This window comes from Cytophaga aurantiaca DSM 3654 (assembly GCF_000379725.1).
GTDB lineage: Bacteria > Bacteroidota > Bacteroidia > Cytophagales > Cytophagaceae > Cytophaga > Cytophaga aurantiaca.
In genome coordinates this window covers 115,343-171,408 of sequence record NZ_KB903622.1, presented here as the reverse complement: position 1 = coordinate 171,408, position 56,066 = coordinate 115,343, and the positions used below count along the sequence as shown (strand labels likewise).

Annotated in this window: 45 protein-coding genes (1 of these 45 cut by a window edge); 19 read left to right on the top strand and 26 right to left on the bottom strand. The window is 38.4% G+C overall.

What is annotated here, in order from left to right:
- The 4 genes from A3EE_RS0103455 to A3EE_RS21165 form a co-directional block, all read left to right on the top strand.
- A partial coding sequence (locus tag A3EE_RS0103455; RefSeq protein ID WP_157446864.1) for a T9SS type A sorting domain-containing protein occupies nucleotides 1-411 on the top strand: 411 nt, incomplete at its 5' end.
- 31 nt (nucleotides 412-442) lie between these two features.
- Nucleotides 443-4,093 (top strand): glycoside hydrolase family 9 protein, encoded by a 3,651-nt coding sequence (locus A3EE_RS21170; protein WP_018342038.1) that lies wholly within the window; start codon nucleotides 443-445, stop codon nucleotides 4,091-4,093.
- Between the two features lie 166 nt (nucleotides 4,094-4,259).
- Entirely contained in the window at nucleotides 4,260-7,226 is a 2,967-nt protein-coding gene (locus tag A3EE_RS0103445; RefSeq protein ID WP_018342037.1) for an alginate lyase family protein, read from the top strand.
- A 264-nt stretch (nucleotides 7,227-7,490) separates the two neighbouring features.
- Nucleotides 7,491-10,793 carry an endo-1,4-beta-xylanase gene (locus tag A3EE_RS21165; RefSeq protein ID WP_018342036.1) on the top strand — a complete coding sequence of 1,101 codons (3,303 nt, stop codon included), beginning with the start codon at nucleotides 7,491-7,493 and terminating at the stop codon, nucleotides 10,791-10,793.
- Nucleotides 10,794-11,140: 347 nt separating this feature from the next.
- Here the strand turns inward: A3EE_RS21165 and A3EE_RS0103435 are convergent, their stop codons facing one another.
- Nucleotides 11,141-11,923 (bottom strand): M90 family metallopeptidase, encoded by a 783-nt coding sequence (locus A3EE_RS0103435; RefSeq protein ID WP_018342035.1) that lies wholly within the window; start codon nucleotides 11,921-11,923, stop codon nucleotides 11,141-11,143.
- Nucleotides 11,924-12,191: 268 nt separating this feature from the next.
- Here A3EE_RS0103435 and A3EE_RS0103430 point away from each other — a divergent pair, with 268 nt between their 5' ends.
- The 4 genes from A3EE_RS0103430 to A3EE_RS0103415 all read left to right on the top strand — a co-directional run bounded on the left by A3EE_RS0103430 (nucleotide 12,192) and on the right by A3EE_RS0103415 (nucleotide 21,463).
- Nucleotides 12,192-15,782 (top strand): FG-GAP-like repeat-containing protein, encoded by a 3,591-nt coding sequence (locus A3EE_RS0103430; protein WP_018342034.1) that lies wholly within the window; start codon nucleotides 12,192-12,194, stop codon nucleotides 15,780-15,782.
- Between the two features lie 111 nt (nucleotides 15,783-15,893).
- On the top strand, nucleotides 15,894-16,772 hold the full coding sequence (locus tag A3EE_RS0103425) for a PorP/SprF family type IX secretion system membrane protein (RefSeq protein ID WP_018342033.1): 879 nt from the start codon (nucleotides 15,894-15,896) through the stop codon (nucleotides 16,770-16,772).
- 23 nt (nucleotides 16,773-16,795) lie between these two features.
- On the top strand, nucleotides 16,796-21,025 hold the full coding sequence (locus A3EE_RS0103420) for a CHAT domain-containing protein (protein ID WP_018342032.1): 4,230 nt from the start codon (nucleotides 16,796-16,798) through the stop codon (nucleotides 21,023-21,025).
- Nucleotides 21,026-21,097: 72 nt separating this feature from the next.
- Nucleotides 21,098-21,463: a hypothetical protein gene (locus tag A3EE_RS0103415; protein WP_018342031.1), complete on the top strand. Its 366-nt coding sequence runs from the start codon at nucleotides 21,098-21,100 to the stop codon at nucleotides 21,461-21,463.
- Between the two features lie 112 nt (nucleotides 21,464-21,575).
- On the opposite strand, the gene A3EE_RS0103410 is transcribed toward A3EE_RS0103415, so the two are convergent.
- The 13 genes from A3EE_RS0103410 to A3EE_RS0103350 all read right to left on the bottom strand — a co-directional run bounded on the left by A3EE_RS0103410 (nucleotide 21,576) and on the right by A3EE_RS0103350 (nucleotide 31,860).
- Entirely contained in the window at nucleotides 21,576-22,220 is a 645-nt protein-coding gene (locus A3EE_RS0103410; RefSeq protein WP_018342030.1) for a carbonic anhydrase family protein, read from the bottom strand.
- A gap of 434 nt (nucleotides 22,221-22,654) precedes the next feature.
- Nucleotides 22,655-22,906 (bottom strand): hypothetical protein, encoded by a 252-nt coding sequence (locus tag A3EE_RS0103405; protein ID WP_018342029.1) that lies wholly within the window; start codon nucleotides 22,904-22,906, stop codon nucleotides 22,655-22,657.
- Between the two features lie 92 nt (nucleotides 22,907-22,998).
- Entirely contained in the window at nucleotides 22,999-25,131 is a 2,133-nt protein-coding gene (locus A3EE_RS0103400) for a T9SS type A sorting domain-containing protein (RefSeq protein WP_245553798.1), read from the bottom strand.
- A gap of 87 nt (nucleotides 25,132-25,218) precedes the next feature.
- On the bottom strand, nucleotides 25,219-25,596 hold the full coding sequence (locus tag A3EE_RS0103395; RefSeq protein WP_157446862.1) for a hypothetical protein: 378 nt from the start codon (nucleotides 25,594-25,596) through the stop codon (nucleotides 25,219-25,221).
- A gap of 30 nt (nucleotides 25,597-25,626) precedes the next feature.
- Nucleotides 25,627-26,397: an MbnP family protein gene (locus A3EE_RS0103390; RefSeq protein WP_018342026.1), complete on the bottom strand. Its 771-nt coding sequence runs from the start codon at nucleotides 26,395-26,397 to the stop codon at nucleotides 25,627-25,629.
- A gap of 17 nt (nucleotides 26,398-26,414) precedes the next feature.
- On the bottom strand, nucleotides 26,415-27,473 hold the full coding sequence (locus A3EE_RS0103385) for a transporter family protein (RefSeq protein WP_018342025.1): 1,059 nt from the start codon (nucleotides 27,471-27,473) through the stop codon (nucleotides 26,415-26,417).
- 65 nt (nucleotides 27,474-27,538) lie between these two features.
- Nucleotides 27,539-27,910, bottom strand: coding sequence for a hypothetical protein (locus tag A3EE_RS0103380; RefSeq protein WP_018342024.1), 372 nt, complete (start codon nucleotides 27,908-27,910; stop codon nucleotides 27,539-27,541).
- Between the two features lie 117 nt (nucleotides 27,911-28,027).
- Nucleotides 28,028-28,474 carry a hypothetical protein gene (locus tag A3EE_RS0103375; RefSeq protein WP_018342023.1) on the bottom strand — a complete coding sequence of 149 codons (447 nt, stop codon included), beginning with the start codon at nucleotides 28,472-28,474 and terminating at the stop codon, nucleotides 28,028-28,030.
- Between the two features lie 37 nt (nucleotides 28,475-28,511).
- The gene (locus A3EE_RS0103370) at nucleotides 28,512-29,735 is read right to left on the bottom strand and encodes an NADH-quinone oxidoreductase subunit D (protein WP_018342022.1); all 1,224 of its coding nucleotides are present in this window, start codon (nucleotides 29,733-29,735) and stop codon (nucleotides 28,512-28,514) included.
- Nucleotide 29,736: 1 nt separating this feature from the next.
- Entirely contained in the window at nucleotides 29,737-30,243 is a 507-nt protein-coding gene (locus tag A3EE_RS0103365) for an NADH-quinone oxidoreductase subunit C (protein WP_018342021.1), read from the bottom strand.
- Nucleotides 30,240-30,773 (bottom strand): NADH-quinone oxidoreductase subunit NuoB, encoded by a 534-nt coding sequence (gene nuoB / locus A3EE_RS0103360; RefSeq protein ID WP_018342020.1) that lies wholly within the window; start codon nucleotides 30,771-30,773, stop codon nucleotides 30,240-30,242. Before nuoB ends, A3EE_RS0103365 begins: the two co-directional genes overlap by 4 nt.
- 115 nt (nucleotides 30,774-30,888) lie before the next feature.
- On the bottom strand, nucleotides 30,889-31,389 hold the full coding sequence (locus tag A3EE_RS0103355) for an NADH-quinone oxidoreductase subunit A (RefSeq protein WP_018342019.1): 501 nt from the start codon (nucleotides 31,387-31,389) through the stop codon (nucleotides 30,889-30,891).
- A 3-nt stretch (nucleotides 31,390-31,392) separates the two neighbouring features.
- On the bottom strand, nucleotides 31,393-31,860 hold the full coding sequence (locus tag A3EE_RS0103350; RefSeq protein ID WP_018342018.1) for a hypothetical protein: 468 nt from the start codon (nucleotides 31,858-31,860) through the stop codon (nucleotides 31,393-31,395).
- Between the two features lie 119 nt (nucleotides 31,861-31,979).
- On the opposite strand from A3EE_RS0103350, the gene A3EE_RS0103345 reads away from it, so the two are divergent.
- The 4 genes from A3EE_RS0103345 (at nucleotide 31,980) to A3EE_RS0103330 (ending at nucleotide 37,598) form a co-directional block, all read left to right on the top strand.
- Nucleotides 31,980-33,707, top strand: coding sequence for a capsule assembly Wzi family protein (locus tag A3EE_RS0103345; RefSeq protein WP_018342017.1), 1,728 nt, complete (start codon nucleotides 31,980-31,982; stop codon nucleotides 33,705-33,707).
- A gap of 9 nt (nucleotides 33,708-33,716) precedes the next feature.
- A complete protein-coding gene (locus tag A3EE_RS0103340; RefSeq protein WP_018342016.1) occupies nucleotides 33,717-35,555 on the top strand; it encodes an ABC transporter ATP-binding protein in 1,839 nt (612 codons plus the stop codon).
- Nucleotides 35,556-35,661: 106 nt separating this feature from the next.
- Nucleotides 35,662-36,534: a lysophospholipid acyltransferase family protein gene (locus A3EE_RS0103335; RefSeq protein WP_018342015.1), complete on the top strand. Its 873-nt coding sequence runs from the start codon at nucleotides 35,662-35,664 to the stop codon at nucleotides 36,532-36,534.
- Nucleotides 36,483-37,598 (top strand): fatty acid desaturase family protein, encoded by a 1,116-nt coding sequence (locus A3EE_RS0103330; protein WP_245553797.1) that lies wholly within the window; start codon nucleotides 36,483-36,485, stop codon nucleotides 37,596-37,598. Before A3EE_RS0103335 ends, A3EE_RS0103330 begins: the two co-directional genes overlap by 52 nt.
- A 52-nt stretch (nucleotides 37,599-37,650) precedes the next feature.
- Here A3EE_RS0103330 and A3EE_RS0103325 read toward each other — a convergent pair whose 3' ends face one another.
- From A3EE_RS0103325 to A3EE_RS0103285, 9 genes are all read right to left on the bottom strand, one after another.
- Nucleotides 37,651-38,298 carry a sulfotransferase family 2 domain-containing protein gene (locus tag A3EE_RS0103325; protein ID WP_018342013.1) on the bottom strand — a complete coding sequence of 216 codons (648 nt, stop codon included), beginning with the start codon at nucleotides 38,296-38,298 and terminating at the stop codon, nucleotides 37,651-37,653.
- Between the two features lie 69 nt (nucleotides 38,299-38,367).
- On the bottom strand, nucleotides 38,368-39,021 hold the full coding sequence (locus A3EE_RS0103320; protein WP_018342012.1) for a ComEA family DNA-binding protein: 654 nt from the start codon (nucleotides 39,019-39,021) through the stop codon (nucleotides 38,368-38,370).
- A 9-nt stretch (nucleotides 39,022-39,030) separates the two neighbouring features.
- Nucleotides 39,031-40,485, bottom strand: a complete 1,455-nt coding sequence (locus A3EE_RS0103315; RefSeq protein ID WP_018342011.1) for an alanine/glycine:cation symporter family protein — start codon at nucleotides 40,483-40,485, stop codon at nucleotides 39,031-39,033.
- A 583-nt stretch (nucleotides 40,486-41,068) separates the two neighbouring features.
- Nucleotides 41,069-41,971 carry an SDR family oxidoreductase gene (locus A3EE_RS0103310; RefSeq protein ID WP_018342010.1) on the bottom strand — a complete coding sequence of 301 codons (903 nt, stop codon included), beginning with the start codon at nucleotides 41,969-41,971 and terminating at the stop codon, nucleotides 41,069-41,071.
- A gap of 312 nt (nucleotides 41,972-42,283) precedes the next feature.
- On the bottom strand, nucleotides 42,284-42,928 hold the full coding sequence (locus A3EE_RS0103305) for a peptidylprolyl isomerase (RefSeq protein WP_018342009.1): 645 nt from the start codon (nucleotides 42,926-42,928) through the stop codon (nucleotides 42,284-42,286).
- Nucleotides 42,929-43,098: 170 nt separating this feature from the next.
- A complete protein-coding gene (hemC, locus tag A3EE_RS0103300) occupies nucleotides 43,099-44,031 on the bottom strand; it encodes a hydroxymethylbilane synthase (RefSeq protein WP_018342008.1) in 933 nt (310 codons plus the stop codon).
- A complete protein-coding gene (locus A3EE_RS0103295) occupies nucleotides 44,031-45,158 on the bottom strand; it encodes a DNA polymerase III subunit (RefSeq protein ID WP_018342007.1) in 1,128 nt (375 codons plus the stop codon). Before A3EE_RS0103295 ends, hemC begins: the two co-directional genes overlap by 1 nt.
- 6 nt (nucleotides 45,159-45,164) lie before the next feature.
- Nucleotides 45,165-46,328 (bottom strand): GlmU family protein, encoded by a 1,164-nt coding sequence (locus tag A3EE_RS0103290; RefSeq protein ID WP_018342006.1) that lies wholly within the window; start codon nucleotides 46,326-46,328, stop codon nucleotides 45,165-45,167.
- Nucleotides 46,329-46,399: 71 nt separating this feature from the next.
- The gene (locus A3EE_RS0103285; RefSeq protein ID WP_026209569.1) at nucleotides 46,400-46,642 is read right to left on the bottom strand and encodes a type B 50S ribosomal protein L31; all 243 of its coding nucleotides are present in this window, start codon (nucleotides 46,640-46,642) and stop codon (nucleotides 46,400-46,402) included.
- 436 nt (nucleotides 46,643-47,078) lie between these two features.
- Between A3EE_RS0103285 and A3EE_RS0103280 the strand changes: the two genes are divergently transcribed.
- The 4 genes from A3EE_RS0103280 to A3EE_RS21760 are packed head-to-tail and all read left to right on the top strand — an operon-like array spanning nucleotide 47,079 to nucleotide 49,391.
- Complete coding sequence (locus A3EE_RS0103280; protein ID WP_018342004.1) at nucleotides 47,079-47,582, top strand: phosphoribosyltransferase family protein; 504 nt, start codon at nucleotides 47,079-47,081, stop codon at nucleotides 47,580-47,582.
- 9 nt (nucleotides 47,583-47,591) lie between these two features.
- Nucleotides 47,592-48,368, top strand: coding sequence for a hypothetical protein (locus A3EE_RS0103275; protein ID WP_018342003.1), 777 nt, complete (start codon nucleotides 47,592-47,594; stop codon nucleotides 48,366-48,368).
- Nucleotides 48,369-48,402: 34 nt separating this feature from the next.
- The gene (locus A3EE_RS21160; RefSeq protein ID WP_018342002.1) at nucleotides 48,403-49,119 is read left to right on the top strand and encodes an endonuclease/exonuclease/phosphatase family protein; all 717 of its coding nucleotides are present in this window, start codon (nucleotides 48,403-48,405) and stop codon (nucleotides 49,117-49,119) included.
- Nucleotides 49,104-49,391, top strand: coding sequence for an endonuclease/exonuclease/phosphatase family protein (locus A3EE_RS21760; protein ID WP_157446867.1), 288 nt, complete (start codon nucleotides 49,104-49,106; stop codon nucleotides 49,389-49,391). Before A3EE_RS21160 ends, A3EE_RS21760 begins: the two co-directional genes overlap by 16 nt.
- A 6-nt stretch (nucleotides 49,392-49,397) precedes the next feature.
- Here the strand turns inward: A3EE_RS21760 and A3EE_RS0103260 are convergent, their stop codons facing one another.
- The 3 genes from A3EE_RS0103260 to truA are packed head-to-tail and all read right to left on the bottom strand — an operon-like array spanning nucleotide 49,398 to nucleotide 52,301.
- Nucleotides 49,398-50,660, bottom strand: coding sequence for an ABC transporter permease (locus A3EE_RS0103260; protein ID WP_018342000.1), 1,263 nt, complete (start codon nucleotides 50,658-50,660; stop codon nucleotides 49,398-49,400).
- Nucleotides 50,657-51,562, bottom strand: a complete 906-nt coding sequence (locus A3EE_RS0103255) for an ABC transporter ATP-binding protein (RefSeq protein ID WP_018341999.1) — start codon at nucleotides 51,560-51,562, stop codon at nucleotides 50,657-50,659. The genes A3EE_RS0103260 and A3EE_RS0103255 overlap by 4 nt, the downstream gene beginning before the upstream one ends.
- Entirely contained in the window at nucleotides 51,555-52,301 is a 747-nt protein-coding gene (gene truA / locus A3EE_RS0103250; RefSeq protein ID WP_018341998.1) for a tRNA pseudouridine(38-40) synthase TruA, read from the bottom strand. The genes A3EE_RS0103255 and truA overlap by 8 nt, the downstream gene beginning before the upstream one ends.
- 42 nt (nucleotides 52,302-52,343) lie before the next feature.
- Here truA and A3EE_RS0103245 point away from each other — a divergent pair, with 42 nt between their 5' ends.
- The 3 genes from A3EE_RS0103245 to htpG form a co-directional block, all read left to right on the top strand.
- Nucleotides 52,344-52,811: a DUF4293 domain-containing protein gene (locus tag A3EE_RS0103245; protein ID WP_018341997.1), complete on the top strand. Its 468-nt coding sequence runs from the start codon at nucleotides 52,344-52,346 to the stop codon at nucleotides 52,809-52,811.
- Between the two features lie 214 nt (nucleotides 52,812-53,025).
- Nucleotides 53,026-54,888: an OmpA family protein gene (locus A3EE_RS0103240; protein WP_018341996.1), complete on the top strand. Its 1,863-nt coding sequence runs from the start codon at nucleotides 53,026-53,028 to the stop codon at nucleotides 54,886-54,888.
- Between the two features lie 218 nt (nucleotides 54,889-55,106).
- Nucleotides 55,107-56,066, top strand: partial view of a molecular chaperone HtpG gene (gene htpG / locus A3EE_RS0103235; RefSeq protein ID WP_018341995.1) — the 5' portion only. Its footprint extends 855 nt past the window's final position; only the first 960 of its 1,815 coding nucleotides appear in the window; the start codon lies at nucleotides 55,107-55,109; its stop codon lies off the right edge, out of view.

Genomic DNA, 56,066 nt, shown 5'->3' with positions numbered 1-56,066 from the left:
GCAAACAAAACTGTACCTGGAAACTGCGGATGCAACAAAACCGAAAACAGCTGTCTGGATTGCGCGGGAATACCAAACGGCACTGCAGCAATGGATGCATGCATGATCTGTTCCGGAGGAACAACGGGAATTACACCTGTTACCAATGCAAATCAATGTGGCATAACTACAGGAAATAAAAATACCAATAACATACAAGGCATTCAAGTCTCACCAAATCCGTTCTCCGAACAACTTGAACTTATACTACCTGTCGATGCGCATATTCAGTTGATTGATGCAAATGGGCAATTAGTTTTTGAAGATGCAAATGTTCATTCCATACAAACATCCGGATTCGCAAATGGACTTTATCTGCTTAGGATCATCACTCCTGACGGAATAAGTATTCTAAAAGTAATAAAACACTAACATATAATCTGCTAACAAAAATGACATCCTTATGAAAATAATAAAACTAACATTCTTTTTATTGTTTATCTCGAGCGTCTATGCACAAACCACTACGAAGTACATCGTAGTGGATCAGTTTGGCTATAGACCTTCCAGCACAAAGGTTGCTGTGATACGTGATCCGCAAACAGGTTTTGATGCTGGTGAAACATTTACACCCGGCACAACTTATAAAGTAATCAATGCTGCAACAAATGCCACCACATTTCAGGGAACACCTGTTGCATGGAACAATGGTGCAACAAATGCGCAGTCCGGTGATAAATGCTGGTGGTTTGATTTTTCCTCTGTAACAAGTTCCGGCAATTATTATATTCTGGATGTTGCAAAAAATGTTAAATCATACACATTTGAGATCAGGGATAATATTTACCTAGACCCAATGAAACAGGCAGCCCGCGCCTTGTTTTATCAAAGAGCAGGCTTTGCAAAAAATATGCCTTATGCAGAAGCAGGCTGGGTGGATGGTGCAAGTCATTTAGGTCCGTTGCAAGATGCAAACTGCAGATTGTACAGCGACAAAAATAATCCGGCAACGGAACGTGATTTAAGAGGTGGATGGTTTGATGCCGGCGATTTAAATCAATACACCGTAAACACATCTGCCTATTGCATACAACTATGTTTGGCTTATAAAGAAAATCCTGACGTGTTTGGTGATGACTACAACATACCAGAATCCGGAAATTCTTTTCCGGATATTCTGGATGAAAACAAATGGGGTCTTGATTGGCTTTTGCGTATGCAGGAAACAAACGGCTCTGTACTATGCGTAAAAGGAGTTGACAATGTAAGTCCGCCGTCTTCTGCAACAAAACAAAGTTTGTACGGACCGGCAACAACAAATGCTACTTTTGCTGGAGCATCTGCTTATGCATTAGCTTCAACAGTGTATGGACAATTTCCTGCATATAAAACTTATTCAGATAAATTAAAAGCTGCTGCAATCAAAGCATGGGATTGGGGCGTAGCAAATCCGGATGTTCAATTTCACAACAACTCTGCAAGCAACAATTCTAAAGGGCTTGCAGCCGGTGATCAGGAAGGAGGCTACGATATTTTTTCTAAAATACAGGCTGCAGGATATTTATTTCTCGCAACAGGCGATGTGAAATATAAAAATTTTGTTGAAAGCAATTGCAACCAATTACCGCTCTGGATCTGGGGAAATTTTGTGGATCAATACCGTGCCAAACACCAAGACTTCTTAATGGAGTATAGCCAAATGCCCGGCGTTTCTCCGGCATTTGCAGCAGAGATTAAAACAAAACTATTAGCTGGTTTCAGTGGTCCTAATAATTACATCGGCAAATTACAATCCAAAGCTGATCCGTACCGCTCCTACATCGGCGATTACAACTGGGGCAGCAACTCGTATAAATTATTTTATGGAACGCAGTTTCACAGCATGGCAAAGGTAGGATTGGATCCGGCGAACAGTAATGCTTTCATAAAAAATGCAGAAGAATATGTACACTACATTCATGGGGTGAACCCGTTAGACATCGTATATATGACAAACATGAGCAGATTCGGTGCAGAGAAAAGTGTAACACAGATTTTCCATACATGGTTTCAAGGTCCTAAATGGGATCAGGTTGGCGCCTCCACATACGGACCACCACCAGGATATTTACCAATGGGTCCTAATCCGGGTGTCAAAGTAGATGCCTGCTGCGCATCAAATTGCTCCGGGCAACCGGCATGTCAGGCATATGCAGCATGGCAAGGCCAGGTGCAGCCTCCTGTGAAAGCCTATTTAGATATGAATGACGGCTGGCCATCTTCTTCCTGGGAGATCTCAGAAGTAAGCTGTGGTTCACAAATAGATTATATCCGATTGGTTTCAAAGTTTATTGAACCCATTCAAAACACTCCTTACTCCGCAACACCAATAACCATAGCAGGTACTATTGAAGTAGAGAATTATGACAAAGGCGGTGAAGGAATCAGCTTCCACGATAATGAAGCAGCCAACATGGGTGCAACATACAGAACAGATGCTGTTGATATTGGAACACTAACAGGCGGAGGAAACTTTGTCGGATGGACCGCAACCGGCGAATGGATGGAATATTCTGTCAACGTTACCAAAACAAGTTCATATGATTTTAAATTCTTAACAGCTTCCATTGGTGGTGGCGGTGTGCTGAGCTTAACCGTTGATGGAAATCCATTGCTTACAAACGTCAACGTACCTTCAACAGGCGATTGGAATACCTATACTGCCTTTTCTAAAACAGCAACGTTAAATCAGGGAAACCATGTAATCCGATTATTGATCAATAACTTCGGATTCAATATTGATAAAATTGTTGTAAGTGAAGCGGCGAGCTGCAGTGCAAGTATCAGCTCTACGGCCAATGCATTCTGTGCAGGCGGTTCAGTTGTACTTACTGCAAGTGCAGGTACTTCGTACAAATGGTTCAACGGAACAATGCAGGTTGGAACTTCTGCAACCTACACAGCAACTGCTGCAGGTTCCTACACCGTGGAAGTAACCAATGCAAGCGGATGTAAAGCAACTTCGGCTGCAAAGGTAATTGCAGTAAATCCATTACCTGTAATTACTCATAATGTAAATACAAATGGAAACTGGACCGCTGCTGCAACTGCGACTGTTTGTGCAACAACAAACGTGATCATTGGCCCATGGCCTATCGTTGAAACCGGATGGGCCTGGACCGGACCAAATAACTTTACAGCAGCTACCAGAGAAATTTCTTTAAACAACTCTCAAGCGAATCAGTCCGGGATCTACACTGCAACCTATAGAGACGCCAACGGCTGCTCTGCTACAAGCACTTTTAATTTTCAGGTGAATGCGGCTACGCTTTGGTATGCAGACACAGATAACGATGGTAAAGGCAATCCTTCCGTGACCATTTCATCCTGCACCAAACCTGCAGGTTATGTAGCCATCGCAGGAGATGCTTGTCCGACCGATGCAAACAAAATTACACCAGGAAATTGCGGCTGTAATAAAACAGAAGGCAGCTGTATGGATTGTGCAGGTGTTGCAAACGGAACCGCGATCATTGATGCCTGTAACAAGTGCGCCGGTGGTACAACAGGCATTGCCATTGTTACGAATCCAAATCAATGCGTTACCACAACTGTTCCAAGTATCAGCGGACCGCTTTGCGTTACAACAGGAGCCAACAATAATTATCTTTTCAATGCTGGCAGTCTTTCCATCGCATCCATCAACTGGTGGACAAACAGCGGCGCCGCCGTTACGCAAAACACTGCCAACGCAAAACAAGTACTAATCAATTTCCCTGCTTATGCCAATGGTACAAATGCAACCATTACAGCCGGAGTGAATTTAAATGCAGCACCTTGGTATCAGGAATTCACGTTGCTTGTAAAAGTAGGCGGATGCACAGGCTCAACACCACAACTAAGAGCCAGTGCAACTCCCCTTCCATTCAATGCGCTTACAACGGTAAGTCTCGATAACAATGAACTCATAAACACCATCCGCATTGTAGATATGAATGGAGTTGAAGTATTCAATCAAAACAATATTAATGAAAACAGTTTTGAATTGGGTGCGGATCTGCCAACAGGAATGTATATCGCATACGTTACATCAAACAAAGGAACATCCATTGTGAAGCTGGTGAAAAATAATTAAAGGAGTAGTTCTGATTAAAAACAAAAAAGCCTCATGCACTTAAGTATGAGGCTTTTTTGTTGAATTATTTCAATTTAAAAAAAACACAATGAAAATATTTCAGATCATTTGTTCACATCCATATATTAAAATAGTCTTTTAGTGAAGAATCGTATTTTCTTGTTTTATGCTGAAACTAAAAGTAACTATCATTTTATTTATTCTGCTGTTTTTATCTCTATATGATAAAAATGCATTTGCCTTTAAGCACCCAGCAGGCTTTAGTACGGAAAATGATTTACTGATTATCAAACAAAAAGTTAATGCGCAGCAGCAACCATGGCTGAATGCTTTTATACAATTACAAAACAGTAATTATGGCAAACTCAGCTATGTTCATAAAGCATATGCGGATGTCATTTGCGGAAGTCACAACAATCCCAACATTGGCTGTAATAATCATGTAGATGATGCCATGTCTGCCTATGCGCATGCACTCCAATGGTACATCACAGGAAATCAAGTGCATGCAACAAAAGCAATTAGCATATTAAACGACTGGTCTAAAACCTATCAATCCAACCAAGACTTCAACGACAAACTGGTTGCTTCCTGGGCAACACCATGGTTTGTGAATGCAGCAGAAATTATCCGTTATTCAAACGCTGGCTGGAGTAATTCTGACATTGCACAATTTAAAAATATGTTAAACAAACTCTACAGCTATGCATCCACTGGAGCAATGTTTAACAATGGATACGCTTCACAAATAGAAGCGCAATTTGCTATTGCCATCTTTTTAGATGATCAGGCAAAATTCAATAAAGCTGTTTCTGAATGGAAAAATTTTACTCCAACCTATATTTATTTAAGAAAAGATGGTGCGACACCAAAAACAGGGCGTAGAACTATTTCAGTATGGGGAAATACAAGTTTTATAGATGGCTTGTGTATGGAAACATGCCGAGATTACGGCCATGCGAAATTGGGATTTAATTCTATTATAGGCGCCGCGTCCATTGCGTGGAGCCAGGATATTGACCTTTTCAATATAGAAAAAGATAGATTGAAAGCATTTATGGAATTGCATGCATCCTGGTCAAGAGGCGTATCTGCGGTTCCAAGTAGTATTTGCGGAGGAAATGTATTGTGTACCGGACAATCAAATAGTCCAATAATGCCTTGTGGAAATGATGGCTGGGAAATCGCATATAGACATTTAAATAATCGATTAAGTATGTCTATGCCGCAAAGCCTTGCCATGATAAATGCATCAAGGCCTTCCGGAATGGGAAGATGGAACAAAAAACCTGAAACCCTTATTGCAGCACAGATACCATTCGGACCTGTAGCTACCTGCAACAGTAGTATTATTAGTCAAGCAACATCCTTCTGTACCGGAAGCTCATTAGTACTCACTGCTAGTGTGGGTTCCTCTTACAAGTGGTTCAAAGGCACAACACAGGTTGGAACAGCTGCAACATATACGGCAACAACTGCAGGTTCGTATACCGTAGAAGTAACAAACAGTGACGGTTGTAAAAGCACTTCTGCTGCAAAAGTTCTTACCGTGAATCCATTACCTTTGATTACATACAATGTAAATGCCAATGGAAACTGGACTGCTGCCTCAACTGCAACTGTATGTGCTACAACAAACGTAATCGTTGGACCATGGCCTGTCGTTGAAACCGGATGGAACTGGATAGGTCCAAATAACTTTACAGCACACACAAGAGAAATTAATTTAAATAATATCCAAGCAAATCAATCCGGAATCTATACTACAACGTATACCGATCCAAACGGATGTTCAGCAACAGGTACATTTAATATTCAGGTCAACGCAATCCCAACAGCTACCATTTCTTCACCTTCTAACTCATTTTGTCCTGGTGGTTCAGTTGTACTTACTGCAAGTGCAGGTGCTTCTTACAAATGGCTCAACGGGACAACGCAGGTTGGAACTGCTGCAACCTACACAGCAACAACTGCCGGATCATACACCGTGGAAGTAACCAATGCTAGCGGATGCAAAGCAACCTCTCCTGCAAAAGTAATTACCGTAAATCAATTGCCAGTGATTGCATACAATGTAAATACAAATGGCAACTGGACCGCTGCATCAACTGCAACGGTATGTGCTACAACAAACGTAATCGTTGGACCATGGCCTGTTGTTGAAACCGGATGGAGTTGGACGGGACCAAATAACTTTACAGCAACGACCCGAGAAATTTATTTAAACAATACCCAAGCAAATCAGTCCGGAATCTACACCGCGACTTATAGAGACGCCAACGGCTGCTCTGCTTCTGGCACATTCAATTTACAGGTAAATGCAACTACGCTTTGGTATGCAGACACAGACAACGATGGCAAAGGCGATCCGGCAACAACTGTTTCTTCCTGCGCCAAACCTACAGGCTATGTAGCCATTGCAGGAGATGCTTGTCCGACCGATGCAAACAAAATTACGCCGGGAAATTGTGGTTGCAATAAAACAGAAGCAAGCTGTCTGGATTGTGCAGGTGTTGCAAATGGAACTGCTATCATTGACGCCTGCAATAAATGCGCGGGCGGAACAACAGGTATTGCCATCGTAACAGATCCAGGCAAATGCGTCACTACAAACATTACAACAATCAATGGACCGCTTTGTGTTAGTACTGGCACTTCAAATGCATACTCCCTGAGTACAAATCTTTCTGTTGCATCTATCAATTGGTGGAGCAACAGTGGAGCCTCGATCACAAAGGATCCTGCCAATCCTAAAAATATGCAGATCAATTTCCCATCGTATGCAAATGGTACAAATGCAACGCTAACTGCCGGGGTGAATTTAAATGCTGCTCCATGGTATCAGGAATTCACCTTACTTGTTAAAGTCGGTGGATGCACAGGTAGTACGCCTCAATTAAGAGCTGCTGCAAGTCCGCTACCGTTTAATACCAGCACAACCATTATGCTTGAAAACGATGAAGTAATTCATAGCATTAAAATTGTAGACATGAATGGGATTGAAGTATTCAATGCGGATAATATAAATACAACGGCATTTGAACTTGGAAACAATTTTAATACAGGTTTGTATATCGCTTATGTTACATCGAATAAAGGAACATCAATTATTAAATTGGTGAAAAGTTATTAAACCTTAGTTCCCATTAAATACATTTTTTGTTGAAGTATGTGCCACTCAATGTTTTGTTGAGTGGCACTTTTTTACATTTTCTGATCAGTGCACTATTTATTTCAAATGAAGTACACATTTAATTTTAGATTATATTTTTTATAGATGTTCACCTGTCCCATAGTTCATTTGTCTAATAAGAATAATATAAACTCTTGAAAAAAATCATTCGCATATTTATTCAAATGTGCTTCAAGTCATTTTATAAATTAAAAACTACACCGTATGAAACATCTTGTACCAAAATCATTAAAGGCTTATTTATTTCTAATCTTTAGTGTATTCATAACCCATGTCGTATTTGCGCAAAATCTTCTTACAAATGGAGATTTTGAGCAAAACTTTTCCAGCTGGACGAACTTATCCAGTTCAGGAGCTTCTTCTGTATATTCAATTTCAACAGCTGATGTAGCAAGCGGTACAAAAGCAATGAAGCTTGAAATATCTCAACTGGGTACAGTCAGTTATGCCGTACAAAGTATTCATGCCGGATGGACAGCTACTCAAGGTAAACTATATACCATAAGTTTTTTTGCTAAGTCATTACAGAATGGAAGTTCACTGGATGTTTTGCACCAAAATGCGGGCTTCACAAAAAAATCGTTCTTATTAAATTCCAGCTGGCAACAATTTGAATATACATATACTGCTGACAGCAATGATCCTGGATTTAAATTTCAATTCCCTTCCAAAGCAACCTATCTGATTGATGCAATCATAATAACAGAGTTTAATCCAAGTAATATTGTAATTCCATCAGCAAGCAGCCGTCCATTAAGAGAGCTCGCGGCACGCTGTAATTTAAATATTGGTTCTGTTGGAGACCAGTCTACAGACGCTAATTATACAAATACATTAAAAAGAGAATACAACATTGTTGTAAATGAAAATGCAATGAAGATGGGATCAATCAAATCTACAGAAGCAGGCGCATACAACTTTACCGGACCGGATAATCTACTTGCATTTGCACAAAGCAATGGAATGAAAATGCGCGGACATTGCATATTGTGGCATGAAGGAATGCCTGACTGGGTGAAAAATAAAGCCTGGACAAAGCAAACACTGCTAAGCTATCTAAAGACCTACATAACTACTGTTGTTGGAAGATACAAAGGTAAAATTGAAGAGTGGGATGTTGCAAATGAATTCATCGGAGGCAATAATGATTTACGCAACGGAACTGAATCTGTATGGATGAAATACATTGGCGAAGAAGTATTGGACTCTGCATTTAAGTGGGTGCATCAAATTGATCCCAATGCTAAATTATATTATAATGATTATGGCGCCGAAGCAATGAATGCAAAATCAAACGCTGTGTATGAATTGGTAAAACGTCTTAAAAACAGAGGTGTACCAATAAATGGTCTTGGCATGCAATGCCATTTTAGTTACGATCAGATCATATCAATAAATTCTACCTTTTCAAAAGAAATGGATCAGAATATAAAACGCATTGGAACTTTAGGATTACAAGTATCTTTCACTGAAACAGACCTTGCAATGCCCCTTCCAGGCGATGATACAAAGTATAAAATACAAGCCTTGTCTTATGGAAATTTATTAAAAATTGCACTCAACAATCCAACAATTGTGAAGTCATTTTTATCCTGGGGTTTTACAGATAAACATTCCTGGATACCTAACTTCAAACCTGGGTTTGGAGATGCTCTAAGCTTTAATCAAACCTATCAGCCCAAGTATGCATACAATCAAATGAGCAATTTATTGGAATTAAATTGTCCCTTAGCAGAACCGAAAGGTCCGTATTCAGGAACTCCAATAACAATTGCCGGAACCATCGAAGCTGAAAACTATAACAAAGGCGGTGAAGGAATCAGCTTCCACGATACGGAAGCAGCCAACATGGGTGCAACATACAGAACAGATGGTGTTGATATTGGAACACTAACAGGCGGAGGAAACTTCGTAGGCTGGACTGCAACCGGTGAATGGATGGAATATTCTGTCAACGTTACCAAAACAAGTTCATATGATTTTAAATTCTTAACAGCTTCTTTAGGTGGCGGCGGTGTACTGAGCTTAACCGTTGATGGCAATCCATTGCTTACAAACATCACCGTACCTTCAACAGGTGACTGGAATACCTATACTCCTTTCTCTAAAACAGCAACGTTAAATCAGGGCAACCACGTCATTCGATTACTGATCAATAACTTCGGATTCAATATTGATAAAATTGTTGTAAGTGAAACGGCGACCTGCACTGCAAGCATCAGCTCTCCAACCAATGCATTCTGTGCAGGCGGTTCTGTTGTGCTTTCAGCAAGTGCAGGCGTATCCTACAAATGGTTAAACGGAACGACACAGGTGGGGACAGCTGCAAACTACACAGCAACTGTTGCCGGCTCCTACACCGTGGAAGTAACGAATGCAAGCGGATGCAAAAGCACTTCGGCGGTAAAAGTAATTGCCGTAAATCCATTGCCTGTAATTACACACAATGTGAATGCAAATGGAAACTGGACCGCTGCTTCAACTGCGACTGCCTGCGCAGCAACAAACGTAATCCTTGGACCATGGCCGATCGTTGAAACCGGATGGAGTTGGACGGGACCAAATAACTTTACAGCAACGACCCGAGAAATTTATTTAAACAACAGCCAGGTTAATCAATCCGGTATTTATACCGCAACCTACACAGATGCCAACGGCTGTAATGCTTCAAGCACATTTAATTTAAAAGTGAATGCAGCTACGATCTGGTATGCCGATACAGACAACGATGGCAAAGGCGATCCGGCAACAACAGTTTCTTCCTGCGCCAAACCTACAGGCTATGTAGCCATTGCAGGAGATGCTTGTCCGACCGATGCAAACAAAATTGCTCCGGGAAATTGCGGTTGTAATAAAACCGAAGGAAGCTGTCTGGATTGTGCCGGTGTTGCAAATGGAACTGCTATCATTGACGCCTGCAATAAATGCGCGGGCGGAACAACAGGTATTGCCATCGTAACAGATCCAGGCAAATGCGTCACTACAAACATTACAACAATCAATGGACCGCTTTGTGTTAGTACTGGCACTTCAAATGCATACTCCCTGAGTACAAATCTTTCTGTTGCATCTATCAATTGGTGGAGCAACAGTGGAGCCTCGATCACAAAGGATCCTGCCAATCCTAAAAATATGCAGATCAATTTCCCTTCGTATGCAAATGGTACAAATGCAACGCTAACTGCCGGGGTGAATTTAAATGCGGCTCCATGGTATCAGGAATTCACGTTGCTTGTTAAAGTCGGTGGATGCACAGGTAGTTCGCCTCAATTAAGGGCTGCAGCAAGTCCGCTCCCCTTTAATACCAGCACAACCATTATGCTTGAAAACGATGAAGTAATTCATAGCATTAAAATTGTAGACATGAATGGGATTGAAGTATTCAATGCGGANAATATAAATACAACGGCATTTGAACTTGGAAACAATTTTAATACAGGTTTGTATATCGCTTATGTTACATCGAATAAAGGAACATCAATTATTAAATTGGTGAAAAGTTATTAATAATAGTCCTTTAAATAAAAATCCCTCTGTTTAATTAAAACAGAGGGATTTTTTTATTCCTACTCTAATCTATTTATATCTATAGCAATCGAAATAAAAGAGAAGAGAAGATAAACTACGCGCAATCCCGAAGGGATTATTCAGGTGTATGGCAATAAGGTGCTATTCATATGATCCCTTCGGGATTGTGCGTAGAAATTATACTATATTCTTTTCTATAAATATATGACCCCTACCGGGGTCATATCCTACAAGTGAGAGTTGAAAAATATTCAATTTATTTATCACTTATATTTAATTATAATATACTATCATTTTTAATCATTTACATCAGTTTTATCAACGGTTCAGACTTCCTTTCTGAATATCTGATTCATCAACGCATACAGCTGCGGATGTTTCTCTTGAAACTTTTCCGGATTTTCAAAAAAGTATTCGCATACCACGGCAAAGAATTCTGCATGGTTTGTAAGTGCGTATGGATTGATGTCGGAACGGTTCTCGGCAATGCGTTCAATTTCCGCATACATGATTTTTGTCCAGGGTGTCAGTAATTCTTCCGACATAAACGCTTTGGGGATACCGTCTACTGCTCCGTCTGCCTGATCGATCAGATGCGCAAATTCATGAATACCTACATTTGATTTTCCGTTCATCGACTCAAAGCCTTGAATGAGATATTGTTTGGATAAGAGCAATACATGTTTGGTCTGCAACGGACGAACCTGCCCCAACAACATCCCCTCTTGTTCTGCATCTCCACGTTGATTGGGCTCTACGGCACCATCGTAAATAATTACTTCAGCAAGATTTACATATTCCCAGCCATCAAATAAGAATACGGGAATAATAGCACTCGCCGCGACAAGCAATTTCAATTCATCTGTAACTTCAAGGTCTTTCACACCCGTGATGGACGTCTGTGCGAAAAACTGTTTTATTTTATTCTGAAATTTTATTTGTTCTTCAGCCGAAAGATTTTTATAAAACTGAACTTCTTCTAACAAATACGTGTGCCAGGCCTGAGGAAAAGGCTGTGCTAAAACAGCCTTAACTTTTTTGTTTTTTTTCAGGCTAAAGCTGAATAAGAGGCCGAATAAAACAAAGGTTACTAAAATAATTGTAAGCATAACAATATGTCAAAATCGATGTTTTTTGTTAAAAATCCCTATACGTTGTTTTATAAAGTAATGAAAATTTATTTAAAATTGAGATAAACATTACGATATAGCGTTTAAAAGAGATACAAGCCCTTTCCACAATATGCTATGTATGTGGAATTTCCGTATATTTATTTCATTAAAACAGTTACTTTTATATCCCGAAGTCTGATTAACAGTTTAACTAATCCTTTTTAGCATAAGGAATTATCACAGAAACTTTTTAAACATTATAACTATGAATGCATTTATCAATAAATTCTTTTTAGGAATCAGCAAAAAAAGAGTTTTGACATTTCTGATATTTATTTTTTTCATCAAAAGTATTCTGGCACAAAGCCCAACAATATCTAACGTAAATTTACTAAATGGCAAAAATGGAGTTACTGTGTCCATAACCGGAAAGAATTTCTCAACAGCCTCCCAAGTCTATTTTGGTCAAATAGCTGCTTCTACAACTTTAATAAGTACTACTCAACTAAATGCAGTTGTTCCAATTGGTGCTTCTTATGATCGAATTTCCGTTACTAATAATAATATTGGAAGTGTACAAAGTGACGTATTCTTTACTGTTAAAACTGCATCTCCATGTAAATTTACAGACCCTATTTATGACACTGCTGTTGTTTTTCCAACGAATACAAACCCATCAAATATTTCACTTGCGAATTTAGATGGAAAGGGTCTTTCTGAACTTTTAATACTTGGGGCAAACTCAACTTTAACAACCTATTTAAATGTTTCTAAGCCTGGCAATTTAGATTTCACTTCTGCTGCAACATATCCATTACTCCCATCACGCTTACCTTCTTCCATGATCGTTTGTGATTTAAATAACGACAAGGTATTTGATGTAGTTGTTGGCTACAGTACGGGAAGTCAAATTTCAATTTTAGAAGGTAAGCCAGGAGGTACATTTACAGATGCTGTCCATATAACGGTTGGGAAATCACCAAAAAATGTTGCTGTTGGAGATTTTGATGAGGATGGTTTTTTAGAAATTGTTGCTGCAAATAATGTAGATAAATCATTAGTAATTTTAAAAAATAAAAACACTACATTATTTAATTTCAGCAATTATGCAATTGTAAAATCCCTATCCTCAACATCAGTAACTTCAATAGACATAGGTGATTTTAATAATGATTCAAATAAAGATATTATTGTGACCGATGGTGATAAAGGGTATTACTATCCCAACTTAACAAAATTCAATTTTGATAAACCTATTGAATTATATAGTCCATCTGCTGATATTATTAAAATTGGTGATTATAATTTAGATATAAAGACTGACGCGATTTTTGGAACAAAAGCAGGAATTGTTGGATCTGCATTTATGCAATCGGTTTATAAAACTACTATGTATCCTGATTTGAATTTCACTTCAAGCCTCATTGATTTTACTGGTATAGATTTTAACAATGATGGGAATCCAGATATTGCCGCGCTTTTCCCAGACGAAAAAGGTTTCAATAATATTTCATTTTATCAAAATGATGGTTCAGGAAAGTTCGAATCTATAAAATCATCGATTTTCACTGGAATAAATACCAATTCAAACCTTATCTCAGGAGATGTAGATGGAGATGGGCAATCAGATTTAATTACCTATAATTCTAAAGGTGAGATGTACATCTATAGAAAATCAAGTGAGATTTATATTACAAATCCCCAGGGAACTACTGTTTGCGTAAATACTCAAGCAACCGTTTCTGCAGAAACCAATGCTGGTACAATAAGTTGGTATGATTCAAAAAATAATGTTCTTGGACAAACTGGATCTACATTAACTCTTCCTGGCACGCAAATCACAGGCACTTCAATTATTGTAAAAGCAGCTTCAAGTAATGGGACTTGTAGCTCAACATCATTCACTCCAATCACCATTTATATCAACCAGCTCCCTACACTGACAGCTTCTGGCACTTTTTCCACTCCAGTTTGTCCTAACGGTACAGTTAAAGTAAACATGAGCGGAGCCACTACATATATATGGTCAAGTGCAGATGTAACCGGTACGGCAGGTGCATACACCATTTTACCAAAAAATGTTACGCCATTAAATAATACAACCAATCATACATTAGATTACAGCTACACTGTAACTGGAACGGATGTTACTACCGGATGTAAAAACACATTACCAGTGACAGCAAGAGTATATAATAATTTAGCTGCTATTGCTACAAATGCGACAAACAATACAATATGCTCCGGACAGAATGTTGCTTTTACCATTAGTTCAACTTCTCCTTTTGACATCCCGGGCTATACCTGGTCAACATCACCTTCTGGATATCAACCAAATGCAACAACTAACATAGCTAATCCAATCAACCCATCAAATATTCAAATACCGATCATATATACTGTTTCTGGATTGATAAATGGTTGTCAGGTTACAGCAAATACTACAATTAAAGTCAACCCAATCCCCATTATTACACCATCATCCCTGCAAACAATAAAAGTCGGACAAACATACAAGCAGGATTTCACCGTTTTAAATGGTACAAATACTACGTATACGATTTTACCAGTTGCACCAAGTACAGCACTGCCAACCGGATTCACTTTTACAGGAAATACACTTCAGAGTAATGGAGCTATTACTACTGCAGGAACATATTACTTTTCTATAACAGCAAAAGAGCCCTTAAAATGCGATGCGGTAACAAACTACAAGCTAATAATTGAAGATTTAATAGACCCGAGGCTTATTGTTTTCCCCATCTACGTGCATGCAGGTGATCCGGATTTTCTCATTCGACCTTCTAGTACACTAAGTGATGGTAGTATTAGTTATACAATCAAAACCGGCTTTACAAGTTCTTGCGCTAAAATCGGTTCATTGGGATTTGTAAGCAGCATCTCTTGTGCAGATTCCATTCCTGTAATTGTTACACAAGTAGCTAAAGATGGGTTCAGACAAAGTGTGGTAGAGACCTATATAAAAATCTCTCCTAACCCAGACACTAAATTAAAATTAACTACCACGGGTGTTTTACTAAGCAATGACACTACACAATTAAAGTATTTCACAAATTCAGATGCAGCAAGAGCTGGAATACAAATTGTTCAATTAAATAATACCGACATAGCACAAATCAATACGGATGGAACTATTACCACCTACAAGCAAGGTACAGTAGATATCGAAATCCGTGTTCCGGCTACCTCAACCTACGAGGCCATAACCAGGTCATTTACTGTAGCCATCTATCCTGCGATACAAAAGCCGATTATTGTGAATGATACAATCATTATAACGGTTGATCAAGACACTATTGTTAATATCCTGACAAACGATTACGGCGTAACCAATGCTGTTGCTCCATCACAAACGGATATTGACCTTGAAAATACGGGCGTTCAAAATAAATTTTATTCTTTAACGATCGGTAATTTTTTAATTGACTTGAATGGCAATCTGAATGTTAAACCATTTTCTGGTTTTATTGGTGAAGGAAGAATCGGTTATACCGTAACCGATTCTTTAGGAATAACATCTGATGTTGGCTATATTTTCATAAACGTAATTCCACTAACCATCACTCCCCCTTTAAAGGCGAATGAAGTAATGACGCCAAACAACGATGGCTTGAATGATGGGCTGGTAATTGCGTATGCATATTTAGATGACAATAATTCGCTGATCATTATGGATGAAATCGGGAACGTTGTTTATGAAACAACGAACTATCAAAATGATTGGAGAGGTGTAAATAAAAAAGGGGATGCTATTGAACCCGGCACTTACTTTTATGTTTATAAAGAAAAAGGAAGCGGACGTGAATTGAAAAATTATATTCAGATCGTAAAATAAAATAGAATATTTAATCAATCATTAGCATTCATACAAAGGTGTATCTGTTTCACCACAATGCATGCACAAACATAGCTCAGCATCAGTCGTGTGCTTTGAAATTATATCACTATGAAAAAAACACTTTTACTCTTTTTAATTCTTGCTGCATTTTCTGCACAAGCACAGATCTATCCAAACATCGGTCAGTTTCAAAATGTATTGCTGTATTACAATCCCGCTTATGCAGGTTCAGGTACGCAGTTTCGTGCTACCGGTATTTACCGCACACAATGGACCAAGTATCCAGGCGCACCCAATACACAGGTTGTAACAGCCGAAGCTCCTTTAGGTAAAAATGTGGGTGGTGGCATTGTATTGAACAGACATTCTATTGGCAATACACTGCAGATCAATTTTTCGGCAAGTGCAAGTTACCGCATCAAAACCGGTCGTGAATCTTTTGTGCAGTTTGGTTTAAAGGCTGGTATTTCACAAATAAACTTCGGTGCAGGAAGTGCATTTATCTGGGATGAAAATGATCCATACCTTTCACCGAATTCAACCAAAGGAATCATTAGCACATTTGGTGCAGGTGTATTTTACAAAAAGAAATCTTTTTATGCAGGTCTTTCTATACCTGACTTAGTACTGATCGATCCGAACAAATTATATCACGACGAAGCAAGCAACAAATCTCTGGCAAAGAAAAATTTCTTTTTTATGTCGGGTATCAAATTCAACGTCACAGATTTTATTGCCTTGCAGCCAAACGTATTGGTACGTTACTATCCTACCCGTCCGCTTAATTACTACATTAACCTGAGTGTGATCTTTAATCAGACATTTACAGCAGGTGTTGGTTTTATGTATCCAAAAGCATTAGCGCTATACACCAATGTGAACGTAACACCAAAGATCATATTGGGCTATCGTTATGAATTCAATACATCCGGATTTGCCTTAGGCAATTATGGCAGCAGTGAAATTTTGGTACGCTACGGATTTTAATCCGGTTTGAACAGTTGAAGTACATGACACGCATTTATACAATACTCTTTACATTCTTTTTGTCACTCTCTTTGCTGCAGCAAAGTCTTGCGCAGAAGAGTGCATTTGAAGCAGACTTTATACAGCTTTCCGTTTTTGCTGAACAGGCAGATTATAAAGCCGGTTATTTTTATTCTCAAAAAACATTGGCTGCCATTACAAAAAAAGCACATGCGCAACCAATCGATGTCTTAAGAAGTAACTGTTATCTTGCTTTATTTGCGGATAGACTGGATAAAGAATCCGAAGTGCGTACTGCCCGTAACGAAATTCAAAAATACTTACCCGCATTAACAGATGCTGCGAACAAAAGTCAGATTGCTGAAACCTTCAGTGTGTTCTGTGATTTTTATTTTCAACGCGGCATTTACACCAAAACAGATTCGGTGTATGCATCTATAAAAAATCTGATTCCGATGCTTCCGCCCTACGATAGAGAGCTGATCAGCTATTATCATTATGAGGCTTTGTTTCATAAAGGTTTTTTAAATAAAGTGACAGCTGAAACCGATGCGCGAAAAAATAGCTTGGCAATGCGATTAACAAGCGATTCTGTTTTTGATGCATCCAATAAACTCATTTTTAAAGAGCTGAATGAAAATGAAAAAAGAATCCGGGAAAATCTAGTCATACATTATACGTTATTAAAAGGACGTGCGTATTTAGAGAACGGACTTTCAGACACGGCAGTAGCCTATCTTAATAAAAATGCTTCAGGTATCGGCAACCAGGAAGGCGGCAAAGCCCGGTATCATTATCTACTCGGACAATGCTACCTAAGCAATCTGGAATATCATCTTGCAGAAAAAGAATTTAAATCTGCTTCTGCACTTTCACAACAGTTCTTTCTGGCACATGCTCCCATACAGATTAACATTGAACAAGGATTGATCAATGCCTTAATTCAACAAGGAAAATTTGAAGAAGCTGCCTATTACAGAAATGATATCATTGTAAGATTGTATAGTTACTATAACAAAAGCAACCTCCAATATCTTACCAATACCTACTCTGTGATTGAACATGAAATGACCCTGCATAACTGGGCCAAGGCAGAAATTCTGGTAAAGGATTTTTTAGCTTCTAACACATTGCCTTCTATCCATTATCTCCGCGAAAAATATTTAACAACATTATTTACTATACAGATCAAGCAACAGAAATACACAGAAGCAGAGCAGACCATAACAGAGATGCTTGCGCTGCAAATTCAACTTACCGGAGAAAAATCACCAGCCTATCAAATTTTGCTGATGGATAAAGCTAAATTTTACTCCTTCAATTTAGACAAGTTCAAAGAAGCGAAGACAATTTACTCCAGTGTACTCGATTCAGATTTTCAAAATCAGATCTCAGTAGAAAATCCGGATTACTACTTAAATACGCTGGACTTTGCAAAAGTATATATTTATACGGAAGAGTTTGGCATGGCAGACAACAGGCTTACGTTAAACCTAAAACGTGTAGAAAATAAATTTTCCAATACACATACATTGTATGCCATCTATCTTTCACATCAGGGTGAGTTAAAAACAATAACAGGAGATTTCACTGGAGCAACAACACAGCTGTCTAACAGCTTAGCTATTTTCGAAAAAAATAATAAAAAGAAATATTCACGTGCCTACATTGAAGCTCTGGAATTGAACTTAAAACTCAATGTGCTTGAAGGCGATTATACAGAAGCGGATGTATCTTTAGAAAAAGCGAAATCAGCTGCAGAAAATGCAAGTATATCTGAAACCGATGATATTTTTCTGGTAGAAGAAATCGGATTACTATATGTAAAGAAAGGTGAATACCAGAGAGGTAATAGAATTCTTTCTTCCATCCTTCGATCAAAAGTAGAAACAGTCGGAGCATCACATAAAAGTATTTGTAGTACTTTAAATTATTTAGGCGAACACAATCTCATCATTGGAAACTATGCAGAATCAGATAATTATTTCAACCGTTCGTTACAGATAAGTAAAAACGTTTACGGCGAAAAATCTATTCCATACGCAACCAGCCTTTTATATTACAAGCAATTGTATACTGCTATTGGTGACTACGAAAAGGCCGAATCATCTATTTTGCAAGCGTTACAGATCTATACAAACACGTATGGAGAAAAAAATATCAAAACAGGTATTCTGATGCACGAAGCTGCGCTTGCTACATTTCAAGCCGATCTATATTCCAGCAGAAAAAATAAAAGCAAGCAGGCAGATCTGGACAAACAATTCTTAAAAGCACTTGACATCATTAAAAATGCTTCCAGTGACCAATCAACGCTGTATGCTGAAGGACTTGAAGACTATTCCATATTTCTGGCATTGACCAATCAATACAAAGCATCTTTAGCAAATATAGAAACTGCAAAAAAAATCTGGGAAAGTAAATTAGGTAAGAACAACGTTCACAGTGCGCAGCTCAATAATTTATCCGGGAAAATATATTATCGTTCCGGAAAATATGTGGACGCCTTAACAGCTTTTGAAAAAACCAGAGATCAATACAAAACCATTTTTGACGACAATCATCCGGGATATGTATTTGCACTGGGCAGCTGTTCACAGATGTATTACATACTTGGCAATACGTCCAAGGCAATAGAAAGCATTGAAGAATGTACCAATAAATCTCTGTTGTATATTGATAAGGTATTTCCTTTTTTAAGCGAACGGGGAAAGATGGCATATTGGGACAAGATCAAAGACGACTTTGAATTTTACAAAACCATTGCATTCACCAATAGTAAAGAACATCCGGACATGATTGGCAAGATCATGAACATTCAGCTTCAGACAAAATCTCTGTTACTGAACTCACAACTCAAAGTAAAAAATAAAATTTACGCAAGCGGCGATACAACTGCTATTCGTCTGTATCAGAATCTTCAGGACTTGCGCGACAATTTAGCAATCGCCTATTCTATGAATGTGGCTCAACGAAAAGAATATGGCGTTGACATTGCCGTTATGGAAGCAAAATTAGAAGCAACAGAAAAAGAATTGAGTACTATTTCTGAATATTTTTCAGATCTGAATAAATCAAAAGCTGTTTCGTATACCTGGAAAAATATCAAACAAAATTTACTAGACAATGAGATCGCGATTGAAACAATTCCATTCCGATATTTTACCAAATCTTTCAGCGATACCATTTGGTATGCATTTATTTCGGTTACCAACACATCAACGAATCCGGATTTCGTGATTGAAGTAAATGGAAAAGAATTAGAAACAAAATATTTGAAATATTATCGCAACATGATAAAATTCAGTGCAGTGGATACCATTTCTTATAATCAATACTGGAAAAAAATATCTACTTTACTGAATCCAACACATGCAAATATCTATTTCTCAGCCGATGGAGTTTATACGCAAATAAATGTTGAAACATTAAAAAATGCACAAGGAGAATACCTGATCAACTCTTCTAACATCATTTATATCGGTTCATGCAGAGATATCATAAATAGAAATACCGAACAACTCAAATCTTCAAAGACAGCGCTTGCACACCAATCGGAAATCGACTTGATCGGAAATCCAACTTATTTTACAACAGACAACGTTGATGAATCATCGCTCGAACAATTACCTGGTTCAGAAACAGAAGTAAAAAAGATCAACGCGTTGATGTCTTCCAATAATTGGAAAACAGTTATGTATATCGGCACAGCTGCTACTGAAGATACGGTTAAGAATATTAAAAGTCCGAATGTACTGCATGTTTCTACCCATGGATTTTTCTGGGAAGATAAAGTCGGTTCTGAAAATGATCTATCAGAAAAAAGTATCGTAAACCCTCTGCTTAAATCGGGTGTTGTATTATTCAATGGTGGAGAATTACTTACTACAGACAATATCAATTCCATCAACAAAGAAGACGGTATCTTAACCGCGTATGAAGCGATGAATTTAGCTTTAGACAAAACAGAACTTGTTGTATTAAGTGCCTGCGAAACAGGTTTGGGAGAAATAAAAATAGGTGAAGGCGTTTATGGGCTGCAGCGTTCATTTACCGTTGCGGGCGCTAAAGCCATCATCATGAGTTTATCAAAAGTTTCGGATGAAGTAACAATCAAACTTATGGAAAACTTCTATACCTACTGGCTGGAATCGGGCAATAAGAGAGAGGCATTCAATAAGGCAAAAAGGGAATTGATGAAAGAATATCCGGACCCGAAATACTGGGGCGCATTTATTATGATCGGACTTTGATAATTATAAATTATGAGTTATAAATTATGAATTTTATTCCGACATCATTTTCAATTTATAATTCATAATTCTATGAGATTTGTTCACGCACCTTGGTATATGAAAAATATCACCGGACTTTTCAGTAAAGAGAAAGGTGCGAACAAAGGATTTACCGCGCAATATGCAGTGTTCTGGATTTTCTTCAAAGATAAAAAAGGCATGGAGAATAAAACGCTGATCAATCACGAACTGATTCACCATGAACAATTAAAAGAACTGACGCCATTTTTATTTTTACCGATCTACTTAGGAAATTATATTTTCAATCTATTCAAATACAAATTCGACAGAGATCTGGCGTATCGAAATATTCGTTTAGAAAAAGAAGCTTATCAAAATGAAAATAACCACGCATACCGCAAAAATAGAAAGCGGTACGCGTGGATGAAATTATGAGTTATAACATGGTTAATAACTTACAATTCGTCGGACCACAAAAAGTGGTCTGACGAAAGATGTTTACCAATCCGTTTGATATTTGCATTTTGTTATTTGGAATTTGATTCGCTTATTCATAAAACGTCACCTGTCCGTTATCCATATCGTAATACGCACCAATAATTTTTATTTCACCCGCTTCTTCCATTTCACGAAGAATAGGGCTTTGCGCACGGATATTCAACACAGCAACCTTGATGTTTTCACGAACTACCTGATCAACGAACTGCGGATTTTTTGATGTTTGTGCACCCGGAAAATCACAGCATCTGTCAACTGCCGGTCTGATCTTTTTAAGCAATCCCGTAAGATTTCCTAATTCTACATTATCAATCGCACCTTTAATGGCTCCGCAGTATTCATGTCCCATTACAAGTACCAGCTTAGCACCTGAAACTTTACAACTGAATTCCATTGATCCAAGAATATCCTCGTTTACAATATTCCCGGCAACTCGCGCCACAAACATATCTCCGATCCCTTTATCAAATACATCTTCGATCGGCACGCGTGAATCTACACACGATAAAACTACAGCCTTCGGAAACTGACCGCTTACAGCATCTCTGATTTGTTTAGAGTGATCGCGCATCGTTAAACTTCCGGAGCAAAAACGTTTGTTACCTTCTTTTAAACTCGCAATTACTTCATCGGGAGTTAAGTTTTTTTGTTCCTCCGCAGTAAGTACTTTTTCGATTAATGGCTGTTGACTCATTGTTTTAATTATTTATGACCTAAAGAATGTTCAAAATATAAAATCCATTCGACCCTTGCAATACCGATTTTCCAGTAATGTTTAAATAGTGCTCTCGGCTATATTTTATTTTATTTAGATCTACCCTGACAATACTATTATTCCTCTATCATTAGTATAGATTATATTTAATTGAAAGTATTGTTCATGAAAGACCCCATCGGGGTCAAATATCTGTAGAAACAACATATAAAAGGTCCTACGCGCAATACCGAAGGTATCATCGTTTCAAGAATACAATACCTTCGGTATTGCGCGTGTTTTTTTCATTCTAATCAATGCTACAGATATTTGACCCCGATGGGGTCTTTTCATAATATACAAGTACCCGTCTTGTATATTATGAAAAGACTTACCTCAAAAAGACAATAGTATTTGTCAGAGTATATCTAATTTTATTTTTTTGAATGTATATATTTTTCTTTGCACACGGGACTACAAAATCCCCATACTTCTCCATTGATCAATGCGGTGTCCGATAAATGCCCTTTTACATCCATGTCACAAATGGGATCCTTTTCATTTACAACAACTGTCACGGGATGAGCACTTGTTGAATCAATCAGACTGGCAGAGCCTTTCATTTCCGTATTTTCTTTGCAGGAGAATACGAATGACGCCAGAATAAATAAAAGAATATATTTCATACTATTTTATTGATCGGTTAATGATTATGAATAAAATTCATTAACTGTTATCGAGGTCTGCATTACAAACATCAACAACAGCTATCCACAACTTATTGTATTACTATTTTTTGAGTATAGACAGCATCTGTATCTGTTTTTATCAAAACAACATACATACCTTGTTTGTAATTCAAATCGAATTCTTTTTGCGTGCCATCAAATGTATCTTTGATATTACCGGCATAATCATAAATAACAATTCCTGTAATTTTTCCGACCACATTGTCTGTATTGAGTTTGAACGAACCAGTGTTTGGATTTGGAGCAACTTGTAAGGCAGTAGTATTTAGTGTTGAAGCATTTAAAATACCTGTTATAATTGTTGGTATTTCAGACAACGCATTTGAATACAAACCATTGTTTTCAGTGGTCACAAATACGCGGGTAGTCACGAATGTAATTTTAGTTACATCCGTATAGCTCGGTAAATTAAATTGATTTCCACCGGCAATCCATGTTACACCATTATCAGATGTTGCCAGTAAACCACCTTTATAACTTGCCCATACATATCCTGCATACACACCCATTGCCTGAATTTTCATTCCATTCAAACGCATTAAAGCAGTATGAGGAATTGCAGTTTGTGTTGAAGCAGCAGAAGACCAATGGATAGAAGCTAATGTTGAATCTGACACCAAAACACCTGCTCCTTCTGTTCCTATATAAATTTTATTTCCAGCTGCAGCTACAGATGTAACATCCCAATCATGTACATCTGCCCAATTGGATAATCCCGTGTTATAAGAGTTCCAGGTTGTACCTGTTTTTGATTTAATGTATGCGCCTTGTCCAAAAGTTCCCAATAAAATATTATTATTAAAGAAAGCCATAGAGGTCAGTTCAACACCGGTAGGTAGGCCTGTTTGAATCGAAATCCAATTTGCTGTCGTGATCGATGTTTTATACAATTTATTTGCTGCATCGATTGCATACAAAACATAATCTGAATAGAACAGTTTTTTAATATTCAACGTTGGCAAGCCTGTATTGAATACGGTCCAGTTTCTTCCTGAATCTGCTGTGACATATACGCCGCCGTTTTTAGTTGCTGCAAATAACAACGACTCTCCCATTGTAAGATCCGTTACATTCAAACTATCAATCAAACCATTATTTGCGGTTACATAATTTGCAGCCAGATCTTTACTTACATACACTCCATTTTCGGTAGCTGCAACAACAAAAGCGACACCGCTGGTATGCATTGCAGTTGTTTTTAAATTATTAAAATTTACATTCATCGCAGTCCATGGATCAAATCGCGATGTCGTTTTAAATATTCCTTTATTTACCGTTCCACAAACCAAACCTGTTTTAAAAGGTTCAACTGTTTTTACATTCAACGTTGTTAATCCTGTATTTGCTGCAGACCAGCTAATTTCAGCTACTACAGAAACATATATACCTTTGTTTGAAGCAACATACCACTGTGTTCCATCATTTGATACTGAGTAGAAAACAGTTGCAGAAGGCAGGTCAGCAGTGACATTTGAATAGCTTGGTGCAGAACTTGTACTTGCAGCATCTGTTACAAATAATCCATTCGTATTTAATACGAGTAACTGATCTGTTGCTGTATTGTATGACAAAGCAATAGTACCATCTACATTGCTTGTGTTTGAATCATTAAAATCGATCCAGCTTGTACCGTTATTGTCTGTTGCATAAATGCCTCCATCTGTTGTACTGATAAAGATGCGCGTACCCGCCTTCTTCATTCCTGAAACATTCAGATGCTGTAAATTTCCGTTCACTGCAGTCCAGCTTGCTCCACTGTTTGTTGTTAAAAACAAACCATTAACGGTCCCAGCCATTAACGTTGTAGCATCGATTGCTACCAGACTTGTTACATGCAGATTCGTTAAACCGTTGTTTATTTTATTCCAATACCTGTCTGTACCAACATATCCATTCAAAATAAAAATTCCGCTGTCTGCAGTTGCTGCGTACAAGCGAATTCCTGTGTGTGCAATTGCAGTAATCTTTCCGCTTTTCAAGCCAACCGGTCGCGCTCTCCAGCCAACCAGTGCAGCACTCGTGCTTTCAAATACACCACCTTCTGCCGTACCCATATAGACTGTATCCGCAGCAATTGTTGTACATGTTATTGTTCCGCCAAATGGACCTTTAGAGCCAAAGTGTGCGTTTGAAGAAATAGAAAATATACTTATGAAGAGCATACTCATAAGTATTGTATATATAGTGTGTATAGTATTTTTTTTCATCTTAAAATTATTATTCTGTTGTAAGTAATTATTTTTTATCATTTAATTATATGTCTGCAGCAATGCTGGCGGATGAAAAATATCTTTACCTATCGGAACAGGAAACGAAATTGAACGATATAAATAAAAAGATTTTATATATTCTATGAAAAGTGTTTGATAAATTAGCAATTCTTTAAAATACAGTTCGACTTTTTCTTTTACATAAGAAATGGAAATATCTGCATCTCCATTCTCCTTTTGAAGATGTGCTTTTAAATAACAATTCCCTTTACAAGTGTTCATGCGCACATCCTTTTGTACACATAACTCAGACGCAATATACTTTTGCTGCATCTTGAATTGTGTATACACAAATGTGTTAAAACTACTCTGTAAAAAGAATAGAATTATCAATACAACCGAAAAATACCGGATCATAAATAGTGATCGTTGAAGGATCTATTGATACTAGTTTTCGTATTTAAACATGTTTGCCATGTTTGCAGTAATATCGATCACTAATGAAGAAGTATTATCTGCTTTTGTTGCAATACTTAAATTATCATTCTTCTTCAGATCAAGTCCAGCAAACAATTCTGCATAATCTGCTTCCATGTGTATATAGGCCATAGTATTGGGCTGAACCGATACAGTTTGATTCGGCATGGATACATGTACTATATTCGAATTTGTTCCGATCTTATAAACAAATGGAACCATATCTGCATCTGCAGCATCTTTTGCAGCTGTGGTATCAATCTTACCTACAGCATTCATGAAGATATAATTGTTTGCTTGCGCAGTATTTGAAAACCACATATCCGGATCATTGAGTATACCCGTTCCTGAAGGAGTCTGTGCATTTAGATTCGCCGGTAAGCCTACATCAAAACGAATGGACTTGTAATTACCAACTGGTACATTTCCCAATTTATAAACCTGATCAACAATATTGGTTAGCAATATGGTATCACCTACTTCGTAGATACCTCCATCAAATTTTACCAGTTTTATATTTGATATGTATAGTTGTGAAAAGCTCAACGACATTTTTCTTCCTTCATCAGTCTGATATACGGCGTTATACAATTCAACTTCATTTGAGCCAATATATGTATGCAGGTGCAGACTTATAGGTGCTGTTTCAACAGTTGTATTGCTCGGTGCCGGATCATTTGATTTACAGCCTGTGAAAATGATTGAAAAAAATACTGCGGTTAATATATATGCGTGTTTCATTTTTATAAGCATTTTAGTTAAAATACAATTGAATAAACCAGATTGACATTGCTATATACGGATGCTTGTATGCCATTGGATTTTTGATATACAGGCAGACCAGCTTCTATTCCGATTTTATTATTTCCAAGAAAGAATGTATTCACTCCTGCATACACCAATGCTATTGTACCCCCATAATTTGCAGCATTTGCAGCAGGTTCGGTATATGCATACAATGTGGGATCATTTCCTTTGATCTTTCCTGTTTGAAGAAGTTCTGCACGCAGCGATGTACTTAACCATGGCAACCATTGATAAGCAACCCAATTATTAAAACCCAATTCATTCCCCAGTTTATAACCAACCTGATTGTAACCAGTACGAATTGTCGAAACCAGCTGCGTACTCGCCGTAAGCTTATCTCCTTTATAGGTATACGTAAGGCCCGGCTTTACATCCCAGGTACCTGACCCCTGCTGCATCATGTATGAATAACGCGCATTTGGATACATGCTGCCGTCATCTCCTTTGTTTTGTACAGAGCCTGTAGGAATGGATATACCTCCGGAAAACAACACATGATGTTGTGAAGAATTTATGATGGAATAAAGTGCCGTAATTGAGAGATCCCCAAAACCGGAGGTCTTCATAGTATGTGCCATTGAACCCGACATTGGAACTCCGTTATGAATGTGTGTACTCCCTTCCGGCGCCACCATATTCATGGATGATTGTCTGTATTCAGTCATTGCCATTAAAGTAAGCTTATTACTTACACCATACATAGCCATAAGCATATGCATGTTCATAGACATTCGGTCTGAAGAAAATAAATATTGATTGTAGATCTGATCGTTGGAGATACTCGTTCCGTTTTGCTCCATGCCTCTTGTATTCATATTCATAAAACGATATGAAAACATCCACTCACCTTTTGAGTGTGTATGGCTAAGCATAATTCCTGCCGGAGTGGCATCTTTTTTACACATGCAGGATGCACATGTAAATGCAGAATCTGTTTGTGCAGAAGCTGTATATAGTGTAATCAATGCCGTAAACAACAACATTGAACTACGTTTTTTTATGAAGTTCATTGAAATTCGTTATAAATCGATAAAGAATGCTTACAACACTTGCAAGCAGCGATGTATCAAACGAATTATTGGGGAGGTTGAATAATAAAATCTGCAGGCGATTTATACGCGTGCATCTGGTATGCGTCAAGTGAAGCTACCTGCATTTCATCTGCAAAAACGGGTGTTGGCAATAAATTAAAATCCGTAAAAAATAAAACAACTTCTTCCAAACCTTTCAATACAGAAGGGATTGTTTGTTCCTGCTTTTCCTGCTCCTTCATTTTTTTGGACAGGTAACATTTTCCGTTACATGTAGAAGCAGGCTTTGCTTTATTGATACAAAGAACGGTAGCAATATAATCCTGATTGATCTGATAATAGGCCACATACACTGAACGGATACTGCTTTGCAGTAGCATCACCATCACTAATATGAGTATAAAGCCTTTTTTCATCTGGACAAATCTATATAGTTTGAATTTGAAATGCAACATAATTCGTTTGAAGCTTCCAAACCCATTCATAATTCATAAACTACTACTTCACTGATATATAGCAATTTATTATGCTTTTTATTTATAAACCTGAGGCAAATATTTATTCATTCGGGCATCTGCGCTATCAAGTCTTACTTCCTGATCTTTAGAAAACGAACTCATATTTTTTCTCAACTTCTCTTTTAGAGAAACCATTTCGTCTCTTAACACATTATACGCTTCGGTATTGTTTTCCTGATCTACGATAGAATACAACGGCTGCGTTTTATAGATTCCAACATACTCAATGAATAAAGCTGAAAACTGTTCATATTTTATCACTTGTTCTTCCATGGATGCATCAGGCATTTTTTTGAATGCAAATACTCGATCCGGATAATCCGTTTTCAAATACTGAATTGCAGGTTTGGAATCTGCTGTATCTACTTTCGTCACAGCTTCCACTGATTCTTTTTTATCTAAAGTATCACACGAATAACATCCGATCAAAAGCAACAATATAAATTTTGAATAAAATCTCATATACTCAAATATAGTCCAGTTAGCAAAACGTATAACATTAACGGTCTATTTCGCCCATTACAATATCAAATGATCCCAGAATGGCAACCAGATCGGCGATCATTACATTCTTAGAAATGGCTTGCAAAACAGATAAATTAACAAAGCTCGGTGCACGTACTTTACAGCGGAACGGCACGTCTGTATTGCCGGTTGTACGGAAGAAGAAACCCAATTCTCCTTTTGGATTTTCTGCTCGCACATAAAAATCCATCGCCTTCGGACGAATTTTTTTAGGAACAACCGCCTGCGGATCAAACTCACGCGTACGCTTATGATCTCCCAACAATTGTGTGATGCACTGTTCAATGATCTTAACAGACTCAAAACATTCTGCTACGCGAACATGTGTTCTATCCCAGCAATCGCCCTTCGTTCCCATCGCCCCTGTTCCTACCGGAATATCAAAATCAATTTCAGGATACACGGAATAGGCATCTACTTTACGAAGATCGAACTTTAATCCTGAACCACGTAACATAGGACCGGTAATGCCATAATTGATTGCAAGATCAAGCGGCAGCACACCGATATTTGCGGTACGCTCTATAAAAATTTTATTATCAATAATTACTTTTTGAAGCTCGATCAATTTTGGTTTCAGGTATGAAATAAAATCTTTGCAGCGTTCTTCAAAACCTACAGGGAGATCATAAAACAATCCCCCAACCCAAATATAATTGTACAGCATCCGTGCCCCGCTCACCCATTCAAGCAACCGATTGATGTGCTCTCTATCACGCATCACCCAAAGGAAGGGCGTAAATGCTCCGATATCCAGACCATAGGTACCGATCGCAACAAAATGTGAGGACAAACGATTTAATTCTGCTACCAGAACGCGTATGTATTCTACTCTTTTAGGAATGTCTTTATCAATACCCAGCATACGCTCAACACCCATTGCATAGGCATGTTCCGAGTTCATTGCAGCTAAATAATCCATGCGATCCACAAACGGGATCACCTGATTGTACGGCAACTTTTCTGCATGCTTTTCATAACAACGATGTAGATAGCCCATGTGCGGGATCACATCTTTTACAATCTCGCCATCGGTTAGAATTTCCAGACGCAATACACCATGTGTTGATGGGTGTTGCGGCCCCATATTAATAATGATCTCGCCGCGTTTCAGATTGCCTGCATCAAATACAAGCGGCTCCGACTGCTGAAGATGCAGAGGATTGTATGTATAGTTTGGTGTTGCTTGTGTCGTCACGTTAATAAGCTACTTTAATCCCGTGATAAAATTCCTGTTCAACGTAATCTTTACGCAACGGATAGCCTTCCCAATCTGCCGGCAATAATATTCTGCGAAGATCCGGATGTCCTGAAAACTTTATACCATACATATCAAATGCTTCACGCTCATGCCAGTCTGCAGTGTGCCAAACATCAACCATAGAAGGTATTTCAGGAAGTGCTTCCTTTCCATCTCCTCTTTCTGATTCAACTTTCAAAATGAAAAATAAATGGAATGGAATGGAATATAAATGATAAATAATTTCAAGGGTGTTTTTTTCAACGCCATTGTCCAATGCGGTTAAGCAGGACAACTGATCGAAATAGAAACGCGCATCGTCACGCAAAAAGAAACAAATATCTTTCAGAGATTCTTTCTTCACCGTTAGCTGAGGCTGTTGCAACGCTGTATTTTCTGCAACAACTACATCTGCACCAAACTGCGTTTGAATCGCTTCTTTTATATCTTGAAATGTATAGGTCATACGACTTGTGCTGATTTGTGATTGGCAAGAAAACGTTCAACGGCTTTCGGTTCAACCAACGTTTCTTTGCGAATCTTTTCCTGCAATTTTAAAAAGCCTCCAATCAAAGCTTCGGGTCTCGGCGGACAGCCCGGCACGTAGATATCTACCGGCACAATACGATCCACACCTTTCACTACGTGATAGCCATGTTCCCAATACGGACCACCGCAATTGGAGCAGGATCCCATAGAGATCACATACCTTGGCTCAGGCATTTGTTCGTACAAACGACGAATCCGATCGGCCATTTTAAATGTTACGGTTCCTGCAACAATCATAACATCCGACTGGCGTGGGCTTGGTCTTGGTATAATTCCAAAACGATCCAGATCGTATCCGGATGTAAAGGTCTGCATCATTTCAATTGCGCAGCATGCCAAACCAAAACTCATAGGGAACAACGATGATAAGCGCGCCCAGTTCAATACATCTTCGAGCTGAGAGACAACAATACCGCCTTGTCCAAATTTATGATCGAGTAAACTCATTCTGTTTTATTTCTCTAACGCAACATATAAGGTTTTAAAATCTTATAGGGTTACGATTATATTTTATTTCTTCAACCAACTCTCCAAGGGTTTTAAACCCTTGGAAAGTTTTATTTTAATTTATTTCTTTTGCCAAAGAATATTTCTCATTCACTGCTTCGTATAAGTCTCTGGGAACTTTCGAAACAAAGGCATCCGGTTTTACTTCCGGTTTATTCCAATCCAGATATCCTTTTCGCCATACATATACCAGACCCACAAACAACAAGCCTATAAAGATCAATATCTCAACCAGAGAGAAGATCGTCCAGCTACCATTGGTTGCGGCATCCAGCTTTGCATCTCCGTATACCGTTGCGATTGGAAACAAATAGATTACTTCTACTTCAAATAAAACAAATATCAATGCGGTTAAATAATATCGTGCATTCATATTCACCCATGCCTTTCCAACAGCGTCTTCCCCGCACTCGTACACCATCATCTTTTCAAGATTAGGTCTGTTGGGACGAAGCAATGCGGCAACACCTACACCAATCAGTACAAAGACAATTCCTGTAATGATGAATAATAAGATCATTCCGAATTCTGAAAGTTGAGAAGTATTTTCCAGCATTACTTAAGCCATTAAATAGTGATATGAGTTCTTTAGCAGGCGAATTATTTCACCCATAAACAAAGCTGTTACCGGTGCCCAGAAACAAGCGCTTACAAACATGTATAGGATTATTTTCTTTTTTTCTTCTCCGAATGAAATAGCGATCAATGTTCCTCCGATGGGTGAAAAAAGAATCGGTGTAAGAAACGCAACACCAATTAATCCCCATTTGTTTGACACTGTTACAATTTTTCGTGTTTTAGGAGAAAACACTTTACGTTTTTTAAATAACGTTTTTTTTAAGAAGCCGTAAAATATATTACCGACAAAAACCGTCAACAGAATAACAGTCAACATCATCCCGACAATCATCAAAATGATGATTTCCCAATTTGTCATTGAAAACCCGCTGCCGAGTATAGGTGCAACACCAAACTTTACGCTGCTAGCTAATATGACAAGAATATATTGAATTGTCTTTTCGAGCATAGCACAAATATAACCCCAAATGCTCGTAAATACGAACAAATATTCGTTCCTTTTGAATTTTGAGGCTAAAAATCAATGAAATAATGAACTATATTTGTAACGCAATTCCCCTTTAAAAAATGACTGTCAGAATAACTTTTTTAAGTGTTTTCTTTTGTATCCTTATCCATGCTTCACTGCATGCTCAAAGCACGTATATTCCATTGAATACAGGTGCATATCAGTTTGTCGATCGGTATGAAGTATTAAGCGGGCGCATCGACCCTGCCATTCACAGTTCTCTAAAACCTTATAACAGAGCACAAACAATCCAATTTATTGATTCTCTGCCAGCGGGTATGGCTATTTCAAAAGCAGATAGCTTCAATATAAGCTATTTAAAAAATGATTCCTGGGAATGGTCAAACGTGGCTAGTGCCGATTCTAAAAAGCCTTTTTTAAAGTTCTTCTATCAGAAACAAGCGGACGCATACTCCGTGAATGTCAAAGATTTTGATCTGCATGTCAATCCGGTGATCTATTTAATGGGAGGAAGCGGAGCAGGAAATACGCAGCGCAATTACACATTTCTAAATACACGAGGCATAGAAATACGTGGACGGATCGCAAACAGAGTGGGTTTCTATACCTTCTTTGCAGACAATCAAGGAGCATTTCCTGATTATGTAAACGATAAAGTCGGATATTATACCCCTACTGGTTCAGCAATTCCGGTTGTTCCCTTCGAATCTTTTGCAAAAACATTTAAAACCAATGGCTATGATTTTATTACCGGCCGCGGTTACATTACCTTTGAACTGGTAAAAAAATACATCGATCTACAATTCGGTTACGATAAAAATTTTATCGGAAATGGTTATCGATCACTCATCCTATCTGATATCGGAGCGCCTTATACTTTCCTGAAATTAAATACCCGAATCTGGAAATTACATTACCAGAATATTTTTGCTCAAATGAATGCGACTACAGACAATGCAAATGTTCTGTACCCGAAAAAATATACTGCCTTCCATCATTTATCGTTAAACGTTGGAAAAAATTTCAACATCGGTGTATTTGAATCCATCGTATTTGGAAGATCGGACTCTACCAAACAAGGCACCTTTGACATCTCTTACCTGAATCCCGTAATCTTCTACAGATCAATAGAACAAGCCAACGGCAGCAGCGATAATTCTTTGCTGGGTATGGATTTTAAATACAATTTCATGCACCATTTTTCTTTTTATGGACAGTATGTAATTGACGAATTAAAATTTCAGGAAGTCAAAAACCATACCGGCTGGTGGGGCAACAAACAAGCGCTGCAGCTTGGCTTGAAATACTTCAATGCATTGGGGATTAAAAATCTAGACTTACAGGCAGAAACAAATATTGTCCGTCCGTTTATGTATCAGCACGCAAGCGATTATACAAGCTATACACACTACGATCAGCCATTGGCGCATCCGATGGGTGCTAACTTTGTTGAAGTACTTGGTATTGCTCGTTATCAGCCGCTTCCGAGACTCATGCTTCAAGGTAAAGTATTTTACACTGTTTGGGGTGACGACAGCACCACAACAAGTAATACCGTTACCAATAACAACGGAGGAAATATCTTCAAAAGCTATACGCCAATTGCAGACGCAAATACATACAATAACAAACTCGCACAAGGCATTAAGACAAACATCCTTTTCTTAAGTCTTCAGGCAAGTTACCAGCTTCGTCATAATTTATTCGTAGATTTGACGTACATATATCGACAACAAACCAGCGAACTTGCTTCCAGAAACCGTACCACAAATTACATTTCCTGTGGCGTACGTTTAAACATTCAGCCACGTAATTACGAATTCTAATATTCCATAATGAAAACATTTCTTCGATTATTATCCTTTGCAAAACCGTATCCAAGATTTGCGATCCCGTATTTCTTTGTGACCCTCTTCTCTACCGTATTCGGATTGATCAACGTCGCATTTATTATACCGATCCTGAATTTATTATTCAGTGCAACAAAACCTTTAAGCGAGATACCTTATCCGGAAGCAGCCTTCAGTGTAGAATATTTCACTGGCCTTCTGAATTACTATCCTGCATGGCTGATCGAGAATTATGGAAAGAGCACAACACTTATCTTTATTTCTCTTTTCCTGATCGGAACAAACTTATTAACCAATGTATTTAAATATTTAGGATTAAGAATAAATACCAAATTACGTACGACGGTTATTTACAACATGCGCGAACGTTTGTTCAATAAAATTGTAACGATGGATGTAGGTTTCTTTTCCAGTCAGCGTAAAGGAGATCTTATGTCGCGTATGACAAATGATTTAGCGGAAATAGAAAACTCCGTGATCGGCGCATTGCAGGCATTTTTAAGAGATCCGTTTACATTGGCGATCTGGCTTACTGCGATGTTTGCGATACAGTGGCAATTGATGGTATTAACGTTATCCATCCTTCCGATATCGGGTATTGGAGTTTCCATACTCAGCAAAAAACTAAAAAAAGAATCTTCCGAAAGCCAGAAATCTTCCGGACATATTTTATCTCTGATCGACGAAGCCATTACGGGAATCCGTATCATTAAAGGTTTTGTTGCCGAACGTTTCATTTTCGAACGCTTCAGCAATCAGGGTCAGCATTATGCATCACTAGGCCGTTCGATAGGTAATAAAAGAGAATTGGCTTCTCCGATCACAGAAACTATGGGTGTTGCCATCGTTTCTGCGATTTTATACATTGGGGGAAATTTAGTATTTGAAGGAAAGTTAGAACCAGGTGCTTTCTTTATGGTCATCATTGGTTTCTACAGAATTCTTGAACCTTTAAAAGGAATTGCATCTTCTGTAACATCGATCCAGACAGGTATTTCAGCGGGTAATCGTTTGTTTGAAATTCTGGATGCAGAAATAAAAGTGCAGGATCCGGCACAACCAAAAACACTTGCCACATTCAATCATTCTATTCAATTAAAGAATATTGGTTTTAAATATAACGAGACACCGGTATTAAAAAATATTACTATTGAAATTCCTAAAGGAAAATTGATTGCGCTTGTCGGACCAAGTGGCGGCGGTAAGTCTACATTGGTAGATCTGATCCCGCGCTTCTACGATCCTGCATCAGGTTCTGTAGAAATTGATGGTGTAAATATTAAAGAGTTCGATCTGCACTCCTTACGTTCTCATATCGGAATTGTAACACAGGAGTCTATTTTATTTAACGACAGCATTTTCAACAACATTGCTTTCGGTTTGCCGAACATTACACAGGAAGATGTAGAGCGTGCAGCCCGTATTGCAAATGCACATGAGTTTATCATCAAAACAGACCAGGGTTACCAGACCTCTATCGGCGAGCGCGGTTCTAAATTATCTGGTGGCCAACGCCAGCGTTTAAGCATTGCACGTGCGGTATTAAAAAATCCGGATATCTTAATTTTGGATGAAGCAACTTCTGCGTTGGATAATGAATCTGAAAAACTGGTTCAGGAAGCATTGAATTATTTAATGAAAGAACGTACGTCTATAGTGATCGCACATAGATTAAGCACGATCCGTCATGCTGATCTGATACTTGTATTAGACAAAGGTGAAATTAAAGAACAAGGCACACACGAAGAACTGATTGCGAAAGCAGGAATCTATTTCGGCTTGCACCAACACGCCAATGAAACAGGTGGTGTTATTATAGAATAAAAAATGTTTGTATCCGCTACGGCGGATACTTAATACTATACACTGGAATTGTTTTTGTATTTAAATGCAAACTAAGTTCTTTTAAATTTTACAAAAACATTCCATTATGCAGGCAATCATATTCTATTTAATTTATCCGCTCATCTACCTGATTGCTTCGTTACCATTTAAAGCATTGTATGTAGTCTCTGATTTTTTTTATTACCTATTGGTTCTGTCTGGTTACAGAAAAAAAATCATCATTAGGAACCTTACGAATTCCTTCCCCCTTAAAAACGAAGCAGAGATCAATGCTCTTTACAAGTCCTATTACCGCTACCTCTGTGATCTTGTTTTTGAAACATTAAAAACATTAAAGATGACTGAAAAGGAAGCGAAAGAACGCTGCGCTTTTCATTCCACTGACTGGCTCGAACGATTGCATAAAGAGCATAAAAGCATTTTAATTGTTATGGGTCATTATGGTAACTGGGAATGGGCTGGCCCTAGCTTTAGTTTGCATACAACCTATCAATTGATTGTTGTATATCTCCCGCTAACAAATCCTTATTTCGAAAAAATGATGAAGTCCATGCGGACTAAATTCGGCACAAAAATAATTCCTGCAAGTAATGCCCTACGGGATATGGTCGCCAATAGAAAGCACGTTACTGCAACGGCATTTATTGCAGATCAATCAGCCTGGGCAGACACTGCTTACTGGACAACATTTTTAAATCAGGACACAGCAGTATTTACCGGACCCGAAAAACTATCGAAAAAATTTGACTATCCTGTGGTATACATGAGTGTAAACCGAATCCGCAGAGGATATTATGAAATCACACCCGAACTTTTATTTGAATTTCCCCAAAAAACAGAAGAAGGAGAAATCACACTAGCCTTTACCCAACGACTTGAGAAAGAGATAATGAGAGATCCTGTTACGTGGCTTTGGTCGCACCGTCGTTGGAAACACAGCCGCAACAAAACTATATAGAACACTTTACGTATGCATCAGCAGGCAAATATCACAATGCCTGCTATTCGAAATCCTACCCAATGCGCACCAGCAAAGAATTAATTTTATCCAGTAAGATATATACTAAAGAAAACCGTTTTCAAAGCTGGGCTGAAACCTGTGCCACAATACTTTTACTAAATCTGTTTCTTCTGCCGACTTTCTTTACCGAAGTACCGCTTGGTTTGCGTATCGCATGCAGCCTTCTTACAAGTTTTCTGTACGTACGAATGTTTGTAATCTATCACGATTATCAGCATCATGCTATTTTACAAAATTCAACTCTTGCGCGCATTATTATGCAGTGCTTTGGTATATATATGCTCACTCCGCAAAATGTATGGAAGCGTTCACACGATCATCACCACAACCATAATTCCAAATTAACTACCAATGGCATCGGCTCCTACCCTACTATTTCCATTGAACATTTTCTTAATCTAAGTAAAAATGAAAAGCGATTGTATCTGATCAATCGACATCCAATTACTGTAATCTTCGGGCATCTTACATTGTTTATTTATTGGCTCAACGTAAAATCATTTATTCAAAGTCCCAAAAAACACATAGATTCTTTAGCAGCTTTATTGATTCATTTTACTTCCGCCTTTGTAATCTGGTACAACTTAGGATTTCTTACGTTTGTATTAAGTTGGCTTGCACCTTTCTTCTTTGCTTTTGCAATGGGTTCTTATTTATTCTACTCTCAACATAATTTTCCCGGTGCACAATTCAGAGAAAATGAAGATTGGAAATATGACAAAGCAGCCCTTACTTCTACCAGTTATATGGTTATGAATCCTGTACTGCAGTGGCTAACCGGAAATATCGGCTATCACCATGTGCACCATCTGAATTCCAGAATTCCTTTCTATCGCTTGCAGGAAGCTATGTTGGGCATTCCCGAATTACAAGAGGTACAAACAACATCATGGAATCCACTTTCTATGTGGCAATGTTTTCGCTTAAAACTCTGGGATGCTGAAAACAGCGAGATGATCTCTATGAGCACTATGAGAAAAAATAGCGCATTGAAACCTTAGTTCTAAAAAATAGAGATTATCTAAAAATTGATTCTAACTATTTTTTAGATAATCAAATAAAATCGTATCCGAATTTTTCTACATCAACAATAAATTTCTTGCGGATGATCTCCTTCGTTTTATCTGTATAGTATTCTGAATAATGTTTTTGTTTTGAAATAGTGTTTAGATTCGCGTGCGGAAGAACAGGATCTGCATGAATTTTTTCTGCAATTATTTTCCAGTCGTTCTCCAGGTTTTCAAACTTACCGATAAAGTCAACAGCAACTTCTCCTTTCTCATCCAGAAACCAATCCAGCTGATTGCGTTTCTGACTCGGATGTACGCAGGTATCGCTGCTGTAGTTGATCCAATCTGCAAATTCTTCAAAGGTCATTTTATCGCGCATCTGTATACTTTCCTTGCGCAGATATAGAGATACAACACGCGACCAGGGATTGCGCACAAAACCAAACTTATAATATTCATTAAAAATCTGTTCGCCTCTTTTTTCTTTTACAGAAGCGGGAACAAATGTATTGTATACCAGCTTATCCAGACTGTATTTACTTCTATCAAACGGAAATCCTGTCGTAATTTTTTTTCTGTATTCCCGGATATCCATATGCGCCTTTAAGGGCTCGCCAACAATGGTACGTATACTGGTAGAACCTGTTTTAGGAACTTCTATGAAGATGCATTTGTAAACGCTACTGATCATGTTGAGGTAAAAGCATTTTAAAACTCATCTAAAAATAATAAAAATGAGAGGATATACAATCTAATCTCTTCACCATTTCATATACCACAGCAATTTACTATTGCTTGCTTCAATCATTTTTTTCAATTCCTCTTCTGAATAAGGTGTCTTTTTATTTGCAGCAATCTGAGCTTTCAATTCTTTGCTCAAATAAGGATGATAACTCTTATAGGGTTTTAACCATAATGAATCTGCAGAGATCATTTTAACCTTTGCTGCATTTACCGTGCATAAAGATTGAATGCGATCGTAGGTTTCTTCCGGCATGCCGTAGACTTCTTTCAGTTGTTCTACTTTTAAATATCCGCCTAACAAGGTCCGGTATTTAATGATGCGCGATGCAAAGGCCGGACCAATACCGGGTAGTGTTTCAAGCGTTGCGGAATCGGCTGCATTTAATTCAACATTACTATGCGTGCGTGCTACCTTAGTCTGCGAATTCACATGAGTAGTACTTGTTTCATTTTTCGAATTTGAATACGAATACGATTTGAATTCCTTTTTTTGTTCGCAGGTATCCGATAAATACGTGATTTGCAAGGAAGAATTTTGAGGTTCATAAAATACTGCTCTGCACGTATACTGCACTAAAAATGGAAAGATTAAAATGCAAAGTAAAAATAAAAAACCTTTAGCTTCACGGTTGCTTGAACCGTTAGCTTGTTTAGCTGATTGATAAGACATAGTGTTGTGTTACTGATTTTTTTTAATAATTCCGGTATCGATTTTATGTAAGAACTGATTCATATCCTGCTTAAGCTCCCCCGAGAGCAGATACAAACCAATGATGTTAAAAATGCTCATGGAGAAAATCATGGCATCTGAAAAGTCTACAACTTTTGTAAGGCTCATTGAAGCGCCAACAATAATAAAAAAACAGTAAATGAATTTATAAATCAATTCTGAAATTTTTCCATCACCAAATAAATACCCCCACGACTTCAAGCCGTAATACGACCAGGAAATCATGGTTGCAAACGCAAACAGAAATACACTGATTGAAAGTATGTAGTGAAACCAATCTACCGTACTGGAGAATGCATGCGAGGTAAGTGTAATTCCATCCTTTCCAAAATCCTGATACGTTCCTGAAATCACAATCACCAATGCAGTCATGGTGCAGATCACAATGGTATCTAAAAACGGTTCCAATAAAGATACCAGTCCTTCGGTAACAGGTTCATTGGTCTTAACTGCCGAGTGCGCAATCGATGCAGAACCAACGCCTGCTTCATTCGAGAACGATGCTCTGCGAAAGCCTGTAATCAATACGCCCAACACACCACCATACATCGCATCCGAATTGAACGCGCCATTCATAATCAGCATGAATGTTTCCGGAATTTTATCGTAAGCTGCAAAAATAATATACAGGCAGGTGATCACATACAAGGCACACATGAAGGGAACAATCTTTTCCGTCACGTTGGCTATGGATTTGAGTCCGCCGATAATTACACTTCCAACCAGTATACTTAAGATCAAACCGGGCAGCCAGAGATTTCCTGCAAACCAACTTGCTGTACCACCTGTCTCCGCTACAAGCTGTGCCGTTACCTGATTGCTCTGAAACATATTACCGCCACCCAATGCACCACCGATACACATTACTGCAAACAATGCGGCAAGTACTTTTCCAAACACGGGAAACCCTTTAGCCTTTAATCCATCACGCAGAAAATACATCGGTCCGCCGGATACTATTCCGTCTGCACTTACTTGTCTATACTTTACACCCAATGTACACTCCGCAAACTTGGTCATCATGCCAAAGAAACCTGCAACGACCATCCAGAAGGTTGCACCGGGGCCGCCTGCAACAATGGCTACAGCAACACCTGAAATATTTCCTAAACCAACGGTGCCGGATAAAGCTGTTGCCAATGCCTGAAAATGATTCACCTCTCCTTTGGAATTGGGATCGTCGTATTTGCCACGCACAATATTAATGGCCAAACCAAGACGTGTAACATTAATTGCTTTAAGATAGAAAAAGAAAAACAAACCAGCTGTAATCAGCCACAATACGATCAAGGGTACATCTACACCGGAGATATGAATTGAATAAAAAATAATAGAAGTTATAAAATCGGAGACCGGACCGATAAATGAATTGATTGCTTCGTCCAGACTTTGAGTTTGTGCCATGTTATAAAATAAACCAGAAAATAGATAGGATACAAAAAAAAGAGTGGTGCCGATAGCTATCGGCACCACTCTAACCCTTTTATCAACTTATTCACCAACTAAACGAACAAAAGTTGGCTATGTAAGACTTGTTCAATAACGCGTACAGACATATACTGTTGCATTAACTAGTATAAAGTTACAAGAAAGTTTTCGTTCAAACAAAGAAATTATTTTTCAAAATGCTAAAAATGAATATGTTACAACAAGAATATATCCGAAGCAATATAAATTATAAAGGGATTTTATTTCAAACGGAATGATTTTTCAGCCTATGCAGATCAAATTTGAGGTGTCTTTTCAAAAAAATGGCTGTTTTATAATAAAACAGGCTTAAATATGATGTTTATAATTTTTTCGGAGCAAATCAGATTTCGGGGCAAATATTCACCCCACGGTTAAAACCGTGTGGCTATGCAGGACGTTCGAGCCTATCCGTAGAGTTCCGCAGGGCTTTACGGATGTTTAATAATTAAGAGTCTTTGACTCGCTTTCTCACTAGGGTTGAAACCTGGGCAGTGCAGGACGCATGCGAATAATCTCCCTACTGAGACAATAACTGTTCCTTCACCAATTCCAATCCTTCAACCAAGGTATGTGGATTGTATCCCAATTGTTTTTTTGCTTTTTCGATAATGAAACCTGTCTTCGGCGGACGCATCGCTGGCTGCGTAAACGTAGATGAATCGGCTTGTTTGATCAATCCTTTATCTAAGTTCCATACGTTTGCAACTTCATGTGCCAGTTCATACGGACTGATCATTGCTTCGCCTGAAATATTGAAGATGCCTTGCGCCTGCTTCTGAACAATTAGCCAGCATCCTTTCGCCAGATCTTCGGCCAATGTTGGTGTACGCCACTGGTCGTTCACCACATTGATTTCTTTTTTCTGCTCTAAATTATTTTTAACCCACAATACAATATTACTTCTACTCATATCCTGCACCACACCATATACCAATACCGTACGTGCGATCGCCCATTTCAAACCGGATGCTTCAACTGCTTTCTCTGCTTCCCACTTCGTCCAGCCGTAGTAGTTCACCGGATTTGGTTGTTCTTCTTCAGTAAGCGGACCGTGTGTTCCATCGAAAATAAAATCGGTAGATACGTGTAATAAAAACGCTCCAACTTCTTTGCTCGCCTTTACAATGTGATTCACAGCAGTAATGTTCTGATCCACGCAGGCTTCTTTATTCAATTCACATTGATCTACATGCGTCATTGCTGCCGTATGAATTACTGCATCGGGTTTGTGCTTTCTAAATACACTCAACACATTTTCCTCCGAAGTGATATCCATCGATTCATAGATGTAATCTTCGTAGATCTCATCTCTATTGGCACCACGCGCCGTAGCAATCAACGTTACTTCAGGAAGCAAGTATAATAGAGAAACAAGTTTTTGTCCGAGAAGACCGTTACTGCCGGTGATTAGTATTTTCATAATGCTTAGAGCTTTAGGCTTAAAGCCTAAAGCTTGTTCGGTGATTAATAATTATTTCAGTGTGCCTGGGAACCTATCCTTAGAGTTAGCGAAGCGCTCTTAGGATCATATTATAGAATAGAGTCTTCGACTCGTTTTTTTATACAGCTATTTAATTTAAGAATCGAGTCAGAGACTCTCAATCATTAAACATCCTTAGAGGGCTTCGCTAACTCTAAGGATAGAGCAGGAAGCACCAGTCACCGCTGCGCTAAGACTGGCGCTAGAGTAACGCTTACACTTTACACTCTAAACTTTACACTTCTTAAAGCTTTAAATCTTATAAAACCATGCACAATCGTACAACTTAATAATCTTCTTGGTTTTCATTTTAACAACTGTAACTTTCATTGTAATATCTTTTAACGGTTTTGCAGCACCGTCAACCTGCGCCTGGGCAATCTTATCGATCACATCAAAGCCGCTGATCACTTGTCCGAATACCGTATAGCTCCCATTAAGAAACGGTGTCCCACCTTTATTTTGCACAATATAAAACTGCGAACCGCTTGAAGCGCGCTGCGGATTGGAATCATCGCCCATACGAGCCGCTGCCAATGCCCCTTTGTCGTGTTTCAGATTCGGATTGAATTCTGCAGGAACCGTATAACCCGGTCCGCCCATTCCCTCATTACCTGCAATTGAATCTTTCGAATTCGGATCGCCACCCTGAATCATAAAATCTAAAATTACTCTGTGAAATGTTGTTCCGTCGTAATAATGTTTTTGTGCCAAGTCAATAAAATTCTTTCTATGCAAAGGTGTCTGACTGTACAACAACAAAACCATATCTCCATACGATGTTGAGATGGTTACCAGATAGTCTTCTGTTGGAATAACAGGTGTAGTAGATGTTTGCGCCTGTGCGGTGAATAAGAATGCAAAGCACGTTAGTAAGGTGAAAAGTAATTGCTTCATGATAGAGTAATAAGTTTTAGGTAATAGGTTTTAAGTAATAAGTTTTAAGTAATAAGTTTTAAGATTCGCTGTTTCGTTTAATGGCCACTCACTATTTATGGCCTGAATGAAATAAGGATAAGAATTTAAGAATGCAGATTATTGTTTTCATTCTTAAAACTTAAAACCTATTACTTAATACTCCTTTTAATCTCTCTAAGAATAACATCCGCTCCATCTTTCAATAGCGCCATTGCCAATTCCACACCACGCTCTTCTGCATCGGCGGCTGTAAAGGAGATTTCTTTACGCAAATATTTTGTTCCGTCTAAACTAACAATACCGCCGACTAAGATATAGGCGCTACCTGTTAATTGTGCCAAGGCAAATACGGGAATGCTGCAGCCGCCTTCTAAGGTGCGCAGAAAGGCGCGTTCCGCTATCACAGCTATTTCTGTAACGTCATTATTCAATGTATCACGTATGATCTTTGCCTTTTCTTTATCTAAGGTCGCCGATGCTTCAATCGCTAAGGTACCTTGTCCGGCTGCCGGTGTAAATTCTTCCAGCGAAAGTTTTTCTTTGATTAAGGCATCATAACCCATGCGGTGCATACCTGCATACGCTAATATCATAGCATCGCAGGCACCTTCTTCCATCTTACGGATACGGGTCTGAAGGTTACCACGCATGTCAACCATTTTGGCATTCGGATAAAACTTTCGCAACAACGCTCTTCTACGTGTAGAAGATGTACCGATCACAATGTTTTCGTTTTCCTTAAGGCTTCCAATTGATTTGTGACTTACCAATACATCATTTACCAATTCACGTTCTGTAATTGCAAGAATATACATTCCGTTTTTCAAATGCGTCTGCAGATCTTTCGCACTGTGTACAGCAATATCAATGCTGCCGGTGTGCAGCTGTTCTTCCAGCTCTTCTGTAAACAAACCTTTAGAACCGATCTTCGACAACGACTGATCTAATATTTTGTCACCTGTTGTATCAATGATTACAATTTCAGGATTCAATCCTTTTGCTTTTAAACAATCGGACACGTGTTCTGCCTGCCACAAAGCAAGCTTACTTCCACGTGTACCAATACGAACAGTAGTATTCATTATTTCTGTTTGAAAATTTTATTCATCTGAAAAGAGGTATCCATAAACACCATTTTCGAATTGATGTTCCGTTCTATTTCAGCATGTGCTTCATTCAATACCTGCGATAAGCTCAACACTTTTGTAAAGTCTATTACCTGACTGAATTTTTGAACCATGTCATCTGTACTTTCTTCATCCACGCGAAGCAAGTCTTTACCAACTTCCTTGTACATTAAGCTGTCTCTAAAAATACCCAAGCCGTATTGCAGCAATGATTTTTGTAATTCTCTCGGCAACGATCCAAACTCTTCTGAAAGACGCATCATGTCCTGTAGCTTAGAGCCAAAGCAGGCTCTGAACCAGTCTCTGATCTTTGATTCGTAATTTTGATCTTCTGCAGAAAGTAATTGAATTGCTTCTCGCATGTTACCATCTGCTAAATACGTTACCCGTTTTGCCTGCGCTTCACCGATTCCTTTTTTCTGAACCAGATATTCTTTGATCTCTGCATCTTTGAATAAGCGAACCTGCACGCGTTGCGTACGTGAAATGATCGTTGTTAACAAACGTTCCTGTTTCGCTGTAACCAATAAGAACAATGTTTTTGCAGGTGGTTCTTCCAGCGATTTCAGTAAGGCATTCGCGCCTTCTGTACGCATGGTTTCAGGAAGCCAGATGATCACCACTTTATATTCTGCTTCAAAAGCCTTCATTGAAATTTTCTTAACAACGGTACGGCTTTCTTCTACATTAATGATCAATTGTTTATTTTCTGCATCCAGCAATTCCATCCAATCATTGAATGTAAAAAATGGATTTGCAAGAAATGCTTCGCGCCAATCCGGAAAGAACAGATCACTGGTTGGATCTTTTGTGATCTTTTTATTTGTAGCAACCGGAAATAAAATATGTAAATCCGGATGAATGAGTTTATTGTATTTGCTGCACGAAGAACATTGTCCGCACGAATCGGTGTCTGATTTTTCCAGACAGTTCACATAACTCGCATACGCCAATGCCAGAGGCAATGCCGCAGAACCTTCCACACCAGCAAACAGCTGCGCATGCGCTACGTGATTATTCTTTACAGAATTGATCAGCGTATTTTTAACTTCATGTAAACCCGGTATCTCTGAGAATTGCATATCAGACTATTTTAATAACTGTGTGCGCTGTATTTTTTCTTGCTGAAAGATATGCGTTAGTATCTTCTCATCTTCTTTACTCAATTCAACTTTGCGGCGTGCCATTCCTTTTTTTGCTACTTCAAACGCTTCTTCTAAACGAAACTCTGTAAAGCCCGCAGCAGAGCCCCATGCAAAGGACGGGAGAAACTTCGGAGGAAAAGCAGCGTCATAAACATTGCACGAAACACCTACTACACTTCCTGTATTGAACATAGCATTGATTCCGCAGCGTGAATAGTCGCCCATGATCAAGCCATGAAATATTTTACCTGTATCTTCCAAAATATCATTCGTATACGAATGTACTTTGATGGAAGAATAATTATTTTTTAAGTTAGAAACGTTTGTGCCTGCAGCCAAATTGCACCACTCGCCGATCACAGAGTTTCCGATAAAACCATCATGTACTTTATTGCTGTAGCCGATAAAGATGGTATTACTTACTTCGCCGCCAACTTTACAATACGGACCAAGTGTATTATCGCCGCGCATCTTAGAGCCCATCGCAACTACAGCACCTTGGCATGCTGCAAACGGACCTTTAATAATCGCGCCTTCCTGTATTTCTACATCCTTGCCAATATACACCGGACCGTCTTCTGCATTGATAATGGCAGCACGGATCTTTACACCGTTTTCTATAAATACATTCTCCGGATTGTAAACAATGGTATGTTTATCATCAACAGGACAACTTGTTCTGCCTTTCGTAACACGAGCAAAATCCGCACGGATCTCAGCACCATTATGCGTGAACAGATCCGCAGGGGTATGGATCACACGCAGTTCCTGTAAATAATCAATTCGTTTTTTCAGAATTCCTTTTGAAGCAATCACCATTCCTTGAGAAACAAGTCCTTCACCTTCTGAGAGCTTATTGATTTCTGCAACCAGGTGTTCATTCGGACAAACAGATCCGTTTATCTGTAGATCTGCCTGTTCAGCTGAAGGGAATTTTCCTTGTAAATAATCTTCTGTTTTGAAAGAGCAATGTGCGCCTGAAAAATACTGCTGCCATTTTTCACGAATGGTAAGAATTCCGATGCGTAATTCTGCCGTCGGTCGTGTAAAGGTTAGCGGCAATAAAGCCTTGCGAAGATTAGGTTCATCAAAGAATTGAATGTTCATAGTTCAAAAATAAAAAAGTCTTTCCAATTTCCATTGAAAAGACTTTAAATCCCTGTGAATGGGGAGAAATATTATTTTTTGTAACGTTTGTTGAATTTTTCAACACGTCCTTCAGCATCCAAGAACATTTTCTTACCAGTGTAGAACGGGTGAGATGCAGAACTAACTTCTAATTTAACCAATGGGTATGTTTTACCATCTTCCATTGCGATTGTATCGCCAGTTTTGATAGTAGAACGGCTGATGAATTTAACATCCGCAGACATGTCGTGGAATACAACTTCTCTATAATCTGGGTGAATACCTTGTTTCATGATCGTATTGTTTAATTTTTGGTTCTTTTTAACTGAAAATGCGGCCAGAAGCGATTGCTTACAGATCATTTTCCTCCGTCCACTCAATGAATCGGACGACAAAAATACGGAATATTCCCAAGACAGCAAACAATAACGGATAATTTATGCTGATTTGGGCTAAAAAGGTAAAAATAAGATAAATAGTTGCGATATAAGGCATTACAGGCGATTGTCCTACTATTCATATGGGATAATGGTGGGGTAACCGTGGGATACTATTCATAACCGTTGGCTAAACAACGGCAATGAAGCGCGTCAGTACTTTTAATAAAGAGCAGTCGCCAACAAGAACACTCTTAAAACCTAAAACTTAGAACATGATACTTTAAACTTTACACTTCTTAAAACTTAAAACTTAAAACCTATTACTATCTTTGCTTAACAAGTAAAAGTCATGGCAGAAAAGAACCTTATTTTAAACAAGAAGCAAATTCAGCAACGCATCAAACGTATTGCATACGAAATCCTGGAACAGAATTTCAAAGAAAAGGAAATCGTGTTTGCAGGAATCTATGATCGTGGTTATTCGTTTGCCAAATTGTTGGAAAAGGAATTCAATTCTATTTCTGATACTAAAACGACGCTTATTAAAGTTACACTCGACAAACAATCTCCTTCTCAAAGTGAGGTAACATTGGATGTGGATGTAAAAACACTAAAAAATAAATGTGTTATCATTGTGGATGATGTGTTAAGCACGGGCCGTACTATTGCGTACAGCTTAAAACCTTTTTTAAACATCAACATCAAACGCATACAAACTGCATTCATCGTGGATCGTGGACATCATACTTTTCCTATTTCTGCTGATTTTGTAGGTTATGTAATGGCTACTACCTTACAGGAACATGTTGAGGTAAATCTTTCAGCGAAGGATATGGGGGTTTATCTGAGTTAGAGTTAACTGATGCATAAGATATTTTTTTATTTACAACATTTAATCTCCAAACTGAAATCATATTTCTCAGGTAACAAAAATCTGGATTGGCTAAATACAATGACTTTTTTTATTTGTGCATGGTTCATCTTTTTCCCTTATCCTTTTTTGGAATTATTTTGCACATTGGCATCTATCCCGATCTTAGGTATTGGACTTTCATTTTTTTTGAAAATTATTCATTTTATTAATTCGAAAAACACTGGATTCAATGAGAATAAAGACGAACAAAATGCTGTCTCACTCTATATTATATTACCTTCTATTGTATTAGCTCTAAGGGTTTATTTTAAATTTAATTGTGAAAATTATTTCAGTTTATTAACCTACTTAGCGATCCCTATTTTATTTTTTGTAATTATTTTCATTCTAGATCATTTACCTTTCAAAGGAATCTTAAAACAACAGACACAATTTTACGGCTTACTCGTTGTATGCATTTTACTTTATAGTTACGGAGTAAGCTTTGGTATTAACTGTTTATTTGATTCCTCTTCTCCTGAACGTTTTAAAACAAAAATCACTGCCAAGTATACTAGAGGTGGGGGCGACTATCCTCCCGTATCGTATCGAGTGACAGTTGCTCCTTGGGAACATCATCCTTACAAAGAAGATCTGCCTATTTCAGAGCAAGAATATGAAATAGCTGATATAGGTGACAATATGTATATCGATGTACAAAAAGGTTTATTGAATATTCCATGGTATTATAGAGCGCCTAAAAAATATAAAAACACATTAGAGTAGTTATTTAGTACATCTGTAATTAACATTTCACCTCATGCAGCAAAAAAACATAAGTGCTTTTTTAAAATTCCTGATCATAGCATTTATCGTGTTTGTTGTTTGTCTTTTAGTATGTAGAAATCATTTTATTTTTGGAACAACACTTATCTTGGGCAGATGGGGATTTTTATTTGTTGGGCTGCTCTTATTCTTTTTAACCACAAAACGCATTGTATCAAAACAACTGCAATACATCTTATTGGGTTCTGTAGTATTTATAGGCCTGGAATTTATTTTCGCGAAATTGAATGAAGCATCTCCTCAACAAACTTCAACAGATACAGAATTAACATTACTCACATACAACTTATTTTTCAAGAACAAGAATCCGGATGTGATCCTAAACCAAATCAAACGGACAGACCCGGACATATTGATCGTACAGGAACTCACTCCTGCCTGGGTATCTATGCTATCAAAATCCCTTGGTAAACAGTATCCGTATAAAAGAATTTATATAGACAAAGGAACACATGGGATTGGGGTGTATTCGAAATACAAACTTTCAAATGACACATTACTGTTGAATGATAATAAAAAACCTTTTGCACAGATTATTACTGCACATATTCATAATAAAAAAATTCAGCTTATAAATGTACACACAGCATCGCCGGCCGCTGCTGTTGAACATCCCGAAAATTTCTTATCGCTGTTTAGTGCAAATTACACCTTGAGAGAAAGCAATTCAAACAAATTGAAACTACTGTAAAAAACAATCCAAGTGATGTATCTATTTTAATCGGCGATCTGAATACAACTCCCTACGAACCTCTGTATAGAAATTTAAGGAATACCTGGGTAGATGTTTTCAATGAAGTGGGTGAAGGTAATAGTTCAACGTTCCCCAACACAAGTAAAGCAACTCCATTCTTAAGACTGGATTATATATTAATCAAAGGTGCAGCAACTCCCGTATCTGCAAAGGTTCTTAACAGCGGAAGTTCGGATCATTTGGGATTGGTGGGAAAAGTTAAAATATAATCAAGATTACTTTTTACCGAAACTAAACACATCCTTCCAGCTCATCGCCTTTCCATACTGCAACACGCCGCGTTTGAATACCTGCGATGCCTGGTACGCAACAAATATAAATGTTGTAAGCAGAATTGCAACAGACGCGACAATCTCCCAAACGCTTACACCAAAAGGAATACGCAGCATCATAGCTACGGGCGACGTTAACGGAAAATACGACAGGATCATTGACATCTGCGAATCGGGTGCGCTGATAATTAAACCTGCAAACAAAAAAGTAATGAATAAAGGTGCCGTGATCGGAAAAGTAAATTGTTGTGTATCCGTTTCGTTATCGGTCATTGCGCCAACAGCTGCAAACAAAGAAGCGTACAATAAATAACCTAAGATAAAATACGCAAAGAAGGAAATACCTATTGTCAATAACGGCAGACTTTCAAAGCCTTGTGCATATACATTCCACTCGAGTGCCTGCCAGGCATCTGTGGTTACATGCAAGGTGTCCTGAATATTTTTATCGTTGAATTGTGTGAGTGCTTCACCATAACGGTTATTAAACTTCGAACCGATCCACACATATATCATGGTCCAGAAACCAAACTGCGTAAGACATACAGCAGCAATCCCCAGGATCTTCCCCATCATCCAGTGAAAAGGTTTTACGGAACATAAGATCACTTCTACTACCCGATTTACTTTTTCATCAACAATGCCTTTCATTACCTGTACACCGTAATAGAAAATAAAAAAGTAAATGATGATCGCACAAAACAATCCTGCTACCTGCAATATATCTGTATGCGGTATTTCTTCTGCCAATGGAATGTACTGAATCTGCGGTGCTACAGCGCGTTCCGGAAGATAGGTTGCAACAAGGTCCTTAACATAAATATCCTGGATCTTATTTTTAAGCTTCCATTGTTCAGCAGCAGACAAACCTTTTTTATCCCACAATACAATTTGCTTTTGATCTATAGAATATGTTGCCAATACATCAGCCTCGCTTTTTTCCTGCAAGAACTCTTGTTCAATTTCTTTTACATCAATCTTTTCAATGTGATGGAAAACAAAGGTCTCATCGGTAAAATTACCTCCGCGTATATTAGCAGTCTGCAGCCATACATGTATGCGTTCGTTGGTATTCAAACTCAGATAAACGGGAATAAATAACATGCACAACGACAATACGGGACCAAGTAAGGTGAGTACAACAAACGAACGCTTTCTGATCCGATTGAGATATTCCTGTTTTAAAACAATCCAGATCTGTTTCATACACGCTGCTTGTTTACATGTTGCAAAAAGATTTCATGCATGCTTGGCAAGTGTTCTTCAAAATGATATACTTCGCCTTGATTAATTAACAACTGCAGTAGTTGTTTTTTTTCGATGGATGGCGCAAGCAAATACGATACTTTCGTTGCATCAATATTTTTTTGTTCAATGATATCCGATTGTATTTGCGTTGGCAATGCACCGCTATAGATCAAGCGTACATAGCCTTTGTCAAACTGTTTACGGATTGCATTCGGTTCGCCCTGCAACACTACTTTTGCATGATCGATCATCAACAATTCAGTGCAGACATCTTCTACCGTATCCATACGGTGTGTAGAATATATGATTGTAGTGCCGGATGCATGCAATGCTTTGATTTCTTTTTTAATTACTTCTGCATTCGCAGGATCAAAACCACTGAAGGGTTCATCTAAGATCAATAACTCAGGATTATGTACAACAGCAGAAATAAACTGTACTTTCTGTTGTTGCCCTTTCGATAATGTTTCCAATACCTGATCTTTAAAAAAAGTTATTTCCAAACGTGTTAACCAATCTGTTGTCTGCTGTTTCGCTTCTTTTGAAGACATACCACGCAGCTGAGCAAAATAGATCAATTGCTCCTGTACGCGCATCTTGCGATATAGACCGCGTTCTTCAGGTAAATATCCGATCTGCATACGATGTGCTTCAGACAAAACATTCCCTTCAAAAAAGATTTGTCCGCTATCAGGCAATACAATCTGTGTAATCAAGCGCAGCAAGGTTGTTTTGCCTGCTCCATTCGGACCAAGCAAGCCAAGTATGCTGTTCTTTTTTAATGAAAAGGAAATATGATCTATGGCTGTGTAGGAGCCAAATGTTTTTGTTACATTCTCAAGTCGAAGAATCTCAGACATGTTTGTATACCTCCGCTGGATATTCGACTTCAGATAAATAAAGGGCTTCAGGCGGTGCAGATATTCCGGCACGCTTGCGATCTTTTGCTAAAATAATTTCTACAAATTCATCCAGGCTCATTCTTCCCTTCCCAATTTCCAGCATGGTACCTACAAGCGTACGCACCATTCCACGAAGAAAACGGTTGGCCTTTACATGAAAGTATAACATGTCTCCGCTGCGTTCCCAGTATGCATGAAAGATGGTGCAATTAAAATTTGTAACATCGGTATGTACTTTGCTGAAACTTTCAAAGTCTTCGTATTTCAATAATAAGGCTGCAGCCTTATTCATTTCATCGATATTGATCGGCGGATAAAAATAATATGCCAAACCAATCTCAAAAGGATTTTTAACCAGCGTAATGCGATATACATATGCGCGTGATGTTGCATCAAAGCGTGCATGTGCATCATCTCTCACCAAACGCGCAGACTTAATGCAAATATCCTTAGGCAGATAGCCATTGATCCGAAAGATCAACAGCGGATCAAATTCCCGTGGAGAATCCAGGTGAACGATCTGCGAAGAAGCATGCACACCGGTATCGGTACGACCGCTCCCAAGTATATCGATCTTAGCACCAAGTACATTGCTCAATGCTTTTTCCAAAACACCCTGTACCGTAACAGCGTTTTCCTGTATCTGCCAGCCATGATAGTTGGCACCGCGATAAGATATATCCAGAAAATATCTCAATTTTTTTATTATTTTTATCCTGCAATTTAATTGAAAGCCCTTATGATACAAAGAATTCAATCCATACTATTATTAATTTCTGCTTTGATACTATCTGTTTGTCTGTTTACTCCTGCCTGGGAAGCGACTTCCGGAGGAACACTTATCCAGTTAAACTCCTTTACATTAAACGTTACACATGAGACTACTTCCACTCATAAAAATTTATTTTATATAGCCGGATTGATTGCAATAAGCATTCTTCTTACCGTTTTTATTATTTTCAAATACAAAGACAGAGTGCTTCAAATGCGTTTAAATATGATGAATACCATTCTTATTTGTTTGATTGAAGGCTTGTATTTTTGGCATATACGTGAAGTGAAAACATTCCTTGGAACAGCAGAAATTACAGAGAAATTCGGTCTGGCATTTTACATGCCTCTGGCAGCATTAGTTCTTTGCTTTATTGCAGGCAAAAGAATTCAAAAAGACGAAGAACTGGTTAAATCGGTAGACAGAATCAGATAAGCCCAACGCTAAAAGCTTAACGCCTAAGGCTTGCCTGGGAAAAACATTGAAAGCCTTTCGTATTATGCGAAAGGCTTTTTTTATTTAAACCTGCCTCTAAAAGCGTTAGGCTTTAATCTTTTCGCTTTAGACTTAATGCTTCCTACTCAAACGTATCGTTTTACCACAAAAAATCGTTAAACTACTATATCATTGCACCAGAACCGTACATCCAATGAACAAACTTATACTTACATACATTCTATCCTGCTTTTTATTTTTTAACAGCTACAGTCAGGATGATAAGCTGATTAAAAAAGGCGACGCTGCTTTTGCAGCAAAAAGTTATACGGAAGCATTAACGGCCTATGAATTAGCTTTGCAACAGAACAAAGATAATCCCTATGTAAATTTTATGATCGCAAAATGTTATCTGTTGACTTCACCCAAACAGAAAGCATTGAATTATGCTGGCGTTGCAATCCGCAAATCCAATCCGCCTTCAAATGAAATGTACTTTGTATACGGACAAGCATTGCATCAGAATCAGCGCTGGGATTCGGCTATTTATTATTATAGAAAATCGGATCCGGGAAAAACAAATTACAAACTGATTTCAAAATTAGAGACAGAATGTTCTTACGGTAAAAAATATACGAGTAATGCAAAAGATATTAAGATCACCAATGCCGGAGCGCTGGTAAATTCGCAGGGCATGGATTATCTGCCTGTGATCACCGCCGATATGTCGAAGTTGTATTTCACTTCCCGTCGCGCCGGCAGCATCGGTGGTAAGCTTGATTCGGATGGTTTGCCATTTGAAGATATTTACATGTGCAGCAATGTTGGTGGTGCATGGAATCAGGCGCTCAACATCGGTGCACCGTTGAATACAGCAGTGCACGATGCTTGTGTCGGTATTTCAGAAGACGGACAAACCATGTTTGTATACCGGGGAGTAAATGGCGGCGATATTTTTCAATCTGAATTAAAAGGAAAAAAATGGGGAGCAGCAACGCCTCTTCCCGTGAACACAGAATTCTTTGAAACTTCCGCCTGTTTATCACCAGACGAACGTACCTTGTTTTTTGTTCGTGCGACCAATGCCTACGAGAACAGAGATATTTATATGTGCAGCAGAACGGTAGGAGGAAATTGGAGTAAACCCGTTAAACTCCCCATCAATACACCATTTGATGAAGATGCTCCGTTTATGCACCCGGATGGAAAAACATTGTACTTCAGTTCCAAAGGCCATACTAGTATGGGTGGCTACGATGTCTTCAAAACAACACGTACATCCAGCGGTACCTGGTCAACGCCTGAAAACCTTGGATCGCCGATTAATACCGCAGGAGATGATATTTATTTTGTATTATCTGCTGATGGAAAAATAGGATACTATTCTTCCAATAAAGAAGGTGGTTACGGACAGCAGGATATTTATTCGATACGTATGCCTGTTGCAGAAAATGTTCCGAACCTGGCCTTGTTAAAAGGAAAAATACTCGACGACCAAACAGGTAAACCTACGGAAGCAACCATTACCATTACAGATAATCAATCCAAAGAAGTAATCGCAAAATATCATTCGAACAGTGAAACAGGCGAATACATTATTGCACTGCCTTCCGGAACAAACTATGGTGTAGCGATTGAAAAAGAAGGCCATTTATTTTACTCTGAAAACGTTACCCTGAATGCGACCGATGGATATAAAGAATACAGACAGGACATCACGCTGGTTACAGTGCGAACTTCCAGTAAGATTGTTTTGAAAAACATTTTCTTTGATTCAGGAAAATCTACGATCCAGGCTACCTCTTTCTCTGAATTAAAAAAGCTGACAGAACTTCTAAAAAACAATCCGACCCTACGTGTGGAAATTGCCGGCCATACAGATAATATCGGTGACGAAACACTGAATCAAAAACTTTCAGAAGAGCGTGCTAAAACCGTTGTTACCTATCTTATCCAAAACGGCATTTCTGCAAACAGACTGGTTGCAAAAGGCTATGGTTCCTCACAACCTGTTGGTTCAAATGCTACGGAAGAAGGTAGACAGAAAAACAGACGAACAGAGATGAAGATTTTGTGATTTAGTTGCCAGGTTCTAGCTTCTAGTTGCCAGACAAAAAACAGCCGGTAGATTTGAATCTAACGGCTGTTTCGTTTATCGATGATGTGAATGCAATTTTCCCATTGTCTAAAAACTAGTACCTAGCAACTGGAAACCAAGCTCTGCCATCTTGTCACCTTTCTATCTGTGGAACAATCTTTGAAACCACGCTTTCATCATTAAAAACTTAAACATCTATGCAAGAAAAAGGTAATATCTCCATTCACACAGAGAACATTTTCCCGATCATTAAAAAATTCCTTTACTCTGACCATGAGATATTTTTACGCGAATTGGTATCCAATGCAGTGGATGCTACGCAAAAATTAAAGCGTTTAGCGGCACTTGGCGAATACCAGGGCGATCTGGGCGAAACCAAAGTTTCTGTCAGTGTAAACAAAGAAGCCGGCACCATTACCATTACCGACCGAGGTATTGGTATGACAGCGGAAGAAATAAAAAAATACATCAATCAGATCGCATTTTCCGGTGCAACGGAATTCATCGAGAAGTATAAAGACAAAACCGATACCAATCAGATCATCGGCCACTTCGGTTTAGGTTTCTATTCTGCCTTCATGGTTTCTTCAAATGTTGAGATCAACACACTTTCCTATCAGCCGAACTCAAAAGCAGCGCATTGGATCTGCGATGGTTCTACGGAATTTGAGATCAAACCTTCTGACAAATCAGAGCGCGGATCAGAGATTACATTACACATTGCAGAAGATTCACTGGAGTTTTTAGAAACGAATAGAATACATTCTATCCTTGATAAATACTGCCGTTTCCTTCCGATTGAAATCGAATTCGAAGGAGAAGTTATTAATAACCCTACTCCACTTTGGACCAAACAACCAAGTGAATTAAAAGACGAAGATTACATTGCGTTCTACAAAGAACTATATCCGATGTCTGAAGATCCCTTGTTCTGGATCCATTTGAATGTGGATTATCCATTCAGTTTAACAGGTGTATTATATTTCCCGAAACTGAAAAAAGATTTTGAATTCCAACGCAATAAAATTCAGTTGTATTCCCGTCAGGTATTTATTACCGATGAAGTAAAAGACATCGTTCCTGAATTCTTAATGCTGCTTCATGGTGTGATCGATTCTCCGGATATCCCGTTGAACGTGTCACGCAGCTTCTTACAG

Excerpts from the sequence above, each read along its gene's own strand:
- A3EE_RS21170 (WP_018342038.1), top strand. The coding sequence starts at position 443 with ATGAAAATAATAAAACTAACATTCTTTTTATTGTTTATCTCGAGCGTC.
- A3EE_RS0103445 (WP_018342037.1), top strand. The coding sequence starts at position 4,260 with ATGCTGAAACTAAAAGTAACTATCATTTTATTTATTCTGCTGTTTTTA.
- A3EE_RS0103435 (WP_018342035.1), bottom strand. The coding sequence starts at position 11,923 with ATGCTTACAATTATTTTAGTAACCTTTGTTTTATTCGGCCTCTTATTC.
- A3EE_RS0103430 (WP_018342034.1), top strand. The coding sequence starts at position 12,192 with ATGAATGCATTTATCAATAAATTCTTTTTAGGAATCAGCAAAAAAAGA.
- A3EE_RS0103425 (WP_018342033.1), top strand. The coding sequence starts at position 15,894 with ATGAAAAAAACACTTTTACTCTTTTTAATTCTTGCTGCATTTTCTGCA.
- A3EE_RS0103420 (WP_018342032.1), top strand. The coding sequence starts at position 16,796 with ATGACACGCATTTATACAATACTCTTTACATTCTTTTTGTCACTCTCT.
- A3EE_RS0103415 (WP_018342031.1), top strand. The coding sequence starts at position 21,098 with ATGAGATTTGTTCACGCACCTTGGTATATGAAAAATATCACCGGACTT.
- A3EE_RS0103410 (WP_018342030.1), bottom strand. The coding sequence starts at position 22,220 with ATGAGTCAACAGCCATTAATCGAAAAAGTACTTACTGCGGAGGAACAA.
- A3EE_RS0103405 (WP_018342029.1), bottom strand. The coding sequence starts at position 22,906 with ATGAAATATATTCTTTTATTTATTCTGGCGTCATTCGTATTCTCCTGC.
- A3EE_RS0103400 (WP_245553798.1), bottom strand. The coding sequence starts at position 25,131 with ATGCTCTTCATAAGTATATTTTCTATTTCTTCAAACGCACACTTTGGC.
- A3EE_RS0103395 (WP_157446862.1), bottom strand. The coding sequence starts at position 25,596 with ATGATCCGGTATTTTTCGGTTGTATTGATAATTCTATTCTTTTTACAG.
- A3EE_RS0103390 (WP_018342026.1), bottom strand. The coding sequence starts at position 26,397 with ATGAAACACGCATATATATTAACCGCAGTATTTTTTTCAATCATTTTC.
- A3EE_RS0103385 (WP_018342025.1), bottom strand. The coding sequence starts at position 27,473 with ATGAACTTCATAAAAAAACGTAGTTCAATGTTGTTGTTTACGGCATTG.
- A3EE_RS0103380 (WP_018342024.1), bottom strand. The coding sequence starts at position 27,910 with ATGAAAAAAGGCTTTATACTCATATTAGTGATGGTGATGCTACTGCAA.
- A3EE_RS0103375 (WP_018342023.1), bottom strand. The coding sequence starts at position 28,474 with ATGAGATTTTATTCAAAATTTATATTGTTGCTTTTGATCGGATGTTAT.
- A3EE_RS0103365 (WP_018342021.1), bottom strand. The coding sequence starts at position 30,243 with ATGACCTATACATTTCAAGATATAAAAGAAGCGATTCAAACGCAGTTT.
- nuoB (WP_018342020.1), bottom strand. The coding sequence starts at position 30,773 with ATGAGTTTACTCGATCATAAATTTGGACAAGGCGGTATTGTTGTCTCT.
- A3EE_RS0103355 (WP_018342019.1), bottom strand. The coding sequence starts at position 31,389 with ATGCTGGAAAATACTTCTCAACTTTCAGAATTCGGAATGATCTTATTA.
- A3EE_RS0103350 (WP_018342018.1), bottom strand. The coding sequence starts at position 31,860 with ATGCTCGAAAAGACAATTCAATATATTCTTGTCATATTAGCTAGCAGC.
- A3EE_RS0103345 (WP_018342017.1), top strand. The coding sequence starts at position 31,980 with ATGACTGTCAGAATAACTTTTTTAAGTGTTTTCTTTTGTATCCTTATC.
- A3EE_RS0103340 (WP_018342016.1), top strand. The coding sequence starts at position 33,717 with ATGAAAACATTTCTTCGATTATTATCCTTTGCAAAACCGTATCCAAGA.
- A3EE_RS0103335 (WP_018342015.1), top strand. The coding sequence starts at position 35,662 with ATGCAGGCAATCATATTCTATTTAATTTATCCGCTCATCTACCTGATT.
- A3EE_RS0103325 (WP_018342013.1), bottom strand. The coding sequence starts at position 38,298 with ATGATCAGTAGCGTTTACAAATGCATCTTCATAGAAGTTCCTAAAACA.
- A3EE_RS0103320 (WP_018342012.1), bottom strand. The coding sequence starts at position 39,021 with ATGTCTTATCAATCAGCTAAACAAGCTAACGGTTCAAGCAACCGTGAA.
- A3EE_RS0103315 (WP_018342011.1), bottom strand. The coding sequence starts at position 40,485 with ATGGCACAAACTCAAAGTCTGGACGAAGCAATCAATTCATTTATCGGT.
- A3EE_RS0103310 (WP_018342010.1), bottom strand. The coding sequence starts at position 41,971 with ATGAAAATACTAATCACCGGCAGTAACGGTCTTCTCGGACAAAAACTT.
- A3EE_RS0103305 (WP_018342009.1), bottom strand. The coding sequence starts at position 42,928 with ATGAAGCAATTACTTTTCACCTTACTAACGTGCTTTGCATTCTTATTC.
- hemC (WP_018342008.1), bottom strand. The coding sequence starts at position 44,031 with ATGAATACTACTGTTCGTATTGGTACACGTGGAAGTAAGCTTGCTTTG.
- A3EE_RS0103295 (WP_018342007.1), bottom strand. The coding sequence starts at position 45,158 with ATGCAATTCTCAGAGATACCGGGTTTACATGAAGTTAAAAATACGCTG.
- A3EE_RS0103290 (WP_018342006.1), bottom strand. The coding sequence starts at position 46,328 with ATGAACATTCAATTCTTTGATGAACCTAATCTTCGCAAGGCTTTATTG.
- A3EE_RS0103285 (WP_026209569.1), bottom strand. The coding sequence starts at position 46,642 with ATGAAACAAGGTATTCACCCAGATTATAGAGAAGTTGTATTCCACGAC.
- A3EE_RS0103280 (WP_018342004.1), top strand. The coding sequence starts at position 47,079 with ATGGCAGAAAAGAACCTTATTTTAAACAAGAAGCAAATTCAGCAACGC.
- A3EE_RS0103275 (WP_018342003.1), top strand. The coding sequence starts at position 47,592 with ATGCATAAGATATTTTTTTATTTACAACATTTAATCTCCAAACTGAAA.
- A3EE_RS21160 (WP_018342002.1), top strand. The coding sequence starts at position 48,403 with ATGCAGCAAAAAAACATAAGTGCTTTTTTAAAATTCCTGATCATAGCA.
- A3EE_RS0103260 (WP_018342000.1), bottom strand. The coding sequence starts at position 50,660 with ATGAAACAGATCTGGATTGTTTTAAAACAGGAATATCTCAATCGGATC.
- A3EE_RS0103255 (WP_018341999.1), bottom strand. The coding sequence starts at position 51,562 with ATGTCTGAGATTCTTCGACTTGAGAATGTAACAAAAACATTTGGCTCC.
- A3EE_RS0103245 (WP_018341997.1), top strand. The coding sequence starts at position 52,344 with ATGATACAAAGAATTCAATCCATACTATTATTAATTTCTGCTTTGATA.
- A3EE_RS0103240 (WP_018341996.1), top strand. The coding sequence starts at position 53,026 with ATGAACAAACTTATACTTACATACATTCTATCCTGCTTTTTATTTTTT.